Here is a 57,671-nt window from a genome sequence, read left to right on the forward strand (position 1 = left end):
ACCAGAAAAAAAGTGATGAGCAGAATAGATTTACCTATTCTGCAACATCACCTTTAAATTATTATTTTATTTCTTCTAGGGAAATTTGGTTTTTGTACTTTTCTCTTTCCTTCATTTTTTTATTATAGCAGGACCTACAAAGGGGTTCATAAAGGTCCTTGGAACCTATTTGTATTCTAGAATCATCTGATGATTTTTTGTAAGAAGCCCAAGCATCTTCACCACATGAAGCACAAATAGCATGATGCTTAACTAGCTCATCGGCTATTGGCATGATCTCTTTTATAATTTCAAAAGGTCTAGCCATATAATCCATATCTAGGCCAGAAACTACTATAGTAATGTTCATAGCCATTAATTCATTAAATATTTCTATTATTTCGCTAGGGTCATTTGGGAAAAATTGAACTTCATCAATTCCTATACAATCTATATCATTACTTTTCGCATAAGCCAAGATTTCTTTAATATTTTCAACTTTGATTGCATCTAATTCTAGATTATCGTGGCTTACAATTTTTTTATCGTCATCCCTGTTATCAATTGAAGGCTTAAAGGCTACTATCTTATAATTTGCTATTCTCATCCTATAAAGCTCTCTCCATAGAGATGTAGTCTTTCCAGAAAACATGGATCCAGTATGAACGATTAATCGACCTTGTCTTTTCATAGTATTTCTAAACATTGAACTTAAAGTTGACTACATCACCATCTTTCATGATGTAATCTTTCCCTTCTTGTCTAAGTAGACCCTTTTCTTGGGCCTTGTGGATTGAGCCTTCGTTGATAAGGTCGTCATAGGAAACTATTTCAGCTTTTATGAATCCCCTAGAAATATCTGAGTGAATTTTACCTGCTGCATCAACTGCCTTAGTACCCTTAGTTATTGTCCAAGCTCTAGTTTCCATTTCGCCAGTGGTTAAAAATGATATTAGATTTAGGGTTTTGTAAGAATCTCTGATAACTTTGTCAGTACCTGATTCTTCAAGACCTAGCATGGACAAAAATTCGCTTCTTTCTTCTTCATCTTCGATTTCTGATATTTCTTGCTCTATTTTTGCAGATACGACAGAAACTTCTGCCCCCTCAGTTTTAGCAAAGTCACGGACTTTTTTTACATAAGGATTATTTTCCCCATCATTTGCTGCGTCTTCTTCATTTACATTTGCCACATAAATAATAGGCTTTGTTGATAGAAGCTGGTAGGCTCTAAGCATTTTTACTTCTTCCTCATTGAGGTCTAAGACTCTAGCTGATTTGCCTTCCTCTAAAACTTTTTTGATTCTTTCAAGTAATTCGACTTCGGCCCTAACGCTCTTATCGCTTCTTGCAATCTTTTTTCTTTTTTCAAGAACCTTATCTACTAACTCTAGGTCAGAAAAAATAAGCTCAAGATTAATTGTTTCAATATCTCTTAAAGGATCAACAGAACCGTCAACATGGGTAACATTTGGATCATCAAAGCACCTAAGGACTTCTACTATTGCTTCGGTTTCTCTAATATTAGATAGAAACTTATTTCCAAGACCTTCACCCTTTGAAGCTCCCTTTACAAGACCGGCTATATCATAAAACTCAATAACGGCTGGAACAATTTTTTTGCTAGAACTTAATTCAGATAATTTATTTAATCTTTTGTCAGGTACATTAACAAGTCCGACATTTGGATCAATTGTAGCAAATGGATAATTCGCTATAAGTGCACCTGCTTTAGTAATGGCATTGAATAATGTTGATTTACCAACATTAGGCAAGCCTACAATTCCTAATTTCATTTGATCACTCCATCTACTTTTATTTTTTGCAATGATAATATTATAATTGTTTTATAAGAAATATCAATCTTTTACTTATCCATATAAGAGCTTTTAGGGCTTTTGAATTTTTTACTTTGATTATTTAGATTTTCAATTATGGAAAGTGATTATTATTAGTATAATATAAGTAGAAAAATTACTTTATGATATTAAGGAGTCAAAAATGAATATAAATCAAAGAATAGATAAATTAAGAGAATTGATGAATGAAAGAAATATTGACGCATATATTATCCCAACATCAGATCCTCATCAATCTGAATATCTAGCAGATTATTATAAAACTAGAGAGTTTATAACTGGTTTTACTGGCTCAGCAGGTACAGCCCTAGTAACAATGAACGATGCCTTACTATGGACTGATAGTAGATATTTCTTACAAGCTGAAAAAGAATTAAAGAATACAGAGTTTAGTCTAATGAAAATTGGTGTTGAAGGTGTAGATACCCTAGAAGACTACCTTGACAAAAATGTATCTGAGTTTGGAAAGATTGCCTTTGATGGCAAAACATATTCAGTAAAAGGCTACAAAAACCTAAGCGAAAATATGGGAGCTAGAATTCTTGTCTCTGACGTAGACTATATATCTCAAATTTGGGAAAATAGACCAGAACTTGGCAAAGATAAGGCTTGGATTATGAAAGAAGAATATGTAGGTGAAAGCCTAAAGGAAAAATTAGCTAGACTAAGAACTACTATGAAGATGAAATCTTGTGATTATACCTTTATTGGAGCACCTGAAGATATTTGTTATTTGCTAAATATCAGGGGAAATGATGTAGCCTACAATCCTGTCCTCCTATCTTATATGTTAATTTCAAATGACAGCGCTAGTCTATGTATAGATGAAGATAAATTAACAGCAGAAGTAAGAGAATATCTTGAATCAAACGATGTAAAGATTTATAGCTATGATTCTATTTATAGGTTATTAAAAAATATTTCTGGAAAAAATAGGATATACCTTGATCCAGAAAGGACTAATGTGGCAATTTATGATAGCATAAATGCAAATGTAAAAGTAAGCCTTGGTACAAATATTAGTACTTTAATGAAAACGATAAAAACTGATACAGAGATTGAAAATGTTAAGAAAGCCTACATCAAAGATGGTATCGCCTTGGTTAAATTCTTTTCTTGGCTAGAAGTAGGGGCAAAAACTGGATCTCTTAATGAATTATTAGCTAGCAAAAAACTACATGACCTAAGAAGTGAAGATGAATCTTATATTGAAGATTCTTTTGAAACAATTGCAGGCTATAAAGAAAATGCAGCTATAGTTCACTATGCACCACAAGCCACAGGCTCTAAAACAATAAGAGATGAAGGAATGATTCTAGTTGACTCTGGAGCCCATTATAATGAGGGAACTACTGATATAACAAGAACTGTTGCCCTAGGTAAACTTACAGATGAAGAAAAAACAGATTATACACTCGTATTAAAATCATTTTTAAGTCTTTTCTTAGCTAAATTCAAAGATAAGACAAATGGACAAAGATTAGATGCTTTTGCAAAATTCCCACTCTGGCAAGCAGGTAAAGACTTCTTCCATGGAACAGGCCATGGGGTAGGCTTTGTTCTAACAGTCCATGAAGGACCACAAAGAATTGCTGATAGAGATAATCACCAATTTGTAGCAAACATGACCTCATCAATAGAACCAGGTCTATATATTGCAAACTCACATGGTATTAGAATTGAAAATGAAGCATATGTAAAGAAAGCTTTTGAAAATGAATTTGGTAAGTTCAATCAATTTGAAACTCTTACTTATGTTCCTATTGACACAAGACCAGTAAAAACCGAAATGCTCAATAGAGATGAGCTTGAATGGTTAAATAATTACAACAAGGCATGCTTCGAAAAGCTAAGCCCATACCTAGAAGGCCATGACTTAGAATATTTGAAAGAGAGTTGTAGAGAAATTTGACAAATAAAAAGATTAAAGAAAAACTGAAAGAACTTCCTGAATTACCAGGCGTATATATAATGAGAAATGCTGATGATGAAATAATCTATGTAGGTAAGGCCATTTCTCTGAAAAGACGAGTACGTCAATATTTTGATAATAGTAAAAATAAGGGCGCTAAAGTCCTTGCCATGATTAAAAACATAGATCATTTTGAGTATATCATAGTTCAAAATGAAGTCGAGGCCCTAGTTCTTGAAAGTAATTTAATCAAAAAGAATAGACCAAGATACAATATTGTATTAAGGGACGATAAACAGTATCCCTATATAAAAATATTGAAGGAAAAATTTCCTAGAATAAAAAAGGTTAGACAAGTAAAAAAAGATGGGGCCAAATATTTTGGTCCCTATCCTGATGCCTACGCAGTTAATGATGCTATAGCTTTATTCCACCTTTATTATCCATTCAGAACTTGCAATTTGAATTTTGATAAGGGTGCAAGACTAGATAGACCCTGCCTAAATTATTTTATCAAAAAATGTAAGGGCCCTTGCGTAGATAAGGAAGATGAATCAACTTATCTTAGAAATATGGAGCAAGTTAGCTCATTTTTGGATAAGAAATCTGATAAAATCCCAGAATGGGTTTTAGAAAAAATGCAAGCCTACAGCAAAGAATTGAATTTTGAGATGGCGGCCATATATAGGGACTATTATAGGGCCTTATCTGTAATTTCTGAAAGGCAAAATGTCACAGAAACACGAGCTGATGATATGGATATCATTGCTACAAGCAAGGGAATCAATAACATTATCATCCAAGTGTTTTTTATGAGAATGGGTAAAATTGTTGATAGAGAGCACTTTGTAATTAAAAATGACTTTATGGAAAAAGATGAGGATATAATTTCGTCCTTTATGAAGCAATTCTATCTTGATATAACCTATATACCAAAAGAAATCATAGTTCAAAGTTTACCGAGCGATTTACAATCCTTGAGTGACTTTCTTTCAAACAAGAAAAATGCCAAGGTTAGCATAATGAAGCCAAAACTTGGGAAAAAGAAAGAATTGCTAGATTTGGCTAGCAGAAATGCTTACGATATGAGAATGAAGCTTGATAAAAGAATTGAAAGAAAAGAAAGAAAACGCTCATCAGGTTTTAATCAACTTAAAGAAATTCTAAATATAAAGGAAATCTTTAGGATGGAATGTTTCGATATATCGAACACTTCGGGAGTATTGTCAGTTGGCTCAATGGTAGTGTATGAAGATGGTATTCCTACTCCTAAGGAGTATAGGAAATTTAAGATAAAGACTGTTGTTGGACCTGATGATTACGCATCCCATAGGGAGATTTTGACTAGAAGACTAAAACGTGGGATAGAGGAGAAGGCTAAGGGAAATACCCAAACAGGATTTGGATCTATGCCAGATTTAATATTGATGGATGGTGGAAAAGGTCAAGTTAGTATAGCTAAAGAAGTAATTAGTGAATTAGCTTTGGACATAGAAGTAGCAGGTCTAGTAAAAGATGATAAGCATACAACAAGGGCTATAATTTATGATAACGAGGAGATTCCCATTAATAGGAGAGATCCTGTTTATAAATTAATATATGAAATCCAAGAACAAGCCCATAACTTTGCTATAAATTATCATAGAAAACTTATGCAAAACACCATGAAAAAATCAGAGCTTGATGAAATAAAGGGTGTCGGAGAAAAAACAAGAAAAAATTTGTACAAACACTTTAAAACAATAGCTAACATCAAAAAGGCGAGCGTTGAAGAGCTTATGGAAGTGCCCCTAGTTGGAAAAGTTCAGGCTCTTGAAATTTATAAGTATTTTAAATTGAAAGGATAAGATATGGCTAACAGCAATGATATAAGCGATTTTAGTGAGCATATAGACAAAGAAATAACTAGAGGAATTGATCAAAAAAAAGTAAGTCTTAGTAAAATAGTTGAAATAATGAATCTGGAAATAATCTATAAATCAAGCGATTTTGATGAAATAGAATTGGAAAGTGCAGAAGTTAATAGGCCTGGCCTACAGCTAACAGGTTATCTAGAAAAATTTCCTCACAAAAGATTGCAATTAATCGGCTCAGTTGAATATACATATTTAACAAGCCTAGATTCCAAAATGCAATATGAGAGATTCAGAGGAATTTTATCTTATAAATTGCCAGCAGTAATATTTACCTATAACAAAGAAATCAACAAAGATATTAGGGACTTATGTAGTTACTATGACATAACTCTTTTGAGGTCGCCACTAAAGTCTACAAGATTGATATCAAAACTTTCCGATGAGCTAGAATATCAACTAGCGCCAACCAGCAATGTACATGGCGAACTACTTGAAGTTTTTGGTGTAGGAGTTTTGATTATGGGAAAATCATCTGTGGGTAAGAGTGAAACAGCCCTAGATTTGGTAAATAGGGGTCACAGACTTATAGCTGATGATATGGTAGATATAATTGCTGCTAATAATAAATTAACAGGAGCTTCTCCTGCAAATATTAGGCATTATATGGAAATTAGAGGTCTTGGAATAATCAATGTTAGAAGATTATATGGATCAGGAGCTGTAAAGTCTGCAACTAATATTGATTTGGTAATAGAACTTGAACAATGGAAAGAGGATTACGAATACGATAGACTAGGTCTGGATGATCATTTTATTCAAATTTTGGATGTAAAAGTTCCCCATATTGTAGTCCCTGTAAGGGCAGGAAGAAACTTAGCCTTGATAGTTGAAGTAGCTGCAATGAATCAAAGAGAAAAGAATTTGGGATACAATGCAGCAAAAGTCATGACTGACAATATCTTCAAAGAAACTAGTGGAGAAAATTACACATCAATAAGGGATATATTAAAAGATGGTCAAGGAATTATATAGATAATAAGCTCTTAATAAAGTTAAGCTGTTAAATTTCAAGTAAACAAAATGATTGTTAGTATTTCAATGTGCTGACAGTCTTTTTTAGTTTTGAATTAATTAAAAGAAGTTATAAAAATTTAAAAAAATAAATAATTAAACGTATGGTATAAAAAAGAATAAAATTTTTATTAAAAATGGCAAGAAAAGTTGAAATTCTAACTTGACATATAGGTTAAAAAAACTTATACTTAAAATAGTGTTAACGATATTTGTTACTAATATTATAGGAGGTCTTAAATGACAGTTAAAAGAGCTATGAAGACTATGGATGGTAACACAGCCGCTGCTCACGTATCTTATGCGTTTACAGATGTTGCTACAATCTATCCTATCACACCTTCATCACCAATGCCAGAAGCAGTAGACGTTTGGGCTGCTAATGGAAGAAAGAATATTTTTGGTAGACCAGTACAAGTAAAGGAAATGCAATCCGAAGCAGGAGCTGCAGGAGCAGTACACGGAGCATTAGCAGCAGGAGCACTAACTACTACATATACTGCAAGTCAAGGATTATTATTAATGATTCCTAACATGTATAAGATTGCAGGTGAAAGATTACCAGGTGTATTCCACGTTGCAGCAAGAACACTTGCTACTCACGCACTTTCTATCTACGGAGATCATTCGGATGTAATGTCAGCAAGACAAACAGGTTTTGCTATGCTTTGCAACTCTTCAGTTCAAGAAGTTATGGACTTAGCTCCAGTTGCTCACTTATCAGCAATCAAAGGAAGCATACCATTTGTTAACTTCTTCGATGGATTTAGAACAAGCCACGAAATCCAAAAGATTCAAGTTTGGGATTATAAAGATCTTGCTCCACTAGTAGATATGGATGCCGTAAATAGATTTAAAAATAATTCACTAAACCCAGAAAGACCAAAAACAATTGGTACTGCTGAAAAGAATATCTTCTTCCAAAGAATGGAATCTGTAAACAATGCATATGATGACATCGTTGGTATAGCAGAAGATTACATGCACAAAATCAATGAATTAATTGGCACACACTACGAATTATTCAACTACTATGGTGCAGATGATGCAGAAGAAATTATCGTTGCAATGGGATCTGTTTGTGAGGCTGCTGAAGAAACAATCGACGCTTTACTTGCTCAAGGCAAAAAAGTTGGTATGATTGAAGTTCATCTTTACAGACCATTCTCAGTAGATCACTTACTAAAAGCTATTCCAAAAACAGTTAAGAAAATCGCTGTTCTTGATAGAACAAAAGAAAAAGGATCTGTTGGTGAACCTTTACTACTTGATGTTAAATCTGCTTTCTATGATAAAGAAGACAAACCACTTATCATTGGCGGTAGATATGGTTTATCATCAAAAGATACAGTACCAGCTGATATCGAAGCTGTATTTGTAAATCTTGCTAAAGACGAACCAAAAGACGACTTTACAATTTCAATCAATGATGATGTTACTCACAAATCACTTGAAAGAACTGACCTAAAGATTAGACAAGAAGGAACAACAAGATGTAAATTCTGGGGATTCGGATCAGACGGTACAGTTGGAGCTAACAAACAAGCTATCAAGATTATCGGTGATAACACAGACATGTACGCTCAAGGTTACTTTGACTATGACTCAAAGAAATCTGGTGGTCTAACAGTATCCCACTTAAGATTTGGTAAAAACCCAATCAGATCAACATACCTACTTGACGAAGCTGACTTTATGTCTTGTTCAAAAGTTGCTTACGTTCATCAATATGACCTACTTAAGGGATTAAAAGACGGCGGATCATTCTTACTAAACTGTGCTTGGACTGATGAAGAATTAAATGAACATCTACCAGCAAACATGAAACGTTACATTGCTAATCACAATGTTGAATTCTACACAATTGACGCTTCTCACTTAGCTCAACAAATTGGATTAGGTTCAAGAACAAACATGATTATGCAATCTGCATTCTTTAAACTTGCTAACGTAATTCCTTTGGAAGATGCTGTTGGTTACTTAAAGGCATCTATAGTTAAGTCATACGGCCACAAGGGTGATGATATTGTTAACATGAACTACAAGGCTGTAGATAGCGGAATCGACGCAATCCACAAAGTTGAAGTTCCAGAAGCTTGGAAAGATGCAGTTGATGAAAAGAAAGAAGAAAGAGAACTTCCAGAATTCATCAGAGAAATTGTTAAACCAATGCTTGAACAAAAAGAAGACGACATCCCTGTATCAGCATTTGTTGGTAGAGAAGATGGAGCTTTCGAATCAGGCACAACACAATATGAAAAGAGAGGAATTGCTCTTACAGTTCCTGAATGGCAAATAGATAATTGTATCCAATGTAACCAATGTTCATACGTTTGTCCTCACGCAGTAATTAGACCTTTCTTAGTAACAGAAGAAGAAAAGGCAAACGCACCTGAAGGCTTTACAACTAAAAAAGCAATTGGTAAGGGCATGGATGGATACGAATTTAGAATCCAAGTATCTCCACTAGATTGTACTGGATGTGGAAACTGTGCAGATGTATGTCCAGCTCCAAAGAAAGCACTTCTAATGAAACCATTCGAAGAAGAAGTAGAAAAAGAAAAAGACAATTGGTACTTTGCTCATGATGAAATTGGATACAAAGAAGACGTTATGGATCCAATGACATTAAAGGGAAGCCAATTCAAACAACCATTACTTGAGTTCTCAGGCGCATGCGCTGGTTGTGGTGAAACTCCATATGCAAAACTTGTTACTCAATTATTTGGTGATAGAATGTATATAGCTAACGCTACAGGTTGTTCTTCAATTTGGGGAGCTAGTGCACCAGCTATGTCTTACACAAAGAATTCTTGTGGCAAGGGACCAGCTTGGGGTAACTCACTATTTGAAGATGCTGCTGAGTATGGTTATGGTATGAAACTTGCTGCTGATGCTAACAAATCATTACTTGAAACATACATGAACCAATTCTTAGAACTAGGTCTTGATACACCATTTAATGAAGCATTCAAGGCATGGTTAGAAGGTAAAGAAACTGTTAATACTTCAAAAGAAGCAACAGCTAAGATTATGAATCTTAAAGAAGAAACAGTTGACAGCGAAGAAGGAAAAGCCCTACTTGATAAGATTTTCCAACTAAAAGATTACATGATTAAGAAATCAATCTGGATCTTTGGTGGTGACGGTTGGAGCTACGATATCGGATTCGGTGGTGTTGATCATGTCCTAGCTAGTGGTGAAGACATCAATATCCTTGTATTCGATACAGAAGTTTACTCTAACACAGGTGGACAATCATCTAAATCTACACCATTATCTGCAGTAGCACAATTTGCTGCATCAGGTAAAAAGGTTAGAAAGAAAGACCTTGGTCTAATGATGACATCTTATGGTTATGTATACTGTGCACAAGTAGCTATGGGTGCAAACCAAAATCAAACACTTAGAGCTCTAAAAGAAGCAGAAAGCTACAATGGTCCATCATTAGTAATAGCTTATGCTCCATGTATCAACCACGGTATTAGAATCGGTATGGGTAAATCACAATACAGAGAAAAACAAGCTGTAGAAGCTGGTTACTGGCACTTATGGAGATTTGACCCAAGACTTGCTGAAGAGGGCAAAAATCCATTCCAATTAGATTCTAAAGAACCAAAAGAATCATTCCAAGAATTTATCCAAGGCGAAGTAAGATACTCTTCACTAAAGAGATCCTTCCCAGAAACAGCTGATGAATTATATGCTGAAGCAGAAAAAGCTGCAAAAGATAGATATGCAACATATAAGAGATTAGCAGGTAAATAAATTTAATTCATAAAAACCGTCATTTATTTGGCGGTTTTTTTATGTGCACTTTTATCTTTGCAAATTCCATTATAATTAATTGATAGTTATGGTATAATCATAATAAAAAGGTAATAGATTTACTAATTCATACTGGAGGTATTATGACTATTAAGTATGTTAATCATTTAGGAAAAGTAACTATTGATGATTCGATTATTACAAATATAAGTGTAGCCAGTGTTATGCAATCTTATGGAGTAGTAGGACTTGCCAGTGCTTCTGCCAAGGATGGTATATACAAACTACTAGGAGTTAATAACATGCAAAGGGGAGTTCATATAAAAAGGCTTGATAATGGAAACATAGAAATTAATATTTCTTTATTCCTAAAGTATGGTGTAAGGATTCCGGTTGTTTGTCAAAATATAATTGAAAATGTGAAATATAATGTAGAAAAATCTCTTAATGTTAGAGTTGCTGAAGTCAACATTTTTGTACAAGGGATAATTAAGTAGGAGTGTAAATGAAAATTATAGATGCGAATAAACTTCAACAAATGATTATTGGAGCTTATGAATATTTAGATGAGAACAAGGATCATGTTAATGAACTAAATGTTTTTCCTGTTCCTGATGGTGATACTGGAACTAACATGAACATGACAATTAAATCTGGACTTGATAAGGTAAATAAATCTAATTTATCTTCTGTTGAAGAAGTTTCCAAGGCCTTGAGTCAAGGTACCCTTATGGGAGCAAGGGGCAACTCAGGTGTTATTCTTTCTCAATTGGTTCGTGGTATGTCCAAAACTTTAAAGGGCAAGGATGTCATAAATGCAGAAGACATCAGGGATATATTTGAAAATGCTAAAAAAACCGCCTACAAGGCTGTTATGCAACCTACTGAGGGAACAATACTTACAGTTGCAAGAATGATGGCTGAGAAGGCAGCAGAAGCCTATAAAGAAGATATAGAACTAGATGACTATCTAATGGAAATAATTGCAGCAGGTCAAAAAGCCTTGGACAGTACGCCAAAGCTATTGCCTGTTTTAAAGGAAGCTGGAGTGGTTGACTCAGGTGGTCAAGGATTAATTTTCCTATTAAGGGGTGCCCTAAATGCCTTAAATGGAAATATAGATAGGGATATTAATTTATCAGCAGAAGAGGATGATGATGACTTTACTTATAAGTTAGATTTCGAACTAGCCTCAAATGAAGAAAAATTAAGCCAACTAGATGAAAATCTTAGAAGAATTACAAAAGATTATGATTCGACATTAACAAGTGAAAGTTTGAAAGCTTCATTAAAAACAGATAGCCCACAAAATATTATTCAAATGATTCTTTTGGAAGGTGTAATCTTAAAGATTAATCTTGAAAATTTGAAAGCAAATATCGAGATTAAGGAGGAAGTTGATACAAAGCCAAAGAAAAAATATGGATTTATTGCTGTATCTAGGGGTGAAGGCTACAATGCTATAATGGAAAGCCTGAATATAGATAAGATTATTGCAGGCGGACAAACTATGAACCCATCTACTGAGGATATCTTTAAGGCTATTGAAGAAATAAATGCAGAAAATATTATTATTTTCCCAAATAATAAAAACATAATAATGTCAGCTAAACAAGCGGCAGAAGTAACAGAAAAAAATGCCTATGTTGTTGATACTAGATCAATACCAGAAACATTCACTGCTTTATTAGAATTTGATGAAAGTTTATCAGCAGAAGAAAATCTTGAAAATATGAATGAGATTATCGAAGATATTCATATAGCCGAAGTTTCAATTTCAATAAGAGATACTAGTGTTAATGATATAAAGATTAAAAAAGATGACTATATAGGCATACTTGATGGTAAGATAGTTGCAACAGACTCCTCAATGGATAAGACTTTAGAGCTAACTATTGATAATATCATAGAAGAAGGCGAGGTTTCTCTTGTTACTGTATATTATGGTGAGGATGTAGATAAGAGAAAAGCCAAAGAATTTGTCAAGAAGCTTTCTAAAAAATACAAAGATGTAGATTGTGAATTAGTATATGGTGGTCAACCAGTTTATTATTACACTGTAACATTAGAATAATGGATTTAACAAGTCTAAAGGGGATTGGTCCTAAAAAAGCTAGTGACCTAAAAAGACTCGGTATTCTAAGTGTATCGGATTTATATTCCTATTATCCCAAAGAATATGAAGATAGGACAAGGCTTAGGAGCATAATTGATATAAAAGATTCTAATAAGCACTACTTTTGCTGGCAGATTGTCAGTAAGCTCTATTTTAAGAATCTTCCAAAGATGACTATTTCGTACCTATATGCAAGGGAACTTACAAACCCTTCCTATAAAATACGACTGATATGGTTTAATGACAGATTTAGTCCTAGGAAACTTTTTGAGGGAAAAGAATATAAATTTTTCTGCCAAATAACTGAAAAAAAGGGGATTTATGAAGCTGTCAATCCTATTTTTTGTGACTTAGATGAAGATGAAATTGGATCTATAATTCCTTTGTATTCTTTGACTAAAGGCCTTAGTCATAAGCAAATTAGCACCTATGTTGAAGAAGCATTAAAATATTATGATAGTAAGGAAGATATCATTGACTATAGCTTACTTGATAAATTTAAGCTAAATAAAAGAATTGATAATTTAAGGGAAATTCATAGACCAAGTTCTATAGAAAATCTCAGAAAAGCTAAGAGTCAGATTAAGATTATAGATTTACTAAAGGATTTATATTTTTTAGATTATTTAAAAGAAAAAACTAGGCATAAACAAAGTATAAATCTATATTACAATCTGAGTGAAATCTTAAAAGAGATTCCATTCACCCTAACACGAAGTCAAGAAAAATCACTGATAGAAATTCTGGAAGATGTAGCTTCTCCAAATTCAGCTAACAGACTCTTGGTAGGGGATGTTGGTAGTGGGAAAACTATAGTAGCGATAATCACTATGATAGTTTTTGCCCTTAACTCTTATCAGTCAGCAATGATGGTACCTACTGAGCTTTTAGCTATTCAACAATTTGAAAAGAACAAATATTTATTTGACAAGTTTAAGATAAAGGCTGCTCTTCTAACTTCTAGTACAAATAATAAGCAAAAGCTTAAAGAAGATATAAGAGATGGCAAGATTGATTTACTCATAGGAACTCACGCCATTATCCAGGAGGATGTTGTTTTTAAAAATCTTAGATTCGTTGTAAATGATGAACAACATAGGTTTGGTGTAAGCCAAAGACAAATGCTGGCCCTCAAGGGACACGAAGTAAATTATTTAACAATGACAGCGACTCCTATACCAAGAACTATGTCCCTAAAGATTTCCCAGATAATTGACTTATCTATAATTAATGAGCTTCCTAAGGGACGAATTCCAATTACAACAAAAATTATAGGAAGTGAAAAAATAAGTTTGTTATATGATTTTATTGAGGAGAGTATTAGAGCTTCTAGGCAAGTCTATGTTGTTACTAATAATATAGATGCAGATGATAAAAACTCCCTAGAAAACCTTTATAAACTTTATAAGAAAAAATTTCCTTCCTACAGGATAGCTATTCTGCATGGAAAGCTTACGGCTAATGATAAGGAAGATATTTTAAAGGAATTTAGCGAGGGAAGTATAGATATTTTACTTGCGACAACTGTAATCGAGGTTGGTATAGATGTTGCCAATGCTAATACAATGATAATTTATAATGCCGATAATTTCGGCTTATCAACCCTCCATCAGCTTAGGGGAAGAGTTGGAAGGGGTGAATATAAGTCTTATTGTTTTTTAGTAAGTGATAAGCCTAGTCCAGCTAGTAAGTTAAATATCTTAGTAAAAAGTAATGATGGTTTTGAGATTGCCAAGAAAGATTTTGAACTTAGGGGTGGAGGAAAGATTTTATCTTTAATCCAGCACGGTAAGAATCTTTCTAAGATAGAATATCTAAATATGACAGCAGAAGAAATAGACAAAAGCTTTGAAATATATAAAAAGACTAAAGACTCTAATTATCAGGGTGTTAATCTTTCCTTTATTGATGAGTTTTTTTGTAATGATAAGAGGATAATATTAAATTAATGAGAGTTGTAGCAGGAAAATATAAAGGTTTCAATTTATTATCGCCAAAAGTTAATTCATCTAGACCAACAGATAATAAGGTAAAGGAGGCAATCTTTGATATGCTTTTTCCCTATAAACCTGATTTTGTGGCTTTAGACCTATTTTCTGGTACTGGACAGATGGGTATAGAATTTTTGTCTAGGGGTGCTAGAGAAGTTTACTTTAATGAAAAAAACTCATCTACCCACTCTATATTAAAAGAAAATCTTTCTAAAATTAAGGATGACTCGGCTAAAATTACAAAGCTTGATTTTAGGAAAGCTCTAAAATATTATAAGGAAGAAAAGCTAAAGTTTGATTATATTTTCTTGGATCCGCCTTATGATGGGGATATGCTAAAGCATGCTATTGAGCTAATAATAGAATGTGAATTATTAAATGATGAAGGTATAATAATAACAGAATCCGATAGGGAATTAGATTTTTCTGGAAGAGGAGGCCTAAACATCCTAAAAGAAAAATCTTATGGAAGGAAACTAATAAAAATATATACGAGAAATGAAAGTGATTTATCCAGGTAGCTTCGACCCACTAACTCTTGGTCATATTGATATAATCAAGAGACTTTCTAAAATGTTTGATGAAGTTGTCGTTGCTGTATTAATTAATGAAAACAAAAACTCTGTATTTTCTCTTGAAGAAAGAGAAAATATTATTAGAGAAGAAATGATAGAAGAGGGCATTGAAAATATAAGCATAGCTTCTTTTGATGGTCTGCTGGTGAATTTTGCAAAGAAAACGGGTATAAAGACCGTTGCTAGAGGATTGAGGGAAATTACAGACTATGAGTATGAGAAAAACATCGCTATGTTTAACTCTAAACTAATGGAAGGACTTGAGACAATATTTCTACTCAGTGATCCAAACTATTCTTACATAAGTTCTAGTGGAGTTAGAGAAGTCGCTAGCTTTAAAGGCGATGTGTCATCTTTTGTTAGTAAAGATGTAGAGTTGAAAATTAAAGAGAAGTTTGAGTATTAGGGGGATATTATGGCACAAAATAAGTTGATAAATTTGATTAATGAGATGGAAGATGTGATGGATGAATCATCATCTGTTCCTTTTTCAAGAAAAGTATCTGTTGATCCAGATGAAATATATGAATTATTGACAGAAATGAAAGATGCTTTGCCAGAAGAAATTAAGCAAGCTCAATGGGTTAATGATGAAAAAGAAAGAATCATCGGTGAAGCAAAGAATGAAGCTGAGAATAGACTAAGTGAAGCCGAAAACGAAATTAATAATATCAAAGAACAAGCAAGAAATAAATTTAAACAATTAGTATCTGAGCATGAAATTACAAGACAAGCTAGGAATGAAGCTGATAGAATTATCTCTGAAGCTAATGCTGAGGCTGAAAAAATTAGACAACAATCATATGCTTATGTAGATAGATTGTTCCAAGGATCTGTAGAAAACTTTAGCCAACTTGCTCAACAACTTGAAAAAAATAGAATTAAAATTCTAGAAAGTAAGTAAGATAAAACCTATGAAGTTTGAGGCTTCATAGGTTTTTCTGTATTTTTATTGGATTTTTATAATCTAAGAATAGGTCTCTCTTAGATAAAAGCGAATATAAATTACTAGACTTTATCATATTCTCATATATTATTAACTCAGAGCTATCAAGCTTTTTGATATCCGACTTTCTCATGACTACTTTTATTTTTTCATTAATTTCCCTAAAATATTGCCTAGCCTCATTATTAAAGGCTAAGACTTTTATAAAATTATAGTTAAGGTCGTTAAGGTCTTTTTTATTATCTAATATATAATTAAGCATAAGTCTTTTCATACGTGACTTACTATGTCTTTGGGATTTGCAAGCATTTATGAAAGTATCATAAGTAAGATTAGAACTTAGTAATTTTCTAAAAAAATTATCCATACCCTCTTCATAGCAGAGTATCTCCTCCAATGAATCTTTCTTGATTAATAATTTATACTTAAAAATATCAAGGAGTAAGTCATAATCAGCCTTCTTGTGGTTACTAAAAAAATAATTTAAAGACTCATTAGATTCTTTAGGCATTAAATTTCTAATATCCCCATTAAGATTCATTCTTATTGCAGTAGATGAAGCAAAATTTTTGTCTTCAACTAAAAGATCACTATTATTAGCCCCCATCCTTCTAATAGGAAGGGCCTTGATTTTAGAGCTTAATTTAGAAATAGATCTCATATACTCAAGAGCGAGGATGTTATTTGAACTAATAAAATCATCGGAAGATAAAAACTCTTTTAGTGCCAGATATCTTGCTTCAGTAAAAGAATAATTTTCATTAATAAATTTTCTAGTTAACTTTTCTATTTTTGAGTCATTAGAAATAATTTTATTAACGTAAGTCAAAAAATCATCTGGATCCATGTTTTCAATGCCAAAAGCTATATAAGTAATTCCTATTTTATCTAGAAGCTCACAAGACTTGTAAGCAAAAAACTCAGCCGATTGGAGGCTGATGAAGTTTGGCATCTCAATAACCAAATCAAAACCACAAGCTATAGAAACATTAGCTCTAGCGAATTTATCAATAATGGCAGCTTCGCCTCTTTGAACAAAATCACCACTCATTAGACTAACAGCAAGGTCAGGTTTGATTATCCTTCTTGCTTGTTCAATTAGATATTTGTGACCATTGTGAAATGGATTGAATTCTGAAATTATTGCAAGTTTTTTCATATTATCACCATCTTTATTATACATTATTTATTTAATATTATAAATATAGGCTATTATTATTTGGATTAATTTAATTATTTTGAAAAAATATGGTATAATAATTAGAGAAACATGCGTAGGAGGATATATGATTTCAGCAAATGATTTAAGAAAAGGCGTAACTTTTGTATATAATAATGAGGTTTATCAAATAATTGATTTCCAACACGTTAAACCTGGAAAGGGAGCAGCTTTTGTTCGTGCTAAAATAAAATCTGTAATGAACGGTGGAGCAAAGGATGTTACTTTTAACCCAAATGAAAAATTTGAGCAAGCAGTAATAACAACAAAAGAAATGTCATATTTATACAATGATGGCGAGCTTTATTACTTTATGGATCCAGAAACATTTGAACAAATAGGTATTGAATATGAATCAGTAAAAGATGCAATCATCTATGTTAAGGAAAATGAACCAGTTCAAATTAAGTTCTATGATGGTAAGCCATTCCAAATTGAAGCACCAAACTTTGTAGAATTGAAAGTAGTAACAACAGAGCCTGCAGTAAAGGGTGATACAGCAACTAACGTTACAAAACCAGCCACAGTAGAAACAGGTGCAGTAATTCAAGTTCCAGTATTTGTAAATGAGGGTGATGTTATTAAGATAGATACAAGAACTGGGGATTATCTATCAAGAGTATAGGGAGAAGATTATGTCAGCAAATTTCGTAAACGGGTCAGTAAAGATTGCAGATGAAATTCTTGATCAAATAGCAGTTGCTGCTGCAAGCGATGTTTACGGTGTCTTTTGTGAAGATGATCAAGATAAGACTTTTAGTTTCTATAATAGAAATCCTAAAAGTAGAGTTCAAAAACTAGGCGATTATCTACATTTTTATCTAGATGTCAACTTTGATAGAAATATCAATGTTAGAAATGCCGTAAAAGATATACAAAAGAATGTTAAAAGTGTAGTTGAAAATATGACAGGCATAGCTGTAACTAGAGTTGATGTCAATGTTAACAATCTTGAAATATAATGAATAGAGTTGAGCAAAGAGAGTGGGTATTTAAATTAATCTATCAAGACATGATTAGTAAAATAGAGGATGTAGATAAAATCCTAGCTGAACTTAATTTGGCAGATGAAGATTTTATTAAGGCTTCGATTTCATCTTATCTAGACAAACTCACACTAATAGAAGAAAAAGTTGATTCTAATCTAGATAGTAAACATAAGAGAATTGCTAAGGTGCTTAGGTCTATTCTTTATCTAAGTATAAATGAAATTTACTTTATGGATATTCCAGTTTCAGTTTCCATTAACGAGGCTGTGAATTTAGCTAAAAAATATTCTGATGAAGAGGATTATAAACTTGTCAATTCAATCTTAGGATCAATTGTAAGAAAAGATGGCAAATGAAAAAAGCACTAAGTGTTAAGCAGTTTAATGAGTATTTTAAATCAAATATAAAACACGATCCTATATTTCAAAATCTTTATATAAATGGGCAATTGGCGAACATTAGGATCAATAATTCCCATTTATATTTTTCTCTAAAAGAAGATACAGATATCATAGATTGTGTAATTTATTATTATGAAGATAAGGCTGTTGACTTTGATTTTGAAGTTGGCAAGGATATCTTAGTTAGGGGTAATGTCTTATATAATAACTATTCATCTAGAATTGTGATTGTTGCAAACGAAGTAGTAGAAAATGGCATTTCTGATAATTATTTACAATTAATAAAGATGAAAGAAGAGTTTAGAAAAAAAGGCTATTTTGACATCTCTAATAAAAAGGAGATAAGCCAATACCCTAATAAAATTGGCTTAATAACTTCTCAAGATGGTGCAGCAATTGTTGATTTCTTATCAGTTATTAATCAAAAGCCCAATGATATACATATTTATCTTTATCCTGTAAAAGTTCAAGGGACTGATTCTTCCTTAATGATTAGTAAGGCAGTTAAAAGTCTTGATAGGAAAGGCTTAGATTTAATTGTAATCACCAGAGGTGGTGGATCCAATGAAGATTTGAATAGTTTTAATGATAGGGCTGTTATCGAAGCTGTATTTGATGCTAAGACACCTATAATATCGGCTATTGGTCATAAAATAGATCAAACTTTACTTGATTTAGTGGCGGATTTATCCCTACAAACGCCGACAGAAGCAGGTTCCTACCTTGTAAAATCTTATTCAAATTTAGAAAGGGATATGAAAAATATCCTAGATCAAATAAAAGGAATTCTTAATGATAGAATTAATAGCTATGAGTTTGACTTAGTTAAGTTAAAACTAGAGCTTGATAATTATAATCCGTCTTTTACTTTGAAAGAAAAGATGAGAGAGCTTTTATACCTTAAAAAGGACCTGGACTTAAAAATACAAGCTAATATCATGTATAATGAGCAAAAAATCAAACTCTTATACAAAGACTTAAAGAGATTTGAAGATATTATAGAGATAAGTAAAAAGAATATTCACATAAAGGACATTAAGCAAGAAATAATTTTTTCAGCTCATCAACTAAAAGTTAAGGATAAAGCTTATATAGAGTTTAGTGATGGAATTGTAAAGGTGGAAGTAATTGATTGATAAGACCCTAGAAGAAAATATGAAAAAAATGCAAGATCTTCTAAAGCAATTGGAAGAAAATAAGGATAACTTAGATAAAAGTATAGAGATTTATGAAAAAGCAACTCGCATTTACAAAGATTTAGAAAACAAATTAAAGGATTATAAGGCAAAGGTGGAAGTTATATCTAAAAATGAATGATATTGATTACAGACAAAGGCTTGTTGATAACAAGAATTTGATAGATGATGAAATAAAAACTTACATAAAAGGAGAATCTCTAATAGAAGAGGCGATGCTATATGCTCTAGAAGCTGGTAAGAGGATAAGGGCTAGCCTATTTTTAGAAACAAGGAGACTTTCTCGAAATCAAATCGATAAAAACGATTTACTATTCGCTTTGGCCATAGAGATGATTCAAGCTTACTCCTTAGTTCATGATGATTTGCCAGCAATGGATGATGATGATTATAGAAGAGGTAAGGAGAGCCTCCATAAACATTTTGGAGAAGATTTAGGAATATTGACTGGTGATGCTTTGCTCAACGAAGCAACAAAACTTATGTTTGAAATTGCTTCTAGAGATTCTTCTTTTATAAAAGCTAGTCAATATCTTCTAAGCAAAACTGGTAAAGATGGGATGATAGAAGGACAAATATTAGATTTAAGACGTAGGAGGAATTACAACAAGGATTTTCTAATTGAAGTTTATGATAAAAAGACAGCCGATTTCTTCAAAGGAGCTATAGTTGCTGGAGCCTTAGTTAATGGATTTGACCAAGATACAATTAACAGCCTTGAAAGATATGCTTACTATCTAGGGCTTGGTTTTCAGATACAAGATGACCTACTTGAAAAAGATTATGGTGATGAAATTAATATTTTAAGTTTGATGGATTTACAAGCTAGCAAAAAACTTTTAGAAGATATTAATTATCAATGCAAAAAAGAAATCGAAAATTTTGAAAATAATCAATTTTTCCTATTTTTAATTGAATTTCTGTCCAAAAGACAATATTAGAGGCGACTATGAAAAAGTATACAAGACAACGATTAATTCTAGACATAATACAAAATAATGACGTCAAGACTCAAAGTCAATTATCTGAGATGTTAAAAGATCATGATGTTGATGCGACTCAAGCAACAATTTCAAGGGATATCAAAGAACTAAGAATTTCGAAGGTTCAGACTGATGATTATGAATACAAATATACAGTAGTAGATACAGTCTATGATACTCTAACAGAGAGGATGGAAAAGATTTTTAAGGAATCTGTCCTTTCCATAGAAAAGTCAGCTCAACTAATCGTTATAAAGACCATATCTTATTGTGCAACTGTTAGTGGTGCCTATATTACGAATGAAAAATTAGATAATGTTGGTGGAATAGTAACAGGAATAGATACAATCTTTATAACTCCAACTGATGTTGACAAGATAGATATTTTAGTAGAAGATATAAGGAATCTTATAAAATAATGCTTTCTGAGCTTTTTATTGATAACTTTGTTATTATCAAAAGAGATCATATATATTTTTCAAAGGGATTTAATGTTCTTACAGGTGAAACTGGGTCAGGTAAGTCCTTAATCTTACAGGCTATTAATCTTGCCTTAGGTCAAAGAGCTGATAAGGACAGCATAGGAAGATTTAACGATAAGACAATCATTGAGGCTGTATTTTCTTTAGATCCAAAATCTAAATCCTTACTTGAAGATATGGACATAGCTTTTGATGACGATAAATTAATTATAACAAGAACCATATCAAAAAAGACTTCCAATATCAGAATCAATGGAAGGATCACTAATCTTTCAAGCTTGAAATATATAGCAGAGGTCCTAGTAGACATATATAAACAAGGCGATAGCAATTCATTTATGAATAGTGCTAATTATATTGATTTGATTGATAATTACACTAATGATGATGCTACAAGAATTTTAAGAAATGACTTAGAAAATCTTTATAGACAAAGAGAGGCCTTACTTGAAGATTTTAATAATTTAAATTTATCAGAAGAAGAAGTTACTAGAGAAAGGGATTTAATTAATTATCAAATAAACGAGATAGAAGAAATTGATATATTTAAAATTGATGAAGAAAGTTTGGATAAAGAATATCAAAAGCTAAACAATATCTCTGCAATTATTAATTCATCCAATAAAATCAAAGAATTGCTTGACTCAGAAGAGTTTGGTCAAATATCGGCTACAAGCTTAATTAATGAATGTGTATCAGAGCTTTCATCTTATATTTCAGTCGACGATAAGATTGAAAATATCTACAATAATCTCATAAACATTTCTGATTTAATTAATGATTGCTACCAAGATATAGATTCCTATGAGATGGGCTTGGAGCAAGATCCTGAGAGAATGTATGAGTTGGATATGATTAATCAAACTCTTTTCACTCTAAAAAGGAAATATGGGTCTAGTATAGAGGAAATAAAAGAATATTACGACAAGATCAACAAAAGAATTCTGGAATTAAATGAAATAGAGAATTTAAGACTTAATGTTGATAAGAAAATCACTAATATAAATAATAAAATGCTCGAAGCAGCAAAGTCCCTTACTGATATAAGGAAAAATAAGAGTAGAATTCTTGAAGCTGAGATTAACAGCAAGATAAAAGATCTTAATATAAAAAATGGTAAATTCAAGATAGACTTTGGTCAAAGAGCTTGTATAGGCCATAAGGGAATGGATCTTATAGATTTTCTAATTAGCACAAACAAGGGTGATGAACTTAAATCATTATCTAAGACAGCTTCTGGAGGAGAAATTTCTAGGATTATGCTTGCTTTCAAAGAAGTATTTTCTGATGCAGATAATATAGATACTTTGATTTTTGACGAAATAGACACAGGAATAAGTGGAAGGACTGCCCAATTGGTAGGTGAAAAAATTCTTAGACTATCTAAGAAAAGACAAATCATAGCTATAAGCCACTTGCCACAAATTGCTTCTTTGGCAAATAAACACATATTGATTAGTAAAGAAGACGTAGACAAGTACACTATAAGCAAAAGCTTAGATCTATTTGGCAAAAATAGGGTAGAAGAAATTGCAAGAATGATAGGTGGAGTAGATATTACTAGCACGACAGAAAAATCTGCAGAAGAAATGCTAAAAATGGCGGAGGATTTAAGAAATGCCTGATGAAAAATTTTATGAGAAATCAATTAAGTCTGAGACTATATATGACGGTAAGATTTTAAAACTTAGAGTTGATACAGTCGAACTTGAAAACAAAAAATATTCTAAAAGAGAGATAGTAGACCATCAAAAGGGCGTAGGAATAATAGCTTTTGATGCTGATGGTAAGCTATGGATGGTTAAACAATATAGGAAGGCTATCGACAAAGTAACCCTTGAGATTCCAGCAGGCCTTGTAGAATCAAATGAATTGCCAATAGAAACAGCAAAGAGAGAATTGCAAGAAGAAGTTGGATATTTCCCAGAAGATATATCTTATCTTTTTGATATGCACTCATCCCCTGGTTTTACTAATGATAAGTTGTCATTTTTTGTCGCCAAGGATTTGAGAGAATCTCGCCTTGATCAAGATGAGGATGAGAATGTTAAGGCATTTACTTACGATGTTGATGACTTATATACTATGATAGAAAATGGAGAGCTAACCGACGCTAAAAGTATTATAGCAGTTCTTTATGCTAAAAAGATGAAAAATGAATAATGATTCTTTACTAAATATCGAACTAGAGGCCTTTTCAGGCCCTTTTGATTTGCTATTAAAACTTATAGAGAAAAATAAAATTGACATATACGATATTAATTTAGAGGATATAACAAATTCTTTTCTCGAAGAGATAAATAAAATGGATGAAAGTATTAACAATCTTTCTGAATTTATATATATAGCATCCATTCTATTGATGATAAAATCAAATAAACTTTTGCCTAAAGAAGAAAACAATAATCTTGAAGAAGAATTAATTTCATATCTTATCTACTATAAGAAAATCAAGGCTGTTGAAAATGAATTTAAAGAAATGGAAGAGTCAGCTAGAAAGGTTTATAGCAAATATCAGGAGGATTTAAGTCAATTTGATAAATATGAAGAGCTTTCTATTACAAAAGATATTAATCTTTTAACACAAGAATTCGAAAAGCTTATAAAAAATTTTAATAAAAAGTCTCAAACTCCAAGTATAAAGAGTCTTAAACAAGAAGATGTCAACGATTATGTAGAGAAAATTAGAAAGACTTTGAATTTTACTAAAAAACTAGATTTACGTGATTTGACAAAAAGAATCCGCAATAAATCTGAATGTATTGCAACATTTCTTGCCCTTTTAGAATTAGTTAAGCTAAAGGAAATTAAGCTTAAAGCATTGGAGAAGAATTCGTTTATGGTATTGAAGAGGTAATATGGACAAGGATTATTTAAAGGGCCTTATAGAAGAAATCTTATATATTTGGGCAGAGCCTATAGATGTCAATGATTTATCCCAGATAATATTTGATTTTGATAAAAAAGATATCAAAATCGCTTTGAATGAGATGATTGAGGAGAGATCTGACAAAATATCAGGCTTAATCATTAAGGAATTTGATGGAGCTTATCAATTTACTTCAAGAGAAGAACATAGTAAATACTTTGAAAAAGTAATTACAAAATCAGAAAAAAAGTTATCAACTTCGACCTTGGAAACTTTATCAATAATAGCCTATAAACAACCTATTACAAGGGCTGAAATTGATAAGATAAGGGGAGTCAATTCCCAATCTACTATAGATTCGCTCCTTGCTAAAGGACTGATAGAAGAAAATGGTAGGCTTGATAAGATTGGTAAGCCTATTATATATATAACTACAACTCAATTTTTGAAGTATTTTAATATTTCATCTCTTGATGATCTCCCTGACATAGATTTCGACGAAGATGAGGATAATGATGAGGATTAATAAGTTTATAGCAAGATCGGGTTACACTTCTAGGAGAAAGGCTGATGAATTAATTAAAAATGGTCTTGTGAAAGTGAATAATAAAATAATAAAAGAGCCTGGTATAGATGTTAAAGAAAATGATCTTGTTGAAGTTGATGGTCAAATACTTGAAATAGAGGATAAATTCTATCTAAAACTCTATAAGCCAGTTGGCTTTATCACTAGTAATTTTGATCCCTATAATGATAAAGATTTGAATAACTTGCTAGACTTAGATAAGAGATTTTTCGCCGCAGGAAGACTTGATAAGGACAGTGAGGGTTTATTAATAATAACCAATGATGGTGATTTTACTAATGAGATAATCCACCCTAGCAAAAAACTTGATAAGACCTATATAGTTAAGGTTAGTAAATTATTAACTAATAAGGAAATTAGATTATTTGAAGAGGGATTAGATATAGGAAATGGAGAAGTCACCTCTGACTCAAAGATCGTTCTTATAGACAAAAAGACTAAGAAGTATAAGGTTACTATACATCAAGGCTATAACAGACAAATTAGAAGAATGTTTGAATATTTTTCATCGACAGTTATTAATCTTAAAAGAATAAGCATAGGACCTATCCAATTATCAGATATGAAGCCTTATGAAAGAAGAAAATTCACAGCAAAGGAATTAGAATTTGTTAAGCAAGTGATGGGATAGGTGTCTATCTCTTTTTTTATGGTAAAATTTAATTATGAGAAAAATTGGAATTATAGGTGGAGGTCCTTCGGGGATTTTTGCAGCGATTAATGTAAAAAATGAAAATAATGAAGTCTATCTCTTTGATAAAAACGACAAAATTGGTGAAAAATTACGAATAACAGGAAATGGTAGATGTAATATAACTAATACCGCCTATTATGACCAGTTTTTGGATAAGATTTTAAGAAACAAAAATTTTATGTACTCTTCTTTTTCTAAATTTGATAATTATTCGATGATTGATTTTCTAAAAAGCCAACATGTTGATATTAAAATAGAAGAAAATGGGAAAGTTTTTCCTAAATCAGATGATTCAAGAGAAATTATTGATATGTTTGATAGGCTAATTAAGAAAAAAAATATCAAATTTATTGGCAAATCACAAATAATTAAAGTAGATAAATTGGAGAATGGGCACTTTATAATAAAGTCGGATAAGGATAAATATATTTTTGATGATTTAATTATTGCTACGGGAGGTTTGACCTATCCTAAGACTGGTTCAACAGGTGATGGATATAAATTCGCCAAGAATTTTGGTCATAAGCTAATTGAGCCCAAAGCTTCCCTAAGTCCTCTATATATAAAAGACAAACTTCCTATTAAGGCTTTAAATATTTCTAATGTAGCTATCCATGCTAAAGGAGAAAATAAGTCTTATTTTGAATATGGTGACATCCTAATTAGCAATAGCTTAATTACAGGTCCTGCTGCTATGAGCTATAAGGCAAGGATATGCAGGGATAAGCTTACAAAAGTGTGGATTGATTTCTTGGCAGATTATAGTAAAGAGAGCTTAGATAAAGTAATTGTTGACCTAATAAACGAAAGTCCAAAGAAAAATCTTACAAACAGCTTAAAGAGTTTAATTAATGAAAGTTTGCTAGAGATAATACTTGAGAAATCTAAGATAAATAAAGACATAAAATCCTATGAACTTAACAAAGCTATGAGGCATGATATAATAACTATGATAAAAGAATTTAAGCTTAACTTAGATACAAGGGAAAATTTCAATAATGCTGTTATTACAAGTGGTGGAATAGACGTTAAAGAAATTAATCCACAAAGCATGGAATCAAAGTTAGTAAAAAATTTATATTTTGTAGGTGAAGTTTTAGATATCGATGCCCTAACTGGAGGATATAACTTACAAATTGCTTTTAGCACCGCTTATGCGGCAAGTCTTGCGATAAAGGAGAAAATATGACATATATAATTGCAATAGATGGCCCTAGTGGGTCTGGCAAATCTACTATAGCAGAAGAGCTATCAAAAAAACTAAAAATTGATTATCTAAATACTGGATCAATGTACAGGGCGGTTACTAAATATTTTTTGGATAATGATATTAAAGAAAATGATAAGGCTGCTATCATAGAAAAGCTAAAGGATATTCATTTAGACCTAATTGATGGAAAAGTTTATTTGAATAAAGAAGATGTTAGCAGGGAAATAAGGTCTGACTTGGTTACAAAAAATGTATCATGGGTTTCAGCTAATAAAGATGTAAGAGAAAAGCTTCTTACTATCCAAAGACAATTAGCTAAGTCTAAATCCTTTATCTTAGATGGCAGAGATATAGCTACGGTTGTCTTTCCAAATGCTAAATACAAAATCTTCTTGACAGCATCTCCTAGGGTTAGGGCTAGGAGAAGGTATGAGCAGCAAGAATCAGAACTAAGTATTGATGAGATAGAAAAATCAATAATAGCAAGGGATGAATATGACTCAACAAGAGAAATTGCTCCATTAAAGAAGGCTAAGGATGCTATTCTTATAGATAATTCAAATATGAGCATAAGTCAAACTCTTGATGCTATAATCAGTATAATGGATGAAGAAGATGTTTTATAAAATCATTTTAATCATTATAAAAATATTACTTATGCCACTTTTTAGAATCAAAATTTCTGGACTTGAGAATTTAGAAAATAATAAAAAAATCATTATTTGTGCTAACCATAAGTCCTTGCTTGATCCTATATTTTTGGCTATAAGCCTACCCATGAAAATCAACTTCATGGCAAAGAAGGAATTATTTGAAAATCCAGTATTTGCATTTATATTAAAATCCTTATACGCCTTTCCTGTTGATAGGAACGGTCTAGATCTTAAAGCTTTAAGATATGCTGTATCTTTAGTAGATGATGGGAAAGTCTTGGGGATATTTCCTGAAGGAACCAGGGTTAAGGAAGTAAAAAGAGAAAATGTAAAAGACGGAGTAGCCTTCGTAGCTTTAAAAGCTAAGGCTGACATACTTCCTATCGAAATAATTTCATCCTATAAGTTATTTAGGAGAACAGATATTATAATAAAAAAAGCTGTCAGCGTAGATAAGTTTCTTTCACTAAAAAATAAAGAAGCTATGAAAAAAATGACTGACGAAGTTTTTGATAATATATATGAAAATCATACAATAATAGAAAGAGAGAGTAAATGGAAATAATAATAGCAGAATTTTCCGGATTTTGTGGAGGAGTAAGAAGGTCGGTAGACCTTGCTAATGAGGCATTAAAAATTAAAGGAGATAAGTTTTCCATAGGACCTTTGATACATAATCCACAACTAGTAAGTGAATTTGAAGCAAGTGGCCTAAAAGTTCTAGATAAAGATGAAGCTTCAAACATTAATGACTCTACTGTATTAATTAGAGCACATGGAGAAAGTGCAGATTTCAAAAAGTTACTAGCTGAAAATGGTAATAAAATCCTAGATGCGACTTGTCCAGTATTAATGAATATATACAAAAAAATCATGGCCAAAGAAGCAGAAGGTTATCAGGTTGTAATAGTTGGAGATAAAAAACATCCTGAAATAATTGCTATGGAATCTTTTTTAAATAATGGTATAATAGTTTCAGATGAGACTGAAGCAAAAAATATAAAAGTTGATAATAAGCTTTATGTGGTAAGTCAAACAACCAATAGGCTTGATTATTTTTATGATATTGCTAACAAGTTAAAAGAAAACAATGATAGTGTAGTAATAGAAAACACAATATGCAAGGCGACTGAAAATAGGCAGAAAGCTGCCAAATCCTTGGCAGAGGAAGTTGATTGTATGATTGTAGTTGGTGGTTTTAATAGTTCTAATACAAATAAACTATACCAAGTAGCTAGTTTGTATTGTAAAAATGTTTTTAGGATTGAAACTGTTAAAGATCTACCTTTGCAAAAGCTCTCTAAATTTAAAAAAGTTGGTATAATCGCAGGTGCCTCTACACCTGATAAGATTATCGAGGAGGTAGTAAGTAGTATGGATGAATTCACAAAAGAAGAATTTATGAACAGTCTAGAGGATAGTTTAAAGAAGATTTACCCTAAGGAAATCGTAAAAGGTACAGTTATTGATGTTAAGGATGATGAAGTATTCGTTGACATTCAATTCCGTGCTGATGGAATTATCAAACTAGACGAAATGACAGAGGAAGAAGCAAAAGATCCAAAAAACAGTTTTAATGTTGGAGACGAAATAGACGTATACGTTATCAAATTAGATGACGGTGAAGGCAATGTTGCTTTATCTACAAGAAGAGTAGAAGGAATGAAAGTTTGGCAAGAACTAGCTCAAAAAGCTGAAAATGACGAACTAGTACATGGAGAAGTTGTTAGCTTCAACAAGGGTGGTCTAACAGTTAATGTAAATGGAGTTAACGGTTTTGTTCCAGCTAGCCAAGTCGCAACATACTTTGTCAAAAACTTTAAGAAATTTGTCGGTGAACAATGGGATTTAAAAATTATCAGCATCGAAGAAAGAAAAAATAGATTAGTTCTTTCTAGAAAAGACGTAGTTGAAGAAGAATTAGACAATCTTTGGGATGAGCTTGAAGAAGGTCAAGTTGTTAAAGGTAAGGTAGCAAGACTTACTGACTTTGGTGCTTTTGTAGAAGTAAATGGTCTTGATGGTCTTCTACACGTATCTGATATAGCTTGGAGCAGAGTAGAACACCCATCTGACGTTTTAAGCGTTGGAGATGAGATTGAAGTAAAAATTCTAAAACTCAACCAAGAAAAGAATAGAATCTCTCTAGGACGTAAACAACTTCTAGAAAAACCATTCGAAGCATTTGCAAATCATCACGAAGTTGGAGATGTTGTAACTGGTAAAGTTGTTAATCTATTAGACTTTGGTGCTTTCGTAGAAGTTGCTGATGGTGTAGAAGGTTTAGTGCACGTATCAGAAATTTCTTGGGAACATGTTGAAAAACCATCTGATGAATTAAATGTTGGTGATGAAATCGAAGTTAAGATTATAAGCATTGACAAAGAAGAAGAAAAAGTTGGTTTAAGCATTAAGGCTCTTAAAGAAGCTCCAGAAAGACCTGAAAGAAAAGCAAAGAGACCTGCTAGAAACAACAATGACAGACCAAGAAGAAAACCTGAAAGAGAAAGTTCTGTAAGTTTCGGCGATGATGATTTAAATAATAACCTTGGTAATCTCTTAGAGTTAGCTCTATCTGAACAAGGAAATGAAGGTCTAATAGGAAGCGAAGAAGAATAAATATATTTCTTATAATAATAAGAGGGGATGATTAATTCATCTCCTTTTTTGCTGATAGGAGTAACATGAATTTAAAAGATAAATACAAAGACTATTTTGAGGGAAAAACATACAATATAACAACCTTTGGTTGTCAGATGAACGAACATGACTCAGAAAGAATTTCCTATATTTTGGAGAGTTTAGGCTATAAAAAAATACAAGATCGTAATAAGGCAGACTTTATTTTATTTAACACATGCCTTGTAAGAGAAAATGCTGAACTTAAACTATATGGACAAGTTTCTTCCCTAAAAAAACTTAAAAAAGAAAATCCAGACAAGATAATAGCAGTTTCTGGTTGCATGATGCAAACGTCAACAGCTAGACAAGTTATTATAGATAAACATAAGGAAGTAGATATAATTTTTGGTACCAAAAATATTAATTCCTTAGCTGATTTGATATTTAGATACTTAGAAACAAATGAAAGGGTAATCGATATATCGACTGATAATGTCAAAGATGATTTTGTCTACTATAATACACCAAATGATTTCCAAGCTTATGTAAACATAATGACAGGTTGCGATAACTTCTGCTCTTATTGTATAGTGCCAGAATCAAGAGGTAGGGAAGAATCAAGAAGGCCTTCATCCATCCTTGATGAAGTTGAGAATTTAGTATCCCGTGGCTACAAAGAGGTAACTCTCTTAGGACAAAATGTAAATTCTTATGGAAATAGGGCGGATTTCGATATGACTTTTCCAGCACTACTTGAAAAAATCAGTCATATAGAAGGACTAAAGAGATTAAGATTTACCACGAGCCACCCTAAAGATTTATCTGATGAGTTAATCGATGTTATTAAGAATAATGATAACATCTGTAATTACTTCCACCTTCCTTTACAATCTGGTTCAAGTAAAGTCTTAAAGGATATGAATAGAAAATACGACCAAGAAAAGTACCTGGAAAGAGCTTTGAAATTGAGAGAAGAAATTCCTTCAATCGCAATTTCCACAGATATTATAGTTGGTTATCCAACAGAAACTGAAGAAGATTTTCAAGAAACATTAAAGGTATGTGAAAAAGTTAAGTATGATTCAGCCTATACCTTTAAATTTTCACCAAGACCAAAAACAAGAGCGGCTGAACTTAAAACAATAGACGATGCTATAGTTCAAGATAGATTTGATAGGCTTCTAGATACAATATATCCTATCTTTAATAAAAAGAATGAGGAATATATTGGAAGAACAGTTGAGGTTCTACTGGAATCTGAAAGTAAAAATAATCCACAAATCCTTACTGGAAGAACTGATACTTTTAAGCTGGTCCATGTTAAGGCGGATAAAAAATTAATTGGACAATTTGTGAAGGTGAAAATAACGGATAATACGTCATTTACAATATCTGGAGATCTCATTTGATAAACATTATCAATTAATATGGAAATATTGTATTTTGGAAAGACTTTTATTAATAATCTTTCCAAAATCCTATATATCATTAATTCATAGAGGTTATTTTTCACCCTTTTATTATACAAAAACAAGTGATAGAATGAATTAGTATCAATAGAAAGAGGTTGTTATGAGAGATGTAGCAGTAAAAGCGAAAGCAAAATTGGGTAAGTTACCCGGTGATGATCTCTATAATGAATTGATTCATGAGAGCGATTTGGATAGAAAGATAGGACTACTAAAAACGCATTATAGCTTTTTAGAAGATACTAATAGCAAAAAGGATGTTGAATTTAAGCTATTTAAAAATTTCTATCAAGAACTAAAAAGTTTAGATTTTTTTCTGGAAGGTATTGAAAGTGAGTTCTTTAAAGAATATTTCGCCATTTACGAAATATATCTTATCCAAGAAGTAATTCAGTGCATTATGAACAATACCTTGGAGAAAAATATATTAAACTTGCGAGAAAATCCATTTTCTAAAGATTTGAATATTGAAATTGACATGTCTTTAGAGGAATTTATAGATGGACTAAAAGATAGTAAATATTACAGAACTCTTCTGCCATTTATAAATGAGAATATGGATAGGGAATCCTTGATATTTTTATCCAGTAACGCTTTAATGAAATTTTATTTTAGAGACCTTCTGAAATTAGCAAAAAAGTTTAAAGCAAAGGAAAGAGTGCTGATTGAAGACTTTATAGGTGAATTGATTAATTTATCAAACTTTGAAATGCTTTATAGGCTAAAGAAATTCTTCGAATTAAATGATAGCGAAATATTTAATTATTTAATAGAAGGAGGCAAGGGCTATAATGCTAAAAGACTAAAGGAATTGTCAAATCTGCCTATAGATGAATTCTTAGACTACCTTAATGAAAGCAAATACAAAGATATATTTGATAATGCTTGGTATTCTCATATCAGAGTTAACAGGAAAAAGATGAAACTTTTCAAAGATGAAATAGTCAAAGAAAGGTCTACTGTTTTATATGTGATTTCTGCTATGAGCATCATAGATACCAATATAGATAATATGATTAGTATGCTAGAGGTTGATGAGAGCTTTACTCTTTCTGAAAGATATGAACTAGTGATTGTGAGGTAAGTATGGCAGTAGAAAAGATGCACCTTGTCAATATAACATCCAAATTGGAAAATTTAGATGATTTTCTAGAAGATGTAATCGACTTAGGTGATATTGAACCAGTTGATGCCTTTAATCAAGTAGCATCAAGAGCCTTCTCAATCAGGGCTAGTAAAGAAAATGTTGAGTTGACAGAGGATATATCTACTATATCTAGTTTTGAAAAGCCAAACAAAGCTATTATTGAAAAGTTGAATTTGATAAAAGACTTGTTTAGCATAAGTTCTACTGATAGAAAAAAAAGTAAACATATTTCAGATGAAGATATTGATAGAATATATAACAGCTTGAAGTCCTTGATTGATAAGAAAAATGAATTATTAGAAGAAAAACAAAACCTAGAAGAATACAAGAGAAACCTTGAAACTCTAGATAAGTTTGGTATCGATATAAGAAAGATTAAAAACCTAAATTATTTCGATCACAGATTTGGAGAAGTAAGCAAGGATGGTCGATATATTCTTAAAAATAACTATGATAACCTACCTTCATTGATACTACATTTGGACAATAATTTGGATAATGTTTCTTTGACTTATTTGGATGAACTTATTAACCTAGATAAGGAAACAAGTAAGTTGAGATCTGATACTGACAGAGTGATTTCTGATGAAAAAGAAAATACTTTCAATGTTATTAGTGAACTTGATAAAAAATATCAGGCTATGACAAAAGAAAAATCAGATGAGATATATTCAAACATTATGCGTGAAGCAGAAGTTATTAAAGAAGAAATCAAGTCAAATTCCAAAGAAATAAAAGGCAAGCTTGATGACATTTATGAAAATCAAAGCAAGGAAATAGTTGATGAAATTACTTCATCAATAATAGAAGGAAGGGATAAATAATTGACAGATAAAAAGAAAAACAAAAACATTGACAGCAAAGAGAATTATTTGTTAGTTTATCCTAAACAAGTTTCAGAAGATATAAAAAGAGCTGTCAATACGATGGGATTTATAGATAAACAAACCCCAGATGATGATGACTTATCAAACATCGATAAAAAATTAGAAGAAACTAACAAAGAAATAAAAGAATTAGAAGATGAGATAGAAGCTTTAAAGAATAATAATGAAGATCTCATCGAAGCCATTCCTTATACAATAGACTATAACGAAAAGAGCTCTAGCATTAAGGAAAAGATGGCAAAGGGCGAAAAGTACTTCTACCTTAGTGGCTGGGTTCCTGAATCAAAGGTTAATGATTTCAAGAGACTGGAAGATAAATATGAAAAAACTAAGGTAAAAATAAACGATAGGAGCTGTTCCCAGCAACCGCCGACAAAATTAAGAAATAATATTTTATTTCGTCCATTTGAATTTTTGGTTAATATGTACGGCTCACCTAATTATGATGAAATAGATCCAACACCATTTTTTGCGATTACTTATTTATTGCTATATGGAATGATGTTTGGAGACCTTGGTCAAGGCATTGTATTTATTTTGTTAAGCTTTTATGTTGATAGAATAAATAAGACCTTTGGCGGCCTTATAAGAAGGATTGGTATTAGTGCTTCGTTTTTTGGACTAATGTATGGTTCATTTTTCGGCATAGAAAAATTGATACCAACTTTATTGATTAAGCCATTTGATAATATAATGACTGTATTAATAGCATCAGTAGCTTTTGGTGTGTTATTGATGGTCGTTTCCTATATTATAGGAATCTACAATAAGGTAAAAAAACAGGATAATATCGAAGAGGGAATATTTGGTAAAGAAGGACTTGCTGGTCTTATTATGATGATTTCTTTTATCCTTATCATTTTAAATATAGTTAAAGTAAATCCTCTACCAATAATATTTGCTATAATATTGTTAGTAGGCTCAATTGTAATGATTATATTTAAACAGCCTCTAGCAAGAAGAATCGAAGGTGATTATCCATTATATGATAGTTCCAAAGGAGATTACTACGTTGAAAGCTCCTTTTCTATAGTTGAGGCTTTGCTATCAGTATTTTCTAATCTTGTTTCATTTACAAGAGTTGGAGCCTTTGCTATAAACCACGTTGGTTTGTATATGGCTTTTGAAGTAATGGCAAAGCTTGCTGGCGGAGGCATCATTGGGATTATAATTTTAATTTTAGGTAATGTTTTAATCATAGGACTTGAAGGAATGATAGTATTCATCCAAGGACTAAGACTAGAATTTTACGAAATGTTTAGTAAATATTATGAAGGAAATGGTCGCAAATTTAGACCAATTAAAGAATTTTAAGGAGTTAATATGATTTTAAGAATTGCAATTTTAGCATTGGCAGTTGTTGTCATGACAATTTATTCAGGTTTGTATTTGTTAAAAACTAATGAAGATAGTTCTAAGGAAAAAATAAGAAAGGCCCTAAAGCTAAACTTATTTACTTTTGTGCCAATCATGGTAATGATGATTGTCCTACTTTTACCATCAAGCTCAAGGGCAGCAGAAGCTGGTGCAAATGCTGCAGCAGCAAGTGATGGACTTAAATACATTGGTGCAGCTCTATCAACAGGACTAGCAACTATAGGTACAGGTTATGCAGTAGGTACTGTAGGTTCAGCAGCCCTAGGAGCTATTTCAGAAGATCAATCAATCCTTGGTAGAACTATAATCTTCGTAGGTCTTGCAGAAGGTATCGCAATCTTCGGTGTTATTATCTCAATCCTAATCCTATACGCATAAAATGAAGGCAAAATTAATAAGTAATGATTCAAGTCTTAACTTAATGTTTAGGCTTGGAGCTATAGAAACAGAACAGGTAGAAAATATCGAAGATTGTCTTAAAACCTTTAAGAAATCTGTTGAAGATGATAATCTAGCTGTTCTTATCTTGAGTAAAAATATATATAGTCACATATCAGATTATGTTGATGATTATAGAGCAAATGCAAGTAAGCCTTTAATCGTAGTTATTGATGGTTGATTGGGGGAGATATGCTAGATTTACAAGCTAAAATTTCATCCTTTAGAAAGATGGTTTGGGATGAAGAAAAAGAAAAAAGTGAGATTGAATTATATAATTCAACAGAAGAAAATTCTAAGCTTATAGAAAATAAGAAGTCTGAACTTGAGGAAAATCTAAAAGAGAGCTTGAGGGAAAGAAAAATTTTTGCTGAGACAAGAAAAAATGAAAATGTTTCAAAAAAAGAATATGAAGCAAAAAATAATCTTTACTTATATAAACAATCACTCCTTGAGGATTTGATAAAAAAGATTAAAGCTAATCTTATTACCTACACAAATAGTAAGGAATATAAGGCTAAGCTTAATCAAGATATCAAGCAATCATTGAAAGACTTAAATTTATCAGATGATGATATAATCGTAGGTGTTTTAGAAAAAGATTTATCTTTAATTGATTTTCCTAACAAAGAAATTATTGATGATGATTTCATAGGTGGATATTATATTTCAAACCTTGATCGTGATTTTAGATATAATTTCACTTACCTTAATAAATTGAAAGATAGAAAGTATGAAGTTGGTAAGAAACTAAATCAACTTCTTGAAAGTGAGAGTTTTAATGAATCCAAAAATTAAAACAATAAATGGTCCAGTAGTAATAGCTAATAACGCCAGAGATCTTACAGTAAGAGAGATGGTATCTGTTGGTGAATTAAAGCTTATAGGTGAAGTTATTTCCCTTGAAGGTCAAGAAGCCACCATACAGGTTTATGAAGATACATCTGGACTTAAAGTTAATGAAGATGTCATCCCAACAGGAAGGCCACTTTCAGTAAGGCTAGGCCCGGGTATGCTTGGTAATATGTTTGATGGTATCCAAAGGCCTCTTAAAAACATTATGGATAAGAATGGAGCCTTCATACCTTCAGGTATAGGATTCGAAAACCTAGATACCGAAAAACTTTGGGATGTAAAAATTGTTGTAAAGAAAGGCGATAAGATAAAAAGGGGTGACATATATGCCACTATCAAAGAAACAGAAACTATTGAGCATAGGCTAATGGCATCTGTTGATGGTGAAGTTATAGATGCACTCCCAGATTCAACTTATCGTCTAGAAGATACTATTGTTAAAATACAAACTGAAAAAAAAGTAGTTGAAGAAAAACTTTATCAATATTGGCCAGTTAGAAATCCTAGACCAGTTATGGCGAATCTACCTATAGAGAAATTATTTGAAACTGGTCAAAGGGTTCTTGATGTATTTTTCCCTTTGGCTAAGGGTGGAACTGTTGCTATTCCTGGAGGATTTGGTACAGGAAAAACTATGCTCCAACACCAACTTGCCCAATATTCTGATGTTGATATTATTATATATATAGGTTGTGGCGAACGTGGTAACGAGATGACTCAAGTTCTTGAGGAATTTCCAGATCTTATAGACCCAAATACTGGTAAGGGACTTATGGAAAGAACAATTCTTATAGCCAACACTTCAAACATGCCAGTTGCAGCCAGGGAAGCTTCTATCTATACTGGAATTACCATGGCTGAATATTTTAGAGATATGGGTTATGACGTTGCTTTAATGGCAGATTCTTCTTCAAGATGGGCGGAAGCCTTGCGTGAAATTTCTGGAAGACTTGAAGAAATTCCTGCAGAAGAAGGATATCCAGCATACTTAGGTTCAAGACTTTCACAATTTTATGAGAGAGCAGGCTATTTTAGAAACTTGAATGGATCTTATGGTTCAGTTACCCTTATCGGAGCGGTTTCTCCATCAGGCGGCGATTTTTCTGAGCCAGTAACTGAAAATACAAGACGTTGTGTAAATGTATTTTTAGGGCTAGATAGAAAACTTGCCTACTCAAGGCATTATCCTGCTATTAACTGGCTTACATCCTATTCTAACTATATAGAAAAGATTAGGTCTTACTATGAAGAAAGACTGGGCAGGGATATCATTGGTGTAAGAAATGAGCTTATGAATGTCCTCCTAGAAGAAGATGAAGTTAGATCTATCATGATGCTAGTAGGAGAGGACGCCCTATCTAATAGTCAAAAAAATATTCTAGATGTATCTGGACTAATTAGAAATGGCTTCTTGCAACAAAATGCCTACAATGATATAGACAAGTATGTACCTCTAGAAAAGCAAGTTAAGATGCTAGATATTATATATAATTATTATATAAAGAGCAAGGAAGCCCTAAAAAGTGGATTAAGTCATAAGGCTATATATGATGCTAATTTAATTAACGAAATTACTCAGATGAAATACAATATCAAAAATGACGAATTAGACAAGTTTATTGAACTAAATTCTAAAATAAATGGTCATTTTGTAAGTATTAAGGAAGGATGATAGATGAGAAAAGAATATACTAAGATTAGAAAAATTGAATCATCTATGATAGAAATAGAGAAAGTTACAGATGTTGCCTACAAGGCTGTAGTCTCTGTTCATGCTTTGGGCATGGATTTTGTTGGTCAAGTAGTTAAGATAGATGATGAAACTGTAACAATCGAAGTTTTTGGTAATACTGAAGAATTTTCTTTAGACGATATTGTAGTAAGCTTTCACGAAAAGCCACTGGAGATTCCATTAAATGAATCTATCTTAGGTAGAAGTTTTAATGGTATAGGTAATCCTATTGATAACGGCGGAGATATTTATTCTGATCATTGTTACTCAGTTGAAGGTCTCCCACTAAATCCAGTTGCTCGTGAATATCCTAGAGATTTCATACAAACTGGTATTTCTTCAATTGATGTGTTGACTACCTTAATCCGTGGTCAAAAGTTACCTGTTTTTTCTGGATCAGGGCTTTCACACAATGAATTAGCAGCCCAAATAGTAAGACAAGCAAAGCTAAAGACAGACGAGGACTTCTGCTTTGTTTTTGCTGCTATGGGTATCAAAAAAGATGAAGCCATGTTTTTTGAAGATGCTTTTAACAAAGCAGGTGTTAGAGATAAGGTAGTAATGTATCAAAACCTTGCCGATTCTCCAATAATGGAAAGATTGATTGCACCAAAATGTGCGTTGACCGCTGCTGAGTATCTAGCTTATGAGAAAAACTACCATGTTCTTGTAATTATAACAGATATGACTTCATATTCTGAAGCCTTGCGTGAAGTTTCATCTATAAGAGGAGAAGTTCCTTCTAGGAAGGGTTATCCAGGTTATCTATACTCTGATCTTGCTAGCCTTTATGAAAGGGCAGGAATGATTGAAGGTGTTAAGGGATCTGTTACTCTAATTCCTATCTTAACAATGCCTAATGATGATATAACCCATCCAGTTGCAGACCTTACTGGATACATAACTGAAGGTCAAATTGTAATTGATAGGGCTTTATCAAATAAGGGTATTTATCCACCAATTAATGTTCTACCATCCCTATCAAGACTTATGAAGGATGGTATAGGAGAAGGATATACTAGGGCTGATCATGAAGATTTGATGAACCAAATTTATGAATCTTATTCTAAGGTTCAAGAGGTTAGAAATATAGCTCAAATAGTAGGAGAGGACGACTTATCTGATGTAGACAAGAAGTATTTGCAATTTGGGGAAGAATTTGAGAGAAAATTCCTCGCTCAAAACAAAGATGAAAATAGAAAACTTGATGAATCTCTAGATCTAGGCTGGAATATCCTCAAAATCCTACCTATGAATGAGCTTCACAGGGTTTCTAAAGCTAACTTAGATAAGTTTATAGGTAACTAGAATGCAAACAAATATTGCGGCTACAAAGGCGAATTTAATCAAGGCTAAGGATGAATTAAAGCTCCTAGAGGGCGGTTATGATATCCTCGATAAAAAAAGAAAAGCCTTGATTCAAGCCTATGATTCTAAGATAAAAGAACGTGATTTATTAAATGAAAAGGTTAATGAAACTATAAAAAGCGTTAGCCATAATTTTAAAAAGGTACTAGTAAGTATTGGTGAATCTGATATGGATTCAATTTCTAAAACTGTACCCATAGATGATAGTATAAGTTTGGAAATCACCAAATTTATGCAAACTGAGATTTCAGAAATTGATTTTGATGAAGTTAAACTAAACCTCTCATATTCCTTTTATGAAACTAATGCTGGATTTGATGAAGCAATTCTTTCTTTCAATGAACTTAGGTCAAAAATATTTAAACTTGCAGAACTTGACACTACTATAAATTCTTTAGATAGGGAGATAAAAAAGACTAGCAAAAAAGTTAACAGTCTTGAAAAAGTTCAAATACCTAAATATGAAGACATGGTTAAAACTATCTCTCAAAATATTGAAGAAAAGGAAAGAGAAGAATTTTCAAAAACAAAAATCGTCAAAGAAAATAAAATTAGAAAAGAAAAACTCAAAAATAGCACCGAATCTTAACGGTGCTATTTTTTCTAAGCATGGATTTCTTGAGCTTCTTTCATATATTCATAAATTTTTACGGCTATAGCCATCTCGATTCTCTTCTTAAATAACTTACATGAATAGTCATAAACATTATTTATATCACCAGTTGCATTATAAGAATTTGCTGCACAGCCACCAGAGCAATACATATTAGCCCAACAAGCCCTACATTCTTCTTTAGAATAGCAGTTGCATGTTTTAAACTCATTTACCAAGTCCTTATTTACAATCCCATCTTTGAGGTTACCTATTACGAAGTCTGGGTTACCTACAAATTGGTGGCAAGGATAAAGTTCACCTGTTGGAGTTACAGCCATATATTCAGTCCCTGAACCACAACCTGATATTCTTTTATGAACACAAGGACCATTTTCAAGATCTATCATATAATGGTAAAAAATGAACTCTTCATTTTTATCGATTTTTTCCATTAACATATCAGCTAATTTTTCATATTCAGAATAAATTTTCTCTAAATGCTCATCCTTTAAGGCATAAGCCTCGTCTTGTTTTCCAACTACTGGTTCAAGAGATGTTCTAGTGAAACCTAAGTCAATGTAGTTTTGTAAGTCCTTGGTGAAATCTAGATTATTAGCAGTAAAAGTACCTCTCATATAGTATTCCTTGTCCCCACGTTTTTTGATAAAATTTTGGAATTTAGGAACAACTGCATCATATGATCCCTTACCGTTTAGTGTTTTCCTGAATTGATCGTGCTTTTCTTTTCTTCCATCAAGAGAAAGAACCACATTTTTCATATTTTCATTCAGATAGTCAATAACCTCGTCATCTAGAAGTAGACCGTTAGTTGTTAGGGTAAAGTTAAAATGTTTCTTGTATTCTTCTTCCTTGCTTTTTGCATAAGCTACTGTATCTTTAACCACATCAAAGTTCAAGAGTGGTTCTCCACCAAAGAAATCTATATCCAAATTGTAGTGGCTGCCAGAGTTTTCTAGGAGAAAATCTATAGCAGACCTTGCGATTTCCTTACTCATAATCGCATCAGGGCCAGAATATTTACCACCCTTAGCAAAACAATACTCACATGAAAGATTGCAAGTATGGGCAACATTAAGGCACAAGGCCTTGATAGTAGTTGGCTTTTTAGTAATATCAATTGATAAGCCTTCATAAATATCATCGGTAAAAAGTAATGCTTCATCTGCTAAATCTTTTACTTCATTATAGGCTTCTTCGAATTGATCACTATCAAGCTTATATTTTTCCTTTATAGATTTTTCAATCTCATTTTTTTCCTTATTTTCATAATCCTTGATGATGTCATAAGTTACATCATCAACGGCGTGGACTGAGCCACTATATATATCTAAAACAATATTAAAGCCTTTTGCTTTGTATTGGTGTATCATTATTACTCCTTTATTACTACTATAGTATTTTACTAGCTTTTGAGAATCTTTTAACTTAATTAATACAAATAAAAAACTTATCTAAGTAGGATTTACTTAGATAAGTCATTATAAATTATTTATTTTTTTTGCTAACACATTCTTGATTAGCTACACCACAACTTGTTTTGCAAGCAGATTGGCAAGATGTTTGACATTCGCCACAGCCGCCATGTTTTTTACTTTTGTGGAGATTTCTAGTATTTAAAGTTACAATTCTTTTCATATGTATTCTCCTTTTCTTTACTTAATAATAACAGTTTTTCCCCTACTTGTCAATTATACAATGAATAAAATCTTCTTTGATATTTACATTAATATTATTTTTAAGAAAATAATAGATATTTGAAAGGACTTTTTCGTCAATTATTTCGCCAGGAACTATTATAGGAATACCAGGGGGATAGGCATAAATAAAATCAGCCGAAAGCCTCCCTAGGGAGTCTTTTAATTTAACCCTTTCTCTTTTATAATTAAGAGCCTCATAAATTTCATACTTTTTATTGGCTTCATTAAAGAAGAACTCTAATTTTTCTTCTTGTTTTGATAACTTCTTATCTATTTTAAGAAGGGCCAAAGCCAGTCTATCAAAAGCTTCTTTACTGTCAAAAATTGTCGCAATCAGCAGGGCATAGTCAGGATATGACATTTCTATTTCAATTTTCTCTTTTCTTAGAAGTTTTTGCAATTCTTCTCCAGAAATATTAGTATTTTTAGTCGAAATAAGGATTTTACTCTTATCTTTATGCTTATCGTCTATTAAATATAAATTTTCTAATTTAAGCTCATACAACTTATCCAGCATTTTTGTTAGCTTAGCATTGAGTCCATAAAAGCTAGAAAACTTATCTAGCATTTCATCTATAGATTGGAGAATTAGATAAGAAGGGGAAGAGGTCTGAAAAATAGCCATATTTCTTTTAATCTCATCATATAATTCTAAGTCATTAATTAAAACAGCTGCTCCTGGAGTTAGGGCTGATAAGTTTTTGTGAAAGGAAGTTATGGCCACATCAAAGGTATTTTTGTAAGTTCCATCTAAAAGTAGATGACTACCATGAGCCATATCGACTAGAAGCTTTACATTTAATTTTTTACAAAGCTTGTAAATTCTTTCCAAGTCTAATCTATAGCCTTCATAGGAAGGACTAGTTATGACAAGGGCTGCATAGTCTTTAAGGGAAAGCTTGTAAATTAAATCATCATAATCTATATCCTTTATTGCGAGATTACTATTAGTTTTAATATTTACATAAGAAGTCCTAAGTTCATTGAGCTCGCAAGCATTAAAAACTGACTTGTGAGATGATCTTTGGATAAGAATGTTTTTATTTTTCCTTGTCAAAGCCCTTATAGCAGATAGAATTCCTGATGTCGAACCATTTGTTGAAATAATAGATTTTCTAACCTTATAGAGTTCAGCGATTTTATCTTGCATCTCTACAAATATACTTTTTGGGTCATTTAGATTGTCAAAGTTTTCTATCTCTGTTAAATCCCTTTTGTAAGCCAGATCACTTCTTAGTAGGTCAGACCTTTTTGAGCCTGGCATGTGAAAGGGATAATAATTTTCATTCAAATATAAGTCTAATTTATCAATTAACATAATTACCTCTTCTATATCTTACTAGTTAATTGATATATTTATATGATAATTAGCAAAAAAAGGTATATAATGATAAAAGGAGAAGAATATGAGAGAGAGTTTTAAGAGATTTTTGAAATCAATTATAATATTTTTAATGTTCGTGGTCTTGTTTAGTGCTATAATTCTCGTGATAAATTTCTTTAGGAAAGATTCTACTACAAATTTAGCCGGAAATGACGACGAATTTCTATTTTTGTTGGCTGGGGTAGATAGTACAGGCGAAGAAACTGGGACTAGGTCTGATACCCTAATGCTCATTAAGGCTAATACTGATAAAAAGACCTTAGATCTAATTTCTATACCTAGAGATACTATGGTAGATATAAACGGTTCAACAGAAAAAATCAACGCTGCCCATTCATATGGCGGAATCGATCTAACCATGCAAACCGTAAGAGACTTTATGGGAATTAATCTAACCTACTATGTGGTAATACCATTTGAAGCAGTAGTCGAAGGAATAGATGCCATAGGTGGTATAGATATAGATGTTGATAGTCAAGTAGCCGAAGCTATGGACATAAGCCCAGGTCTACATCATTTTAAGGGTCAAGAAGCCCTAAATTATGTGCGTTTTAGAAAGGGTTATGCAAATGCTGATTTGGGAAGAATATCTACCCAACAAAATTTTATAATGCAATTTGTAGAAGAGATGACAAAAGCTAAAAATTTACCAAAATTACCTATAGCCTTTCTTGCCATGCAAGATAAAATAAAAACTAACATTAATACTGCAAAGCTAACTAAATTAGCTATGGCTTTTAGGGGAATGGATAAGTCAAATATAAACCAAGTAAGGCTAGATGGTCATGAAGTCGACTATGATGGTATTAGCTATTTTGAAGTTTATGATGAATCAATCAACGAAATTAGAAGTTCCTATTTAAAAAATTATGCCTATTAGGGTATACTTATAAAGACGATAATGTAAGTGGAGGATAAAATGGATTTAAAATCAAAAATCAGAGTTATTGAGGACTACCCAACAGAGGGAATTTCTTTTAAGGATATCACTACCTTATTAAAGGATAGGCTTGCTTTTAGGCAAACCATTAACGAGCTAGAAGAAAAACTATCTGGATATGAATTTGACTACATAGCAGGTATAGAATCAAGAGGACTAATTTTTGGAGCACCACTAGCTGACAGACTAGAAAAAGGCTTTATACCAATCAGAAAACCAGGTAAACTTCCAGGTGAAATCGAAAAAGTTTCTTATGAATTAGAATACGGCTCTAGTGAACTTGAAATGCACAAGGATGCCCTTAAAAAGGGTGATAGAGTTGTAATAATTGACGACTTAATAGCCACAGGTGGATCTGCAAAAGCAGCTGCTAAATTAGTTGAAGCTGTTGGAGGAGAAGTTGTTTGCTTTGAGTTTCTAATTGAGTTAACCAGCCTAAAGGGTAGAGAATATCTAAAGGATTATGAGCTTATATCCTTAATAGAATATGATCATTAAAGAGTTTCTTTTAGAGACTCTTTTATAATGCAAATTTATATGAAATAACTTGCATTAGCCAGGGGAGATAGTATAATTTTATTAAGGTCAGAGATGGTCAAAACGATGGAGGTAATTATGAAATTTAGAGATTATTATGAAGTGTTGGGAGTAGATAAGAAAGCAAGTCCCGACCAAATTAAAAAAGCATATAGAAAATTAGCAAAGAAATATCACCCAGACCTTCATCCAAACGATAAAGAAGCAGAAAAAAAGTTTACAGAAATTAATGAAGCCTACGAGGTTTTATCAGATACAGAAAAACGTAAAAAATACGATATGTTTGGACAAAATGCCAACTTCCAAGGAGGTCAAAACTTTGATCCAAGGGATTTTGGATTTGATTTTAATAACTTTGGTGGAAATTCTTATACTTACTCTACTGGAGGAGCAAGTGGTTTCTCAGATTTCTTTGATACCTTGTTTGGATCATTCCAACAAGGAGGAAGGTCAAGTGGAGGAAGCTATGGTTCAAAGTTTTCAAACTTTGGTCAGACTTTCGGAAAAAAGAAAAAACAAAGCTTGGATGCAAGTGTAGATATATCGATAGATGAAGCAATTAATGGTTGTAGTAGGACTATAAGTGTTAACAATAATGGTTCTATTATAGATATTAATGTAAAAATCCCTAAGGGTATCAAGAGCAACAACAAAATCAGAATAGATGGATCAAGCCATGGTATTAATGCTAATATTATAGTAAAGGTCAATATCCTAGAAGATGACGATTTAAGACTCGAAGGAATTGATTTTATCAAGAAAGTAAGGTTAACTCCTTGGGATGCATATTTTGGTACTAAGAAAAAAATACAAAGTAAATCAAAAGCTTTGATGGTGAATATTCCAGAAAAAGTTAACCCAGGTCAAAAGATCAGATTAAAAGGTAGAGGTTATAAAGATAGAAAAGGTAATGTAGGAGATTTAATCTTAGAAATAATGATTGAAAACCCTAAAAATTTAAGTAAAAAACAAGAAGAATTATATAGACAATTAAAAGAGGAGGCTTAATATGGATATTAACAAATTCACACAAAAATCACAAGAGGCCATAAATGACTCACAAGCTATGGCAATAAAAAACTCAAACCCAGAGGTAAATGAAATACATCTAGCCTACGCCTTGGTTAACAATTCAGATTCAATTGTTAGCCAAATCTTAAAATCAATGAAGGTTGACTATGAAGGATATAGGAATGGATTAACTAAAAAGGTAGATTCTTTGCCAAGTCAATCAGGCAATTCAAACATATATCCAAGTCAACTATTCCAAAAAATCCTACTAAAAGCTGAAGATTATGCTAAGGATATGGGGGATAGCTTTGTATCAACTGAGCATATATTTTTAAGCTTATTAAAGGAGAATACCCAAGTAGATCCTATTAATAAAAAATATGGTATTAGTGCAAGTAACTTTAAGAAGTCTATAGAAAATGTCAGGAAAGGTCAAAAGGTAAACAACGATAACCCTGAAGAAACTACAAATCCTTTGGAAAAATACGGTAGAAACCTTACTCAAGAAGCAAGAGAAGGTAAGATAGATCCAGTTATTGGTAGAGATACCGAAATAAGAAATGCTTTGAGGATTCTTTCAAGACGTAAAAAGAACAACCCAGTTCTCATTGGTCAACCTGGTGTTGGTAAAACAGCCATAGTTGAAGGCTTAGCTCAAAGAATTGTAAATAATGATGTACCAGAACCTATCCAAGGTAGGACTATTTTCTCATTGGATATGGGTTCTCTTGTTGCAGGTGCAAAATATAGGGGTCAATTCGAAGAAAGACTCAAGGCTGTAATAGATGAAGTTCAAAAATCTGATGGCAAGATAATCATGTTTATTGATGAGATTCACAACATTGTTGGAGCTGGCAAGTCTGAAGGAGCAATGGATGCTTCAAATATCATGAAGCCAATGCTAGCTAGGGGCGAAATAAAGGTTATTGGTGCTACAACCCTTAACGAATATAGGCAATATATAGAAAAAGATGGAGCCTTGGAACGTCGTTTCCAAAAGGTTATGGTAGAAGAGCCATCAGTTGAGGATACAATAAGTATCTTGAGGGGAATAAAGGATAAATACGAAATCTTCCACGGAATTAGAATACAAGATAGCGCAGTAATAGCTGCAGCTGAATTATCCGATAGATATATTTCAGATAGGTTCTTGCCAGATAAGGCCATAGACTTGATGGATGAAGCTTGCGCAACAGTAAGAACAGAAATTGATACTATGCCTACCTACCTAGATGAGCAAAAAAGAAAGCTCCTTCAATTGCAAATTGAAATCACCGCCCTCAAGAAAGAAGACGATGAGTATTCAAAAAAGAGATTAGTAGAACTTGAAAAGGAGCTTGCAGATTTATCCGAAAAGTACGATGAAGACTTCATGAGCTGGAAAGAAGAAAAGTCCGCTATAGATGATATCAAGAAAATCAAGGAAGAGATTGATAGGGTCAATGTGGAAATCGAACAAGCTGAGAGAAACTATGACTTCGAAAAACTCTCCGAATTAAAGTATGGAAAGCTTGAAGAGTTAAAGCAAAAACTCGAAAAAGCAAATAAAATGTCTAAAGATGGCAAGGATGGTTCAATAAAAGAAGAAGTAACAGATGAAGATGTTGCTGATGTTGTTAGCAATTGGACCAATATTCCAGTAAGCAAGCTTGTCGAAAGCGAGAGAAGTAAAATTCTAAAATTGCCAGAGAAGCTTCATCAAAGGGTAATCGGTCAACAAGAAGCTATAACAGCAGTTTCTAACGCAATAATTAGGGCTAGATCTGGACTAAAGAGTCATAATAGACCAATAGGTTCATTTATCTTCTTAGGACCAACTGGTGTTGGTAAAACTGAACTAGCCAAAGCTCTAACCGAAGCTATGTTTGATGATGAAAGAAATATGATTAGAATTGATATGAGTGAGTATATGGAAAAATACTCAGTATCAAGATTAATCGGTGCTGCTCCTGGTTATGTAGGCTATGAAGAAGGTGGCCAACTAACTGAAGCTGTTAGACGTAAACCTTATTCAGTTATCCTCTTTGATGAAATTGAAAAAGCCCATCCTGACGTATTTAATATTTTATTACAAGTATTAGATGATGGAAGGCTTACCGATTCTCAAGGTAGAACAGTTGATTTTAAAAATACTATAATTATAATGACAAGTAATATTGGTTCTGAATACTTAATTGACGGTTTAAATGACAATGGAACAATTGATGATGAAAACAAGAAGAAAGTTGATGCTATCCTAAGAAATTCATTTAAACCAGAGTTCTTAAATAGAATTGATGATATAGTAATGTTTACTCCACTTACTAGCGATGAAGTTTATAAGATTATAGACCTTCAAATCAATGATATAAGACTAAGACTAGAAGATAAAGATATAAACCTTGAAATATCCAAGGCTGCTAAGGAATATATTTTGAAAAATGCCTACAATATCGAATATGGTGCCAGACCAGTTAAGAGATTTTTACAAAGTCACGTTGAAACTGAACTAGGTAAATTAATTATTGAAGGAAAAGTTGCTGAAAAAGATACTGCCTTATTAGATTTAGATGAAAATAATCAATTGAAATTTAAAATTAAATAATAAAATATTCCAAAATAAGTCTTCAAATTCTAAGATTTCTCTAAGAATTTGGAGGCTTTTTTATATTTTCATTTATGAATAAACATTTTTAAAAATAAAGAGCCAAGGTCTATTTTTAGAGAAATGCACCATATATAGTATTCATATTTGTTTGCACTACTATATATGGTATAATTACTAGTGATTGGAGGTCTTATGCTAAAGGTAATTAAAAGAGATGGAAGTCTTTCCAACTTTGAAAAAAATAAAATAGTAGTAGCAATTGAAAAAGCTATGAACTCACCAAGTGGTGTCTTTGTTTCAAATCAAGCTTTAGAAATAGCAAACGAAATAGAATCTGAAGCTTTAAATATAGATAAAATTTCAATTTACGATATAGAAGATAAGGTCTACTATAAATTGATAGATAGGAATAATCCAGCAACCGCTAAATCATATGAAAGCTATAAGTCTGTTCAGGCTTATAAGAGAGAGATAAATACCTCAGATGATGATATCCTAGGTCTATTAAATCAAACAAATATTGATGTTATGGATGAAAATTCTAACAAAAATCCTATTATAGCATCTACTCAAAGAGATTTAATCGCAGGTGAAGTGGCTAAAGATATAGCTAAAAGAAAGTTAATTCCCCTAGATCTTGTAGAGGCACACGAATCAGCTGCCATACACATCCACGATTTGGATTATTTTATCCAACCTATCTTTAATTGCTGTCTTGTCGATATGAAAGATATGCTTGATAAGGGAACTGTTGTTAATGATAAAATGATTGAGACCCCAAAATCCTTCCAAGTTGCTTGTAATGTTATGACTCAAATTATTGCACAAATTGCTAGCAACCAATATGGAGGCCAATCAATCAATATTTCATGCCTTAGCCCTTATTTAGAAAAGTCTTATAAGAAAAATTTAGACTTATCTAAAAGTATCCTAGATGATGATAATAAGGCCATAGAAATGGCAAAAGCCTTGACCCAAAGGGACTTGGAAAGTGGCATACAAACTATTCAATATCAGATAAATACCCTTATGACAAGTAATGGTCAATCTCCATTTGTAACACTTTTTATGCATACAGATGAAAAAGACCCATATCTTGATAATACTGTAAAAATTATAGAAGAAATCCTAAAGCAAAGGATTATGGGAATTAAAAATGAGCAAGGCGTATATGTAACTCCAGCTTTCCCTAAGCTTATTTATGTCCTTGATGAAAATAATATCAGAGAAGATAGCAAATACTATAAGCTAACCGAGCTTGCTGCAAAGTGTACAGCCAAGAGAATGTATCCAGATTACATTTCAGCCAAGAAAATGAGGGAAAACTACGAAGGAAATGTATTTTCACCTATGGGATGCAGGGCCTTTCTTCCACCATACAAGGATGAGTTCGGAAATTACAAATTCGATGGAAGATTTAATATGGGTGTTGCAACAATAAACCTTCCTCAAATTGGAATCCTAGCAAATGGGGATGAAGATAAGTTTTTTGAAATTTTAGATAAGAGATTAGACCTAATTAAAAGGGTGGGCCTACTTAGATATGACCATCTTTCTAAGGTAACTAGCGACTCTTCTCCTATACATTTTAGACACGGTGCTATAGCAAGGCTAGGTAGACACCAACCTATAAAGCCCCTTCTTGAAAATGGCTATGCTACAGTAACAATAGGTTATATAGGCATATATGAAGCAAGCATCTTAGTTACAGGTAAGAGTCATACTAGTAAAATCGGCCATGATTTTGCCATTAAAATAATGAAAGTTTTAAATGATAAGAAGGAAGAATGGAGCAAAAAATACGGCATAGCTTTTGCTGTTTATGGAACTCCTGCTGAAAGCTTGACCCACAGATTTGCTTCAATAGATAAAAAACGATTTGGAAGCATAAAGGATGTAACAGACAAGGGCTTCTATACTAATTCTTTCCATGTAGATGTTAGAGAAGAAATTTCTGTTTTCGATAAATTTGATTTTGAATCAGAATTCCAACAACTATCTACTGGTGGTTGCATATCTTATGCTGAAATACCTAATATGAATAATAATATCAAGGCAGTTTTGACCATGATAAAATATATATATGAGCATATCCAATATGCAGAGTTTAATACTAAATCTGATTATTGCGGTGAATGTGGTTTTGATGGAGAAATTCTTTTAGATGAGGATAACAACTGGTATTGCCCTAATTGTGGCAATAAGGATAGAAATACCCTAACAGTTGTAAGGAGAACCTGTGGCTATCTAGGAGAGAATTTCTGGAATGAAGGAAGAACCAAAGAAATCAAGGCTAGGGTAGTTCATATATGAGATATGGTCAAATTAGGAAATACGATATAGCAAATGGTCCTGGTATCAGGACCTCTTTTTTCTTAACAGGATGCGACAGAAACTGTAAAAACTGCTTCAATAGAGAATATATGGACTTCAATTTCGGAAAGATATGGGATGAAGAAGCTTTAAGAGAAGTTCTTTCTTACTTAAAGCTAGATCAGATAGAAGGGCTAACAATCCTTGGTGGAGAACCTCTAGAAAATCCCCTAGGACTCCTTCAAGCCCTTAAAGATATAAGAAAAGAAATAGATAAATCAATTTGGCTTTATAGTGGCTTCAAATACGAGGTTCTTTATAATATAAATATTGCAAGGGAAATTCTTAAACTAGTAGATGTCCTAGTTGATGGTGAGTTTGTTGAAGAGTTGAAAGATTTAAGCCTAGATTTTAGGGGTTCTTCAAATCAGAGGATAATTGATGTTAAAGCTTCATTAAATAAGAATAAAATAATTCTTATGAATGGGTATAAGTAATATTAATAGGAGGAATTATGAATAGAAACAGAAAAATGAAGGGCTTTTCAGCCATAATCACAATTATAGCTATAGCCGTAATACTATTAATAGCTATTGTCCCAACTTATAATAATCTAGCTAGTTCTAGAGAAAATGTAAACAAGGCCTATGCTCAGGTACAAAATGTGGTTCAAAGAAGGGCAGATCTCATCCCAAATCTTGTAAATACTGTAAAAGGCTACACAAAACACGAAGAAGATACTTTAAAAGAAGTTACCAATGCTAGGGCAGGAGTAAACAATGCCAAAAATCCTGAAGAACTTGCAAAAGCAAACGAAGAACTTACAAAAGCTGTAGGAAATATCAACGTAGTTGTTGAAGCCTATCCTGAATTAAAGGCTGATACCCAATTCGTATCACTTATGGATGAGCTAGCAGGTAGTGAAAATAGAATCTCAGTCGAAAGGAAAAATTACAACGAAGCTTGTCAAGAATTTAATAGCAAATTAGTTAGATTTCCTACAAATCTAATAGGCAAGGTCACAGGATTTAAACAAGCAGAATATTTTAAAGCAAGTGAAAGTGCCCAAGAAGCACCAACAGTAGATTTCAATAAATAGGAGAAAAAAATGAAAAGGGCCGTGAAAATAAAATTAAATTTAATAATGATAATTATCTTCTGCCTTTTTCCAAAGCTTGCTCAGGCAGATGATTTATCATCAAAAATCAATAACTATTGCTATGACGAGCTTTCTATTTTAGATGAAAATACTAAAGAAAATATAAAAAATACAAATAAGGAACTTCAAAATAAAACTGGATCACAAATTCTTGTTTTGACCTTAAACAATCCTAATGGATTGGATGCTATGTCCTATGGGAGTGATTTATTCAATCAACTTAAAATAGGGGATAAGGATAAAGATAATGGAGTATTGATTCTTTTTCTTGAAAATAAAGCTGATAAGAAAAGACAAATTGCAATTATCCCTGGCTATGGTCTAGAAGGAAGGCTTAACGATGGCAAGGTCGGTAGGATAATTGATGATTTTATGATGGATGATTTCAAAAAGGGAGATTACTCAAAGGGAATCAACCAAGGATTTTCTGCCGTTGTTAGTCAAGTTGCCGAAGAATACCAAGTAGATCTCACTGGTGATTATGAAAGCTATCAAAAGGAATTGAACCAAGATGATGGATTTAATCCTTTCTATGTATTTTTCATGATTATCATTTTTATAATCATCGCCAACAGATTATCAAGATTTAGAAGCTTTAATAGAACTTTTTATGGTCAACCAAGAAACACTTTCCCTAGCTGGTTTGGCGGAGGATTTGGGGATGATGACGATGATGATTTTCCATTTTCTGGTTGGTCTTCAGGTGGAGGATTTTCTGGATCTGGCTTTAGCGGCGGTGGTGGAAGTACCGGTGGCGGTGGAGCTAGTAGAAGTTTTTAATTTAAAAAGGAGCGTGGTTATCCACGACTCCTTTTTTAGTGCTTAATTCTTGGTAATATTCTTTCATAAATTAGTAGAAGCAAAATATAATTGATGATTGCATCTGGTATAACCTTAATTGCTCTACCTGCTAATAGTACTTTGTATGGAGTTCCATATAATTGGGTTAGCCATAAAGGTGTAAGTAGACCGTGATTAATTCCATATACAAAAAGAATAACAAAGACTATCAAAAGTCTAGTGTTGATATTTTTCTCTTTTCCGTACTTAAAAATTAATCCAGGTACCATAGCTGTTAGTATTGCTCCTAGAGTAAAGCCTGGATGAAAAGTTCCCCCAAGGTTTATCATTATTCCTATCATATCTGAACAAAGACCTGCTAAGGCACCTAAGAGTGGGCCAAAAAGCATTCCCACTAGCATCAAAGGTAAGGTCCCAAAGGATATCTTAATATTAGGAGATAATTGTATTCCCAATACTCTAGATAAGATTATGCTTAACGCAGTAAGCATAGCCGCTTTTACTAAATTGTTTACTAATATTTTATTTTTCATATTTCCCCTTTCTATCAGAGGGCAGCGGTTGCGATAAAGAATCACGCATTCGCTTCGTTTAGGAACAACAACCCATTTCCTAACACTTAATGCTCTTTATCTACTCTGATGGATATATTATAAACTAAAATTGATAAAAATAGAAGAGCTTTTTTTAAGTTTTGATTAATTTGTTTTTTCTCATATACTATTATATAAGGAGTTAGATTTGAAAGATAAAGTTGAAAAAAGAAATGTTGATTTGGGCAAGGATCCTATAAAAGGCTTGCTCTTAAAGCTTGCAATTCCAGCGATTGCCTCACAAATTGTTAATGTTTTGTATAATATAGTTGATAGGGTTTTTATTGGACATATTCCTAAAGTTGGCAATCTCGCTCTCACAGGTGTAGGCGTTGGTTTTCCTATAGTTATTCTGATATCCTCCTTTGCCGCCCTTTTTTCCTATGGTGCCGCTACTAGATCTAGCATCTATCTTGGTAGAAAAGATAAAGAAATGGCAGAAAAAATATTAGGTAATTCGCTAACGTCTTTGCTAATAGCTTCCCTTTTCTTATCTATATTTGTTATTATTTTTAAAGAAAAGCTACTTTATATTTTTGGTGCTAGCCCTAATACTATTTCGTATGGACTTGAGTACATAAGTATATACGCTCTAGGGACAATTTTTGTACATATCACATTGGGAATGAATGTTTTTATTGCGGTTCAAGGATTCTCTACAATAGCTATGAGAACCGTAATTATAGGAGCTCTTTCTAATATAATTTTAGATCCAATTTTTATCTATGTATTTACTATGGGAGTTAGGGGAGCAGCCCTTGCTACTATAATATCTCAGTCCTTATCAGCAATTCACGCCTTAAAATTTTTAACTGGGTCAAGGACAACTATAAGAATAAGAAAATCATGTATGAAAGTTGAAAAGAAAATACTTTTGCCAGCTCTTGCCCTTGGAGTGGCACCCTTTATTATGCAATCGACAGAAAGTGTATTAATGCTTGCCTTTAATTATAATCTATTAAAATTTGGAGGGGACCTCGCTGTTGGTACTATGACAATCACTTCTTCTTTAATGCAATTTGCCTTATTACCAGTCGACGGCATAACCCTAGGAGGTCAAGCAATATTATCTTATAATTTTGGAGCAAATAATTTTGGTAGAGTTAAGGAAGCATTTAAAATTCAAACTATTGCGTGTGTTGGATTTACTAGTATCCTTTGGGCACTCTTGATGATTTTTCCTAGCTTTTTTGCAAAAATTTTCAGCTCTAATGTTGAACTAATTGCAAATACGTCTTGGGCTATAAGGGTATTTTTTGCATCTATTTTCTTATTTGGCTTGCAATTATCCTGCCAGCAATCATTTATTGCCTTTTCAGATGCCAGAACAAGTACTTTCCTTGCTATTTTTAGGAAGATGATCGTGCTAATACCCCTAATCTTCATCTTGCCGAGATTTTTTGATGATAAAGTCTTTGCAGTATTTCTGTCAGAACCGATAGCTGATACTATTGCTGTTTTAACAACTGTAAGTATGTTTAGGATGAAATTTAAAAAAATAGAAAAATTTATGAAGCTTGATAGAAATTCAAAAGCTCAATTGTATTAGAAATAAGCTCCAGCCATTAGCTAGAGCTTATTTCTATTTTATGATAAAATCTTGATTGATTAAGGTCTCAAACATTTTATTCCTATTAAAAATAATAGTTCCTTGCTTTTTAGGAATTTGAAGAGAAAAAGAATCACTCCTTCTGTTTGCATCTCTTAAATCATAATAATTCGTCATTTCCTCATCATATTCCTTAATTTTTTCATTATAATTGTCAAATACCTGATAAGAGTCGACGAAGGCTCTTAAATTAATTGGCATTCTTGGTTTTAGCTGAGGATTTTGCTTTGGATAGCCGAAACCTAAGCCTACAGCTGGATAAGTAAGTTTCGGTAGTTTTAATAAGTCAATAATTTTTTGGGTATCATTATGGATATTACCGTAATAGTTTGTTCCAAGTCCTAGATATTCTGCTGCAACTGCTACATTTTGGGCAGCAATTATTGAATCGGTAAAGGCTTGAATGAACTTATCAAAGCCAATCATTTCATCATTTTCACTTGAGTTCTCCTTTGCAATATTGTAGTTTCTAAACAAATCGGCTACAAATATCCATATCTCAGGTGCTCTTTTCATATAAGCTTGACCTCCAATTTCTGCAAGCTTATCTTTAAGGGTTTTGTTTTCTATGCGAATTATAGTAGAAAATTGCATACCATTAGAACTAGGTGAATGATTGGCAACTTCAAGTAATTTATTTATTGTTTTCTCGTCAATTTTCTCATTGGTAAATTCTCTTATAGTCCTATGCTTTAAGGCTATATCAATAGTATTGTTCATTTTTCCTCCTAACAATCTTTTTCTTTATATACCCACTGTGCTATAATTTACTTAGGTGATAAGATGTTAGTTAAAATTTCTGTAAGAAACTTAATAGAATTTGTCATGAGATCAGGCGATATTGATAATAGCTTTAGAGATAATGCAAGGATGATTGAAGGCATTAGAGCCCACCAAAGAATCCAAAAATCATATGGCAAAAACTATAGTAAAGAATATAAGTTAAAACATAGAATAAATATTGCACAAACAGAATTTCTTGTCGAAGGAAGGGCTGATGGGCTTATAAAAGAAAATGATAGCTATATAATTGACGAGATAAAGTCAACCAAACGTGACCTTGATGCTATAGATGATTCTAATCAAATGCATTGGGCCCAAGCCAAGTGCTACGCTTATTTTTTTGCCTGTGATAATGATTTATCAACTATTGATATAACATTGACTTATGTTTCTTTAGAAAATTATAAGACTAAAATATTTAGAAAGACTTTTAATAAGGACGAATTAGAAATTTTCTACATTGACTTGCTTAATAGATACATAGAATTTTCAAAAATCCTTAGCAAGAATATCGAACAAAGGAACTCTACAAGCAAAAATATTGATTTTCCATATGATTCTTATAGGAAGGGACAAAGAAGGATGGCTGTTGCTATTTATACAGCGATCCTAGATGAAAAGAATATTTTTATAGATGCACCTACTGGAATTGGAAAGACTATTTCATCAATATTTCCATCAATAAAGTCATTTAGTGAAGACTTAGCTGACAAAATTTTTTACCTTACTGCAAAGAATACTACTTCAAAAGAAGCTATTAAGGCTATTAAGCTTTTAGAAAAAAAGGGGCTAAGGCTTAAAGCTGTGCAAATTACTTCAAAGGAGAAAGTTTGTCTTAATGATGAAGTAAAATGTAATCCAATTGATTGTCCATTTGCCAAGGGACATTTTGATAGGGTAAATGATGCCCTTAAAGATATACTAACAAATGAGTCCATTATGGACTATGATATAATAACTTCTTATGCCGAAAAGCACAGGGTATGTCCCCTAGAATTTGAATTTGATATATCGACTTTTTCCGACTTTATCATTTGCGATTACAATTATATTTTTGACCCAAATGTTTATCTTAGGCGTTTTTTTGATGAGCTAGTAGATAGATATATCTTCCTAATAGACGAAGCTCATAATCTTTTAGATAGGACTAGAGATATGTATTCCTTCTCTTTTTCGAATACAGACTTTATCGAGCTTAAAAATTCCCTAGATGTTAGAAGGGATAAGAAAATTATGAAAATTGTAGACGATATTATAGAATATTTTGAAAATAATTATATTAAATTCGGAAAAAGACTCCATTACTATACAACAAAGCAAGTTTTGGATTTAGATGAGAAACTCATCCTGCTTTCTAAAAAAATGGAAAATTTTCTGATTAAAGAAAAAGACGACAAGAACTATGATTTTGTTTTGGAAATATATTTTAGGATAAATTCATATCTAAGAATCTCTGATCAATTCATAGATGGCTTTTATAATGTTATCTCCTTTGATGAGGACAATGAAGAAAAGACTTTTGCAATTAAATGCGTTGATCCATCCTATGTGCTAAAAAAGAAATATGATTTGGCAAGAACAAGCGTATTTTTCTCTGCTACCCTTTCGCCTATGAAGTTTTTTATGATAATGCTTGGAGCAAAATCTAGCCTTAAACTTAGGTTAGATATGCCTTTTTCATCAGACAAGCTAATGATTATCCAAAAATCTATATCGACCAGGTATAAGGATAGATTTGAGAACATTTCTAGGATTTCTGATTTGATTTATGAATTTGTGCAAAGTAAAAAAGGAAACTATTTTATTTTTTTCCCTTCTTTTGATTATCTAGAAAAGATTGCAGGTGATTATATGCTAAGGCATAATGAAGAAATTCTAATTCAAGATAGATCCATGAATCAGATAGAAAGATCTCGATTTTTAAAGAAATTTACCGATGATAGTAGTGAGATCGCCTTTGTAGTCCTCGGAGGAGTTTTCGCAGAAGGAGTTGATCTTATAGGAAATAAGCTGATAGGTTCAATGATTATTTCTGTTGGCATGCCTGGTTTATCATTTGATAGGAATCTAATAAAAGAATATTTTGACAGGAAAAACATGGCAGGCTTTGATTACTCATATACTTATCCTGGTATTAACAAGGTCTTTCAGGCAGCAGGAAGAGTAATTAGAAGTGAAAATGATAGGGGTATAATCTATTTAGTTGACGATAGATATACCTGGACTAAATATCAAAGTCTATTTCCCAAACATTGGAGATATATAAAATACTTGGATGAAAATGAAAATCCAGAAACAATAATAGATGAATTTTGGAGTAAAGATGAGAAAAAAGAAAATTGAAGAAGTTAGAATAGAAAAAATGAAGTATCCTAATATTTCTCAGGCCTA

General features: G+C 32.2%; 55 protein-coding genes and 1 riboswitch (1 of these 56 running past the window's edge). Of the genes, 47 read left to right on the plus strand and 8 right to left on the minus strand.

Annotated features, from left to right (window positions below; translation table 11 throughout):
* Positions 1-61: 61 nt before the first annotated feature.
* A complete protein-coding gene (locus tag P6936_RS05300; protein ID WP_040349295.1) occupies positions 62-670 on the minus strand; it encodes a thymidine kinase in 609 nt (202 codons plus the stop codon).
* Between the two features lie 7 nt (positions 671-677).
* A complete protein-coding gene (gene ychF / locus P6936_RS05305) occupies positions 678-1,775 on the minus strand; it encodes a redox-regulated ATPase YchF (protein WP_004835867.1) in 1,098 nt (365 codons plus the stop codon).
* A 205-nt stretch (positions 1,776-1,980) separates the two neighbouring features.
* On the opposite strand from ychF, the gene P6936_RS05310 reads away from it, so the two are divergent.
* The 10 genes from P6936_RS05310 to P6936_RS05355 all read left to right on the plus strand — a co-directional run bounded on the left by P6936_RS05310 (position 1,981) and on the right by P6936_RS05355 (position 16,031).
* Positions 1,981-3,750, plus strand: coding sequence for an aminopeptidase P family protein (locus P6936_RS05310; protein ID WP_276881039.1), 1,770 nt, complete (start codon positions 1,981-1,983; stop codon positions 3,748-3,750).
* On the plus strand, positions 3,747-5,597 hold the full coding sequence (uvrC, locus tag P6936_RS05315; RefSeq protein ID WP_276881040.1) for an excinuclease ABC subunit UvrC: 1,851 nt from the start codon (positions 3,747-3,749) through the stop codon (positions 5,595-5,597). The genes P6936_RS05310 and uvrC overlap by 4 nt, the downstream gene beginning before the upstream one ends.
* A gap of 3 nt (positions 5,598-5,600) precedes the next feature.
* Positions 5,601-6,638, plus strand: coding sequence for an HPr(Ser) kinase/phosphatase (gene hprK / locus P6936_RS05320; protein ID WP_082743109.1), 1,038 nt, complete (start codon positions 5,601-5,603; stop codon positions 6,636-6,638).
* 279 nt (positions 6,639-6,917) lie between these two features.
* Positions 6,918-10,445 carry a pyruvate:ferredoxin (flavodoxin) oxidoreductase gene (gene nifJ / locus P6936_RS05325; RefSeq protein WP_276881041.1) on the plus strand — a complete coding sequence of 1,176 codons (3,528 nt, stop codon included), beginning with the start codon at positions 6,918-6,920 and terminating at the stop codon, positions 10,443-10,445.
* Between the two features lie 143 nt (positions 10,446-10,588).
* Positions 10,589-10,942 (plus strand): Asp23/Gls24 family envelope stress response protein, encoded by a 354-nt coding sequence (locus tag P6936_RS05330; protein WP_004835872.1) that lies wholly within the window; start codon positions 10,589-10,591, stop codon positions 10,940-10,942.
* An 8-nt stretch (positions 10,943-10,950) separates the two neighbouring features.
* Positions 10,951-12,519, plus strand: coding sequence for a DAK2 domain-containing protein (locus P6936_RS05335; protein WP_276881042.1), 1,569 nt, complete (start codon positions 10,951-10,953; stop codon positions 12,517-12,519).
* Complete coding sequence (locus tag P6936_RS05340) at positions 12,519-14,510, plus strand: ATP-dependent DNA helicase RecG (protein WP_276881043.1); 1,992 nt, start codon at positions 12,519-12,521, stop codon at positions 14,508-14,510. The genes P6936_RS05335 and P6936_RS05340 overlap by 1 nt, the downstream gene beginning before the upstream one ends.
* Positions 14,510-15,073: a 16S rRNA (guanine(966)-N(2))-methyltransferase RsmD gene (gene rsmD / locus P6936_RS05345; protein WP_276881044.1), complete on the plus strand. Its 564-nt coding sequence runs from the start codon at positions 14,510-14,512 to the stop codon at positions 15,071-15,073. Before P6936_RS05340 ends, rsmD begins: the two co-directional genes overlap by 1 nt.
* A complete protein-coding gene (coaD, locus tag P6936_RS05350) occupies positions 15,051-15,533 on the plus strand; it encodes a pantetheine-phosphate adenylyltransferase (protein WP_004835876.1) in 483 nt (160 codons plus the stop codon). The genes rsmD and coaD overlap by 23 nt, the downstream gene beginning before the upstream one ends.
* Positions 15,534-15,542: 9 nt before the next feature.
* Entirely contained in the window at positions 15,543-16,031 is a 489-nt protein-coding gene (locus tag P6936_RS05355; protein ID WP_004835877.1) for a hypothetical protein, read from the plus strand.
* A 25-nt stretch (positions 16,032-16,056) separates the two neighbouring features.
* On the opposite strand, the gene P6936_RS05360 is transcribed toward P6936_RS05355, so the two are convergent.
* Positions 16,057-17,232, minus strand: a complete 1,176-nt coding sequence (locus P6936_RS05360; protein ID WP_276881045.1) for a nucleotidyltransferase family protein — start codon at positions 17,230-17,232, stop codon at positions 16,057-16,059.
* A gap of 127 nt (positions 17,233-17,359) precedes the next feature.
* Here P6936_RS05360 and efp point away from each other — a divergent pair, with 127 nt between their 5' ends.
* The 26 genes from efp to P6936_RS05490 all read left to right on the plus strand — a co-directional run bounded on the left by efp (position 17,360) and on the right by P6936_RS05490 (position 39,839).
* Positions 17,360-17,917 (plus strand): elongation factor P, encoded by a 558-nt coding sequence (gene efp, locus P6936_RS05365; protein ID WP_276861849.1) that lies wholly within the window; start codon positions 17,360-17,362, stop codon positions 17,915-17,917.
* A gap of 10 nt (positions 17,918-17,927) precedes the next feature.
* A complete protein-coding gene (locus P6936_RS05370) occupies positions 17,928-18,254 on the plus strand; it encodes an Asp23/Gls24 family envelope stress response protein (RefSeq protein WP_004835880.1) in 327 nt (108 codons plus the stop codon).
* Positions 18,254-18,637: a transcription antitermination factor NusB gene (locus P6936_RS05375; protein ID WP_276863475.1), complete on the plus strand. Its 384-nt coding sequence runs from the start codon at positions 18,254-18,256 to the stop codon at positions 18,635-18,637. Before P6936_RS05370 ends, P6936_RS05375 begins: the two co-directional genes overlap by 1 nt.
* Complete coding sequence (gene xseA, locus P6936_RS05380; protein ID WP_276881046.1) at positions 18,634-19,818, plus strand: exodeoxyribonuclease VII large subunit; 1,185 nt, start codon at positions 18,634-18,636, stop codon at positions 19,816-19,818. Before P6936_RS05375 ends, xseA begins: the two co-directional genes overlap by 4 nt.
* On the plus strand, positions 19,811-19,999 hold the full coding sequence (gene xseB / locus P6936_RS05385) for an exodeoxyribonuclease VII small subunit (protein WP_276881047.1): 189 nt from the start codon (positions 19,811-19,813) through the stop codon (positions 19,997-19,999). The genes xseA and xseB overlap by 8 nt, the downstream gene beginning before the upstream one ends.
* Positions 19,992-20,819: a polyprenyl synthetase family protein gene (locus P6936_RS05390; RefSeq protein ID WP_276881048.1), complete on the plus strand. Its 828-nt coding sequence runs from the start codon at positions 19,992-19,994 to the stop codon at positions 20,817-20,819. Before xseB ends, P6936_RS05390 begins: the two co-directional genes overlap by 8 nt.
* 8 nt (positions 20,820-20,827) lie before the next feature.
* Complete coding sequence (locus P6936_RS05395) at positions 20,828-21,280, plus strand: arginine repressor (protein ID WP_276881049.1); 453 nt, start codon at positions 20,828-20,830, stop codon at positions 21,278-21,280.
* A complete protein-coding gene (recN, locus tag P6936_RS05400; RefSeq protein ID WP_276881050.1) occupies positions 21,280-22,968 on the plus strand; it encodes a DNA repair protein RecN in 1,689 nt (562 codons plus the stop codon). The genes P6936_RS05395 and recN overlap by 1 nt, the downstream gene beginning before the upstream one ends.
* On the plus strand, positions 22,961-23,506 hold the full coding sequence (locus tag P6936_RS05405) for an NUDIX hydrolase (RefSeq protein ID WP_060929497.1): 546 nt from the start codon (positions 22,961-22,963) through the stop codon (positions 23,504-23,506). The genes recN and P6936_RS05405 overlap by 8 nt, the downstream gene beginning before the upstream one ends.
* The gene (locus P6936_RS05410; RefSeq protein WP_004835888.1) at positions 23,499-24,200 is read left to right on the plus strand and encodes a segregation and condensation protein A; all 702 of its coding nucleotides are present in this window, start codon (positions 23,499-23,501) and stop codon (positions 24,198-24,200) included. The genes P6936_RS05405 and P6936_RS05410 overlap by 8 nt, the downstream gene beginning before the upstream one ends.
* A 1-nt stretch (position 24,201) precedes the next feature.
* Positions 24,202-24,738 (plus strand): SMC-Scp complex subunit ScpB, encoded by a 537-nt coding sequence (gene scpB / locus P6936_RS05415; protein ID WP_004835889.1) that lies wholly within the window; start codon positions 24,202-24,204, stop codon positions 24,736-24,738.
* Positions 24,728-25,429 (plus strand): pseudouridine synthase, encoded by a 702-nt coding sequence (locus tag P6936_RS05420; protein ID WP_276861897.1) that lies wholly within the window; start codon positions 24,728-24,730, stop codon positions 25,427-25,429. The genes scpB and P6936_RS05420 overlap by 11 nt, the downstream gene beginning before the upstream one ends.
* A 34-nt stretch (positions 25,430-25,463) precedes the next feature.
* On the plus strand, positions 25,464-26,681 hold the full coding sequence (locus P6936_RS05425; protein WP_276881051.1) for an NAD(P)/FAD-dependent oxidoreductase: 1,218 nt from the start codon (positions 25,464-25,466) through the stop codon (positions 26,679-26,681).
* On the plus strand, positions 26,678-27,328 hold the full coding sequence (gene cmk / locus P6936_RS05430) for a (d)CMP kinase (RefSeq protein WP_276861864.1): 651 nt from the start codon (positions 26,678-26,680) through the stop codon (positions 27,326-27,328). Before P6936_RS05425 ends, cmk begins: the two co-directional genes overlap by 4 nt.
* The gene (locus P6936_RS05435) at positions 27,318-27,920 is read left to right on the plus strand and encodes a lysophospholipid acyltransferase family protein (protein WP_040349188.1); all 603 of its coding nucleotides are present in this window, start codon (positions 27,318-27,320) and stop codon (positions 27,918-27,920) included. Before cmk ends, P6936_RS05435 begins: the two co-directional genes overlap by 11 nt.
* A complete protein-coding gene (locus P6936_RS05440; protein WP_276881052.1) occupies positions 27,911-29,974 on the plus strand; it encodes a bifunctional 4-hydroxy-3-methylbut-2-enyl diphosphate reductase/30S ribosomal protein S1 in 2,064 nt (687 codons plus the stop codon). The genes P6936_RS05435 and P6936_RS05440 overlap by 10 nt, the downstream gene beginning before the upstream one ends.
* A gap of 65 nt (positions 29,975-30,039) precedes the next feature.
* Positions 30,040-31,386, plus strand: a complete 1,347-nt coding sequence (gene miaB, locus P6936_RS05445; RefSeq protein ID WP_276881053.1) for a tRNA (N6-isopentenyl adenosine(37)-C2)-methylthiotransferase MiaB — start codon at positions 30,040-30,042, stop codon at positions 31,384-31,386.
* Between the two features lie 163 nt (positions 31,387-31,549).
* Positions 31,550-32,530, plus strand: coding sequence for a V0D/AC39 family V-type ATPase subunit (locus P6936_RS05450; RefSeq protein ID WP_276881054.1), 981 nt, complete (start codon positions 31,550-31,552; stop codon positions 32,528-32,530).
* Between the two features lie 2 nt (positions 32,531-32,532).
* Complete coding sequence (locus P6936_RS05455) at positions 32,533-33,417, plus strand: hypothetical protein (protein WP_276881055.1); 885 nt, start codon at positions 32,533-32,535, stop codon at positions 33,415-33,417.
* Positions 33,418-34,794 (plus strand): V-type ATP synthase subunit I, encoded by a 1,377-nt coding sequence (locus tag P6936_RS05460; RefSeq protein ID WP_276881056.1) that lies wholly within the window; start codon positions 33,418-33,420, stop codon positions 34,792-34,794.
* Positions 34,795-34,803: 9 nt separating this feature from the next.
* Positions 34,804-35,235 carry an ATP synthase subunit C gene (locus tag P6936_RS05465; RefSeq protein WP_004835899.1) on the plus strand — a complete coding sequence of 144 codons (432 nt, stop codon included), beginning with the start codon at positions 34,804-34,806 and terminating at the stop codon, positions 35,233-35,235.
* A gap of 1 nt (position 35,236) precedes the next feature.
* A complete protein-coding gene (locus tag P6936_RS05470; RefSeq protein ID WP_276881057.1) occupies positions 35,237-35,476 on the plus strand; it encodes a V-type ATP synthase subunit F in 240 nt (79 codons plus the stop codon).
* A gap of 11 nt (positions 35,477-35,487) precedes the next feature.
* A complete protein-coding gene (locus P6936_RS05475; protein WP_276881058.1) occupies positions 35,488-36,093 on the plus strand; it encodes a V-type ATP synthase subunit E in 606 nt (201 codons plus the stop codon).
* Positions 36,077-37,822 carry a V-type ATP synthase subunit A gene (locus P6936_RS05480; RefSeq protein WP_276881059.1) on the plus strand — a complete coding sequence of 582 codons (1,746 nt, stop codon included), beginning with the start codon at positions 36,077-36,079 and terminating at the stop codon, positions 37,820-37,822. The genes P6936_RS05475 and P6936_RS05480 overlap by 17 nt, the downstream gene beginning before the upstream one ends.
* A 3-nt stretch (positions 37,823-37,825) precedes the next feature.
* Positions 37,826-39,190, plus strand: coding sequence for a V-type ATP synthase subunit B (locus tag P6936_RS05485; protein ID WP_276881060.1), 1,365 nt, complete (start codon positions 37,826-37,828; stop codon positions 39,188-39,190).
* Position 39,191: 1 nt separating this feature from the next.
* Positions 39,192-39,839, plus strand: a complete 648-nt coding sequence (locus P6936_RS05490) for a V-type ATP synthase subunit D (protein ID WP_004835904.1) — start codon at positions 39,192-39,194, stop codon at positions 39,837-39,839.
* 14 nt (positions 39,840-39,853) lie between these two features.
* Here P6936_RS05490 and scfB read toward each other — a convergent pair whose 3' ends face one another.
* From scfB to P6936_RS05505, 3 genes are all read right to left on the minus strand, one after another.
* The gene (gene scfB, locus P6936_RS05495; RefSeq protein ID WP_276881061.1) at positions 39,854-41,236 is read right to left on the minus strand and encodes a thioether cross-link-forming SCIFF peptide maturase; all 1,383 of its coding nucleotides are present in this window, start codon (positions 41,234-41,236) and stop codon (positions 39,854-39,856) included.
* Positions 41,237-41,351: 115 nt separating this feature from the next.
* Positions 41,352-41,501, minus strand: a complete 150-nt coding sequence (gene scfA / locus P6936_RS05500; RefSeq protein ID WP_004835906.1) for a six-cysteine ranthipeptide SCIFF — start codon at positions 41,499-41,501, stop codon at positions 41,352-41,354.
* A gap of 42 nt (positions 41,502-41,543) precedes the next feature.
* Positions 41,544-42,881: an aminotransferase class I/II-fold pyridoxal phosphate-dependent enzyme gene (locus tag P6936_RS05505; RefSeq protein ID WP_276881062.1), complete on the minus strand. Its 1,338-nt coding sequence runs from the start codon at positions 42,879-42,881 to the stop codon at positions 41,544-41,546.
* An 88-nt stretch (positions 42,882-42,969) separates the two neighbouring features.
* Here P6936_RS05505 and P6936_RS05510 point away from each other — a divergent pair, with 88 nt between their 5' ends.
* The 8 genes from P6936_RS05510 (at position 42,970) to P6936_RS05545 (ending at position 52,274) form a co-directional block, all read left to right on the plus strand.
* Positions 42,970-43,827, plus strand: coding sequence for an LCP family protein (locus P6936_RS05510; protein ID WP_004835908.1), 858 nt, complete (start codon positions 42,970-42,972; stop codon positions 43,825-43,827).
* Between the two features lie 39 nt (positions 43,828-43,866).
* Positions 43,867-44,385: an adenine phosphoribosyltransferase gene (locus P6936_RS05515; RefSeq protein WP_040349191.1), complete on the plus strand. Its 519-nt coding sequence runs from the start codon at positions 43,867-43,869 to the stop codon at positions 44,383-44,385.
* A 117-nt stretch (positions 44,386-44,502) separates the two neighbouring features.
* Entirely contained in the window at positions 44,503-45,432 is a 930-nt protein-coding gene (locus tag P6936_RS05520) for a J domain-containing protein (protein ID WP_276881063.1), read from the plus strand.
* A 1-nt stretch (position 45,433) separates the two neighbouring features.
* Complete coding sequence (gene clpB, locus P6936_RS05525) at positions 45,434-48,019, plus strand: ATP-dependent chaperone ClpB (protein WP_276881064.1); 2,586 nt, start codon at positions 45,434-45,436, stop codon at positions 48,017-48,019.
* A gap of 195 nt (positions 48,020-48,214) precedes the next feature.
* The gene (gene nrdD, locus P6936_RS05530; protein WP_276881065.1) at positions 48,215-50,335 is read left to right on the plus strand and encodes an anaerobic ribonucleoside-triphosphate reductase; all 2,121 of its coding nucleotides are present in this window, start codon (positions 48,215-48,217) and stop codon (positions 50,333-50,335) included.
* Positions 50,332-50,832, plus strand: coding sequence for an anaerobic ribonucleoside-triphosphate reductase activating protein (gene nrdG / locus P6936_RS05535; RefSeq protein WP_276881066.1), 501 nt, complete (start codon positions 50,332-50,334; stop codon positions 50,830-50,832). The genes nrdD and nrdG overlap by 4 nt, the downstream gene beginning before the upstream one ends.
* Positions 50,833-50,849: 17 nt before the next feature.
* Positions 50,850-51,434, plus strand: coding sequence for a LemA family protein (locus P6936_RS05540; protein WP_276881067.1), 585 nt, complete (start codon positions 50,850-50,852; stop codon positions 51,432-51,434).
* 9 nt (positions 51,435-51,443) lie between these two features.
* Positions 51,444-52,274, plus strand: coding sequence for a TPM domain-containing protein (locus tag P6936_RS05545; RefSeq protein WP_276881068.1), 831 nt, complete (start codon positions 51,444-51,446; stop codon positions 52,272-52,274).
* Between the two features lie 35 nt (positions 52,275-52,309).
* On the opposite strand, the gene P6936_RS05550 is transcribed toward P6936_RS05545, so the two are convergent.
* Positions 52,310-52,828, minus strand: a complete 519-nt coding sequence (locus P6936_RS05550) for a folate family ECF transporter S component (RefSeq protein WP_060929519.1) — start codon at positions 52,826-52,828, stop codon at positions 52,310-52,312.
* A gap of 20 nt (positions 52,829-52,848) precedes the next feature.
* A riboswitch (THF riboswitch) is annotated at positions 52,849-52,938 on the minus strand.
* Positions 52,939-53,036: 98 nt separating this feature from the next.
* On the opposite strand from P6936_RS05550, the gene P6936_RS05555 reads away from it, so the two are divergent.
* On the plus strand, positions 53,037-54,437 hold the full coding sequence (locus tag P6936_RS05555; protein WP_276881069.1) for an MATE family efflux transporter: 1,401 nt from the start codon (positions 53,037-53,039) through the stop codon (positions 54,435-54,437).
* A 33-nt stretch (positions 54,438-54,470) separates the two neighbouring features.
* Here P6936_RS05555 and P6936_RS05560 read toward each other — a convergent pair whose 3' ends face one another.
* Positions 54,471-55,217 carry a nitroreductase family protein gene (locus P6936_RS05560; protein WP_276881070.1) on the minus strand — a complete coding sequence of 249 codons (747 nt, stop codon included), beginning with the start codon at positions 55,215-55,217 and terminating at the stop codon, positions 54,471-54,473.
* Positions 55,218-55,280: 63 nt separating this feature from the next.
* On the opposite strand from P6936_RS05560, the gene P6936_RS05565 reads away from it, so the two are divergent.
* Positions 55,281-57,623 carry an ATP-dependent DNA helicase gene (locus P6936_RS05565; protein WP_276881071.1) on the plus strand — a complete coding sequence of 781 codons (2,343 nt, stop codon included), beginning with the start codon at positions 55,281-55,283 and terminating at the stop codon, positions 57,621-57,623.
* Positions 57,604-57,671, plus strand: partial view of a 23S rRNA (uracil(1939)-C(5))-methyltransferase RlmD gene (gene rlmD / locus P6936_RS05570; RefSeq protein ID WP_276881072.1) — the start only. The gene runs 1,309 nt beyond the window's last position; the window shows 68 of its 1,377 coding nt (coding positions 1-68); the start codon lies at positions 57,604-57,606; the stop codon falls past the right edge of the window. Before P6936_RS05565 ends, rlmD begins: the two co-directional genes overlap by 20 nt.

The sequence above is a fragment of the Anaerococcus tetradius genome (assembly GCF_947087635.1).
GTDB lineage: Bacteria > Bacillota > Clostridia > Tissierellales > Peptoniphilaceae > Anaerococcus > Anaerococcus tetradius.

Coding starts and splice junctions, on each gene's coding strand:
- P6936_RS05300 (WP_040349295.1), bottom strand. CDS start 670: ATGAAAAGACAAGGTCGATTAATCGTTCATACTGGATCCATGTTTTCT.
- ychF (WP_004835867.1), bottom strand. CDS start 1,775: ATGAAATTAGGAATTGTAGGCTTGCCTAATGTTGGTAAATCAACATTA.
- P6936_RS05310 (WP_276881039.1), top strand. CDS start 1,981: ATGAATATAAATCAAAGAATAGATAAATTAAGAGAATTGATGAATGAA.
- hprK (WP_082743109.1), top strand. CDS start 5,601: ATGGCTAACAGCAATGATATAAGCGATTTTAGTGAGCATATAGACAAA.
- nifJ (WP_276881041.1), top strand. CDS start 6,918: ATGACAGTTAAAAGAGCTATGAAGACTATGGATGGTAACACAGCCGCT.
- P6936_RS05330 (WP_004835872.1), top strand. CDS start 10,589: ATGACTATTAAGTATGTTAATCATTTAGGAAAAGTAACTATTGATGAT.
- P6936_RS05335 (WP_276881042.1), top strand. CDS start 10,951: ATGAAAATTATAGATGCGAATAAACTTCAACAAATGATTATTGGAGCT.
- P6936_RS05340 (WP_276881043.1), top strand. CDS start 12,519: ATGGATTTAACAAGTCTAAAGGGGATTGGTCCTAAAAAAGCTAGTGAC.
- rsmD (WP_276881044.1), top strand. CDS start 14,510: ATGAGAGTTGTAGCAGGAAAATATAAAGGTTTCAATTTATTATCGCCA.
- coaD (WP_004835876.1), top strand. CDS start 15,051: ATGAAAGTGATTTATCCAGGTAGCTTCGACCCACTAACTCTTGGTCAT.
- P6936_RS05355 (WP_004835877.1), top strand. CDS start 15,543: ATGGCACAAAATAAGTTGATAAATTTGATTAATGAGATGGAAGATGTG.
- P6936_RS05360 (WP_276881045.1), bottom strand. CDS start 17,232: ATGAAAAAACTTGCAATAATTTCAGAATTCAATCCATTTCACAATGGT.
- efp (WP_276861849.1), top strand. CDS start 17,360: ATGATTTCAGCAAATGATTTAAGAAAAGGCGTAACTTTTGTATATAAT.
- P6936_RS05370 (WP_004835880.1), top strand. CDS start 17,928: ATGTCAGCAAATTTCGTAAACGGGTCAGTAAAGATTGCAGATGAAATT.
- P6936_RS05375 (WP_276863475.1), top strand. CDS start 18,254: ATGAATAGAGTTGAGCAAAGAGAGTGGGTATTTAAATTAATCTATCAA.
- xseA (WP_276881046.1), top strand. CDS start 18,634: ATGAAAAAAGCACTAAGTGTTAAGCAGTTTAATGAGTATTTTAAATCA.
- P6936_RS05390 (WP_276881048.1), top strand. CDS start 19,992: ATGAATGATATTGATTACAGACAAAGGCTTGTTGATAACAAGAATTTG.
- P6936_RS05395 (WP_276881049.1), top strand. CDS start 20,828: ATGAAAAAGTATACAAGACAACGATTAATTCTAGACATAATACAAAAT.
- recN (WP_276881050.1), top strand. CDS start 21,280: ATGCTTTCTGAGCTTTTTATTGATAACTTTGTTATTATCAAAAGAGAT.
- P6936_RS05405 (WP_060929497.1), top strand. CDS start 22,961: ATGCCTGATGAAAAATTTTATGAGAAATCAATTAAGTCTGAGACTATA.
- P6936_RS05410 (WP_004835888.1), top strand. CDS start 23,499: ATGAATAATGATTCTTTACTAAATATCGAACTAGAGGCCTTTTCAGGC.
- scpB (WP_004835889.1), top strand. CDS start 24,202: ATGGACAAGGATTATTTAAAGGGCCTTATAGAAGAAATCTTATATATT.
- P6936_RS05420 (WP_276861897.1), top strand. CDS start 24,728: ATGAGGATTAATAAGTTTATAGCAAGATCGGGTTACACTTCTAGGAGA.
- P6936_RS05425 (WP_276881051.1), top strand. CDS start 25,464: ATGAGAAAAATTGGAATTATAGGTGGAGGTCCTTCGGGGATTTTTGCA.
- cmk (WP_276861864.1), top strand. CDS start 26,678: ATGACATATATAATTGCAATAGATGGCCCTAGTGGGTCTGGCAAATCT.
- P6936_RS05435 (WP_040349188.1), top strand. CDS start 27,318: ATGTTTTATAAAATCATTTTAATCATTATAAAAATATTACTTATGCCA.
- P6936_RS05440 (WP_276881052.1), top strand. CDS start 27,911: ATGGAAATAATAATAGCAGAATTTTCCGGATTTTGTGGAGGAGTAAGA.
- miaB (WP_276881053.1), top strand. CDS start 30,040: ATGAATTTAAAAGATAAATACAAAGACTATTTTGAGGGAAAAACATAC.
- P6936_RS05450 (WP_276881054.1), top strand. CDS start 31,550: ATGAGAGATGTAGCAGTAAAAGCGAAAGCAAAATTGGGTAAGTTACCC.
- P6936_RS05455 (WP_276881055.1), top strand. CDS start 32,533: ATGGCAGTAGAAAAGATGCACCTTGTCAATATAACATCCAAATTGGAA.
- P6936_RS05465 (WP_004835899.1), top strand. CDS start 34,804: ATGATTTTAAGAATTGCAATTTTAGCATTGGCAGTTGTTGTCATGACA.
- P6936_RS05470 (WP_276881057.1), top strand. CDS start 35,237: ATGAAGGCAAAATTAATAAGTAATGATTCAAGTCTTAACTTAATGTTT.
- P6936_RS05475 (WP_276881058.1), top strand. CDS start 35,488: ATGCTAGATTTACAAGCTAAAATTTCATCCTTTAGAAAGATGGTTTGG.
- P6936_RS05480 (WP_276881059.1), top strand. CDS start 36,077: ATGAATCCAAAAATTAAAACAATAAATGGTCCAGTAGTAATAGCTAAT.
- P6936_RS05485 (WP_276881060.1), top strand. CDS start 37,826: ATGAGAAAAGAATATACTAAGATTAGAAAAATTGAATCATCTATGATA.
- P6936_RS05490 (WP_004835904.1), top strand. CDS start 39,192: ATGCAAACAAATATTGCGGCTACAAAGGCGAATTTAATCAAGGCTAAG.
- scfB (WP_276881061.1), bottom strand. CDS start 41,236: ATGATACACCAATACAAAGCAAAAGGCTTTAATATTGTTTTAGATATA.
- scfA (WP_004835906.1), bottom strand. CDS start 41,501: ATGAAAAGAATTGTAACTTTAAATACTAGAAATCTCCACAAAAGTAAA.
- P6936_RS05505 (WP_276881062.1), bottom strand. CDS start 42,881: ATGTTAATTGATAAATTAGACTTATATTTGAATGAAAATTATTATCCC.
- P6936_RS05510 (WP_004835908.1), top strand. CDS start 42,970: ATGAGAGAGAGTTTTAAGAGATTTTTGAAATCAATTATAATATTTTTA.
- P6936_RS05515 (WP_040349191.1), top strand. CDS start 43,867: ATGGATTTAAAATCAAAAATCAGAGTTATTGAGGACTACCCAACAGAG.
- P6936_RS05520 (WP_276881063.1), top strand. CDS start 44,503: ATGAAATTTAGAGATTATTATGAAGTGTTGGGAGTAGATAAGAAAGCA.
- clpB (WP_276881064.1), top strand. CDS start 45,434: ATGGATATTAACAAATTCACACAAAAATCACAAGAGGCCATAAATGAC.
- nrdD (WP_276881065.1), top strand. CDS start 48,215: ATGCTAAAGGTAATTAAAAGAGATGGAAGTCTTTCCAACTTTGAAAAA.
- nrdG (WP_276881066.1), top strand. CDS start 50,332: ATGAGATATGGTCAAATTAGGAAATACGATATAGCAAATGGTCCTGGT.
- P6936_RS05540 (WP_276881067.1), top strand. CDS start 50,850: ATGAATAGAAACAGAAAAATGAAGGGCTTTTCAGCCATAATCACAATT.
- P6936_RS05545 (WP_276881068.1), top strand. CDS start 51,444: ATGAAAAGGGCCGTGAAAATAAAATTAAATTTAATAATGATAATTATC.
- P6936_RS05550 (WP_060929519.1), bottom strand. CDS start 52,828: ATGAAAAATAAAATATTAGTAAACAATTTAGTAAAAGCGGCTATGCTT.
- P6936_RS05560 (WP_276881070.1), bottom strand. CDS start 55,217: ATGAACAATACTATTGATATAGCCTTAAAGCATAGGACTATAAGAGAA.
- P6936_RS05565 (WP_276881071.1), top strand. CDS start 55,281: ATGTTAGTTAAAATTTCTGTAAGAAACTTAATAGAATTTGTCATGAGA.